48 protein-coding genes (1 of these 48 cut by a window edge) are annotated in these 57,671 nt (G+C 71.7%); 32 read left to right on the forward strand and 16 right to left on the reverse strand.

What is annotated here, in order from left to right; all coding sequences use genetic code 11:
- Positions 1 to 295 precede the first annotated feature (295 nt).
- Positions 296 to 1,918 carry an MFS transporter gene (locus tag ACFWM2_RS23225; RefSeq protein ID WP_383282999.1) on the reverse strand — a complete coding sequence of 541 codons (1,623 nt, stop codon included), beginning with the start codon at positions 1,916 to 1,918 and terminating at the stop codon, positions 296 to 298.
- Between the two features lie 111 nt (positions 1,919 to 2,029).
- Here ACFWM2_RS23225 and ACFWM2_RS23230 point away from each other — a divergent pair, with 111 nt between their 5' ends.
- From ACFWM2_RS23230 to ACFWM2_RS23240, 3 genes are all read left to right on the forward strand, one after another.
- A complete protein-coding gene (locus ACFWM2_RS23230; RefSeq protein WP_383283001.1) occupies positions 2,030 to 2,674 on the forward strand; it encodes a TetR family transcriptional regulator in 645 nt (214 codons plus the stop codon).
- A gap of 252 nt (positions 2,675 to 2,926) precedes the next feature.
- Complete coding sequence (locus ACFWM2_RS23235) at positions 2,927 to 4,144, forward strand: alpha/beta hydrolase (protein ID WP_383283003.1); 1,218 nt, start codon at positions 2,927 to 2,929, stop codon at positions 4,142 to 4,144.
- A gap of 66 nt (positions 4,145 to 4,210) precedes the next feature.
- Positions 4,211 to 5,065 (forward strand): DUF4429 domain-containing protein, encoded by an 855-nt coding sequence (locus ACFWM2_RS23240; RefSeq protein ID WP_383283006.1) that lies wholly within the window; start codon positions 4,211 to 4,213, stop codon positions 5,063 to 5,065.
- Between the two features lie 43 nt (positions 5,066 to 5,108).
- Here ACFWM2_RS23240 and ACFWM2_RS23245 read toward each other — a convergent pair whose 3' ends face one another.
- Positions 5,109 to 6,125: an aldo/keto reductase gene (locus ACFWM2_RS23245; protein ID WP_383283008.1), complete on the reverse strand. Its 1,017-nt coding sequence runs from the start codon at positions 6,123 to 6,125 to the stop codon at positions 5,109 to 5,111.
- The gene (locus tag ACFWM2_RS23250) at positions 6,122 to 6,604 is read right to left on the reverse strand and encodes a MerR family transcriptional regulator (RefSeq protein ID WP_383283011.1); all 483 of its coding nucleotides are present in this window, start codon (positions 6,602 to 6,604) and stop codon (positions 6,122 to 6,124) included. The genes ACFWM2_RS23245 and ACFWM2_RS23250 overlap by 4 nt, the downstream gene beginning before the upstream one ends.
- A 96-nt stretch (positions 6,605 to 6,700) precedes the next feature.
- Between ACFWM2_RS23250 and ACFWM2_RS23255 the strand changes: the two genes are divergently transcribed.
- Both ACFWM2_RS23255 and ACFWM2_RS23260 read left to right on the forward strand, forming a co-directional pair.
- Positions 6,701 to 7,180 carry a GNAT family N-acetyltransferase gene (locus ACFWM2_RS23255; RefSeq protein WP_383283014.1) on the forward strand — a complete coding sequence of 160 codons (480 nt, stop codon included), beginning with the start codon at positions 6,701 to 6,703 and terminating at the stop codon, positions 7,178 to 7,180.
- A gap of 10 nt (positions 7,181 to 7,190) precedes the next feature.
- A complete protein-coding gene (locus ACFWM2_RS23260; protein WP_383283017.1) occupies positions 7,191 to 8,024 on the forward strand; it encodes a serine hydrolase domain-containing protein in 834 nt (277 codons plus the stop codon).
- A gap of 66 nt (positions 8,025 to 8,090) precedes the next feature.
- Here ACFWM2_RS23260 and ACFWM2_RS23265 read toward each other — a convergent pair whose 3' ends face one another.
- Complete coding sequence (locus tag ACFWM2_RS23265) at positions 8,091 to 8,753, reverse strand: pirin family protein (protein ID WP_383283019.1); 663 nt, start codon at positions 8,751 to 8,753, stop codon at positions 8,091 to 8,093.
- An 80-nt stretch (positions 8,754 to 8,833) separates the two neighbouring features.
- Between ACFWM2_RS23265 and fasR the strand changes: the two genes are divergently transcribed.
- The 5 genes from fasR (at position 8,834) to fabF (ending at position 13,769) form a co-directional block, all read left to right on the forward strand.
- Positions 8,834 to 10,039 carry a fatty acid biosynthesis transcriptional regulator FasR gene (gene fasR / locus ACFWM2_RS23270; protein WP_383283022.1) on the forward strand — a complete coding sequence of 402 codons (1,206 nt, stop codon included), beginning with the start codon at positions 8,834 to 8,836 and terminating at the stop codon, positions 10,037 to 10,039.
- 89 nt (positions 10,040 to 10,128) lie between these two features.
- A complete protein-coding gene (locus ACFWM2_RS23275; RefSeq protein ID WP_383283025.1) occupies positions 10,129 to 11,046 on the forward strand; it encodes an ACP S-malonyltransferase in 918 nt (305 codons plus the stop codon).
- 14 nt (positions 11,047 to 11,060) lie between these two features.
- Positions 11,061 to 12,092, forward strand: a complete 1,032-nt coding sequence (locus ACFWM2_RS23280; RefSeq protein ID WP_383283027.1) for a ketoacyl-ACP synthase III — start codon at positions 11,061 to 11,063, stop codon at positions 12,090 to 12,092.
- Between the two features lie 72 nt (positions 12,093 to 12,164).
- A complete protein-coding gene (locus ACFWM2_RS23285; protein WP_081217104.1) occupies positions 12,165 to 12,413 on the forward strand; it encodes an acyl carrier protein in 249 nt (82 codons plus the stop codon).
- An 84-nt stretch (positions 12,414 to 12,497) separates the two neighbouring features.
- Positions 12,498 to 13,769 (forward strand): beta-ketoacyl-ACP synthase II, encoded by a 1,272-nt coding sequence (fabF, locus tag ACFWM2_RS23290; RefSeq protein WP_383283030.1) that lies wholly within the window; start codon positions 12,498 to 12,500, stop codon positions 13,767 to 13,769.
- A 99-nt stretch (positions 13,770 to 13,868) separates the two neighbouring features.
- Here fabF and ACFWM2_RS23295 read toward each other — a convergent pair whose 3' ends face one another.
- Positions 13,869 to 14,363, reverse strand: coding sequence for a DUF3145 domain-containing protein (locus ACFWM2_RS23295; RefSeq protein ID WP_383283033.1), 495 nt, complete (start codon positions 14,361 to 14,363; stop codon positions 13,869 to 13,871).
- A gap of 261 nt (positions 14,364 to 14,624) precedes the next feature.
- On the opposite strand from ACFWM2_RS23295, the gene ACFWM2_RS23300 reads away from it, so the two are divergent.
- Positions 14,625 to 15,527 carry an SGNH/GDSL hydrolase family protein gene (locus ACFWM2_RS23300; RefSeq protein WP_383283036.1) on the forward strand — a complete coding sequence of 301 codons (903 nt, stop codon included), beginning with the start codon at positions 14,625 to 14,627 and terminating at the stop codon, positions 15,525 to 15,527.
- A gap of 55 nt (positions 15,528 to 15,582) precedes the next feature.
- Positions 15,583 to 16,605, forward strand: coding sequence for an aldose epimerase family protein (locus ACFWM2_RS23305; RefSeq protein ID WP_383283039.1), 1,023 nt, complete (start codon positions 15,583 to 15,585; stop codon positions 16,603 to 16,605).
- 138 nt (positions 16,606 to 16,743) lie between these two features.
- Here the strand turns inward: ACFWM2_RS23305 and ACFWM2_RS23310 are convergent, their stop codons facing one another.
- Positions 16,744 to 19,230, reverse strand: a complete 2,487-nt coding sequence (locus ACFWM2_RS23310; protein WP_383283042.1) for a glycoside hydrolase family 3 protein — start codon at positions 19,228 to 19,230, stop codon at positions 16,744 to 16,746.
- 102 nt (positions 19,231 to 19,332) lie between these two features.
- On the opposite strand from ACFWM2_RS23310, the gene ACFWM2_RS23315 reads away from it, so the two are divergent.
- On the forward strand, positions 19,333 to 19,926 hold the full coding sequence (locus ACFWM2_RS23315) for a TetR/AcrR family transcriptional regulator (RefSeq protein ID WP_383283045.1): 594 nt from the start codon (positions 19,333 to 19,335) through the stop codon (positions 19,924 to 19,926).
- Positions 19,927 to 19,961: 35 nt separating this feature from the next.
- On the opposite strand, the gene ACFWM2_RS23320 is transcribed toward ACFWM2_RS23315, so the two are convergent.
- Together ACFWM2_RS23320 and ACFWM2_RS23325 are read right to left on the reverse strand one after the other, a co-directional pair.
- A complete protein-coding gene (locus ACFWM2_RS23320; protein WP_383283048.1) occupies positions 19,962 to 20,351 on the reverse strand; it encodes a RidA family protein in 390 nt (129 codons plus the stop codon).
- Positions 20,352 to 20,621: 270 nt separating this feature from the next.
- Positions 20,622 to 21,473, reverse strand: coding sequence for an NAD(P)-dependent oxidoreductase (locus ACFWM2_RS23325; RefSeq protein WP_383283050.1), 852 nt, complete (start codon positions 21,471 to 21,473; stop codon positions 20,622 to 20,624).
- A 57-nt stretch (positions 21,474 to 21,530) separates the two neighbouring features.
- Here ACFWM2_RS23325 and ACFWM2_RS23330 point away from each other — a divergent pair, with 57 nt between their 5' ends.
- A complete protein-coding gene (locus tag ACFWM2_RS23330; protein ID WP_383283053.1) occupies positions 21,531 to 22,574 on the forward strand; it encodes a LysR family transcriptional regulator in 1,044 nt (347 codons plus the stop codon).
- Positions 22,575 to 22,785: 211 nt separating this feature from the next.
- Positions 22,786 to 24,057 carry a pyroglutamyl peptidase gene (locus ACFWM2_RS23335; RefSeq protein WP_383283056.1) on the forward strand — a complete coding sequence of 424 codons (1,272 nt, stop codon included), beginning with the start codon at positions 22,786 to 22,788 and terminating at the stop codon, positions 24,055 to 24,057.
- Positions 24,058 to 24,076: 19 nt separating this feature from the next.
- Here the strand turns inward: ACFWM2_RS23335 and ACFWM2_RS23340 are convergent, their stop codons facing one another.
- Positions 24,077 to 24,883 (reverse strand): EI24 domain-containing protein, encoded by an 807-nt coding sequence (locus tag ACFWM2_RS23340; protein ID WP_383283059.1) that lies wholly within the window; start codon positions 24,881 to 24,883, stop codon positions 24,077 to 24,079.
- Positions 24,884 to 25,114: 231 nt separating this feature from the next.
- Here ACFWM2_RS23340 and ACFWM2_RS23345 point away from each other — a divergent pair, with 231 nt between their 5' ends.
- Positions 25,115 to 27,640, forward strand: a complete 2,526-nt coding sequence (locus ACFWM2_RS23345; protein ID WP_383283062.1) for a M14 family zinc carboxypeptidase — start codon at positions 25,115 to 25,117, stop codon at positions 27,638 to 27,640.
- 121 nt (positions 27,641 to 27,761) lie between these two features.
- Here the strand turns inward: ACFWM2_RS23345 and ACFWM2_RS23350 are convergent, their stop codons facing one another.
- Together ACFWM2_RS23350 and ACFWM2_RS23355 are read right to left on the reverse strand one after the other, a co-directional pair.
- Positions 27,762 to 28,181, reverse strand: a complete 420-nt coding sequence (locus ACFWM2_RS23350) for an organic hydroperoxide resistance protein (RefSeq protein WP_383283065.1) — start codon at positions 28,179 to 28,181, stop codon at positions 27,762 to 27,764.
- Between the two features lie 104 nt (positions 28,182 to 28,285).
- Positions 28,286 to 29,308 carry an NADP-dependent oxidoreductase gene (locus tag ACFWM2_RS23355; protein WP_383283068.1) on the reverse strand — a complete coding sequence of 341 codons (1,023 nt, stop codon included), beginning with the start codon at positions 29,306 to 29,308 and terminating at the stop codon, positions 28,286 to 28,288.
- A 125-nt stretch (positions 29,309 to 29,433) separates the two neighbouring features.
- Here ACFWM2_RS23355 and ACFWM2_RS23360 point away from each other — a divergent pair, with 125 nt between their 5' ends.
- Positions 29,434 to 29,865: a MarR family winged helix-turn-helix transcriptional regulator gene (locus ACFWM2_RS23360; RefSeq protein WP_383283071.1), complete on the forward strand. Its 432-nt coding sequence runs from the start codon at positions 29,434 to 29,436 to the stop codon at positions 29,863 to 29,865.
- 107 nt (positions 29,866 to 29,972) lie between these two features.
- Entirely contained in the window at positions 29,973 to 30,809 is an 837-nt protein-coding gene (locus ACFWM2_RS23365; protein ID WP_383283074.1) for a hypothetical protein, read from the forward strand.
- 125 nt (positions 30,810 to 30,934) lie between these two features.
- Here the strand turns inward: ACFWM2_RS23365 and ACFWM2_RS23370 are convergent, their stop codons facing one another.
- Positions 30,935 to 31,660, reverse strand: coding sequence for a hypothetical protein (locus ACFWM2_RS23370; protein ID WP_383283077.1), 726 nt, complete (start codon positions 31,658 to 31,660; stop codon positions 30,935 to 30,937).
- A gap of 265 nt (positions 31,661 to 31,925) precedes the next feature.
- On the opposite strand from ACFWM2_RS23370, the gene ACFWM2_RS23375 reads away from it, so the two are divergent.
- The 10 genes from ACFWM2_RS23375 to ACFWM2_RS23420 all read left to right on the forward strand — a co-directional run bounded on the left by ACFWM2_RS23375 (position 31,926) and on the right by ACFWM2_RS23420 (position 46,377).
- The gene (locus ACFWM2_RS23375; RefSeq protein ID WP_383283080.1) at positions 31,926 to 33,083 is read left to right on the forward strand and encodes a mandelate racemase/muconate lactonizing enzyme family protein; all 1,158 of its coding nucleotides are present in this window, start codon (positions 31,926 to 31,928) and stop codon (positions 33,081 to 33,083) included.
- Positions 33,080 to 34,087 carry a zinc-binding dehydrogenase gene (locus ACFWM2_RS23380; protein ID WP_383283082.1) on the forward strand — a complete coding sequence of 336 codons (1,008 nt, stop codon included), beginning with the start codon at positions 33,080 to 33,082 and terminating at the stop codon, positions 34,085 to 34,087. The genes ACFWM2_RS23375 and ACFWM2_RS23380 overlap by 4 nt, the downstream gene beginning before the upstream one ends.
- Positions 34,088 to 34,266: 179 nt before the next feature.
- Positions 34,267 to 35,301 carry a hypothetical protein gene (locus ACFWM2_RS23385; protein WP_383283085.1) on the forward strand — a complete coding sequence of 345 codons (1,035 nt, stop codon included), beginning with the start codon at positions 34,267 to 34,269 and terminating at the stop codon, positions 35,299 to 35,301.
- A gap of 5 nt (positions 35,302 to 35,306) precedes the next feature.
- Positions 35,307 to 36,419 (forward strand): multiple monosaccharide ABC transporter substrate-binding protein, encoded by a 1,113-nt coding sequence (gene chvE, locus ACFWM2_RS23390; RefSeq protein WP_383283088.1) that lies wholly within the window; start codon positions 35,307 to 35,309, stop codon positions 36,417 to 36,419.
- 32 nt (positions 36,420 to 36,451) lie between these two features.
- Positions 36,452 to 37,993: a multiple monosaccharide ABC transporter ATP-binding protein gene (gene mmsA / locus ACFWM2_RS23395; RefSeq protein WP_383283091.1), complete on the forward strand. Its 1,542-nt coding sequence runs from the start codon at positions 36,452 to 36,454 to the stop codon at positions 37,991 to 37,993.
- Positions 37,994 to 37,998: 5 nt separating this feature from the next.
- On the forward strand, positions 37,999 to 39,243 hold the full coding sequence (gene mmsB / locus ACFWM2_RS23400) for a multiple monosaccharide ABC transporter permease (RefSeq protein ID WP_383283094.1): 1,245 nt from the start codon (positions 37,999 to 38,001) through the stop codon (positions 39,241 to 39,243).
- A gap of 54 nt (positions 39,244 to 39,297) precedes the next feature.
- Positions 39,298 to 40,443: an aldose epimerase family protein gene (locus ACFWM2_RS23405; protein ID WP_383283097.1), complete on the forward strand. Its 1,146-nt coding sequence runs from the start codon at positions 39,298 to 39,300 to the stop codon at positions 40,441 to 40,443.
- Positions 40,444 to 40,615: 172 nt separating this feature from the next.
- On the forward strand, positions 40,616 to 42,214 hold the full coding sequence (locus tag ACFWM2_RS23410) for a pyridoxal phosphate-dependent aminotransferase (RefSeq protein WP_383283100.1): 1,599 nt from the start codon (positions 40,616 to 40,618) through the stop codon (positions 42,212 to 42,214).
- A gap of 205 nt (positions 42,215 to 42,419) precedes the next feature.
- Positions 42,420 to 43,214: an alpha/beta fold hydrolase gene (locus ACFWM2_RS23415; RefSeq protein ID WP_383283103.1), complete on the forward strand. Its 795-nt coding sequence runs from the start codon at positions 42,420 to 42,422 to the stop codon at positions 43,212 to 43,214.
- Between the two features lie 157 nt (positions 43,215 to 43,371).
- Positions 43,372 to 46,377 carry a beta-galactosidase gene (locus ACFWM2_RS23420; protein WP_383283106.1) on the forward strand — a complete coding sequence of 1,002 codons (3,006 nt, stop codon included), beginning with the start codon at positions 43,372 to 43,374 and terminating at the stop codon, positions 46,375 to 46,377.
- Between the two features lie 43 nt (positions 46,378 to 46,420).
- Here ACFWM2_RS23420 and ACFWM2_RS23425 read toward each other — a convergent pair whose 3' ends face one another.
- From ACFWM2_RS23425 to ACFWM2_RS23440, 4 genes are all read right to left on the reverse strand, one after another.
- Complete coding sequence (locus ACFWM2_RS23425; RefSeq protein WP_383283109.1) at positions 46,421 to 47,269, reverse strand: SMP-30/gluconolactonase/LRE family protein; 849 nt, start codon at positions 47,267 to 47,269, stop codon at positions 46,421 to 46,423.
- Entirely contained in the window at positions 47,266 to 48,039 is a 774-nt protein-coding gene (locus tag ACFWM2_RS23430; protein WP_383283112.1) for an IclR family transcriptional regulator, read from the reverse strand. Before ACFWM2_RS23430 ends, ACFWM2_RS23425 begins: the two co-directional genes overlap by 4 nt.
- Positions 48,040 to 48,269: 230 nt before the next feature.
- Entirely contained in the window at positions 48,270 to 49,511 is a 1,242-nt protein-coding gene (locus ACFWM2_RS23435) for a helix-turn-helix domain-containing protein (RefSeq protein WP_383283115.1), read from the reverse strand.
- Positions 49,512 to 49,513: 2 nt separating this feature from the next.
- Positions 49,514 to 49,666, reverse strand: coding sequence for a hypothetical protein (locus tag ACFWM2_RS23440; protein WP_383283118.1), 153 nt, complete (start codon positions 49,664 to 49,666; stop codon positions 49,514 to 49,516).
- Between the two features lie 261 nt (positions 49,667 to 49,927).
- On the opposite strand from ACFWM2_RS23440, the gene ACFWM2_RS23445 reads away from it, so the two are divergent.
- The 4 genes from ACFWM2_RS23445 to ACFWM2_RS23460 form a co-directional block, all read left to right on the forward strand.
- Positions 49,928 to 50,905, forward strand: coding sequence for a DUF3068 domain-containing protein (locus ACFWM2_RS23445; RefSeq protein ID WP_383283121.1), 978 nt, complete (start codon positions 49,928 to 49,930; stop codon positions 50,903 to 50,905).
- Positions 50,906 to 51,147: 242 nt separating this feature from the next.
- Complete coding sequence (locus ACFWM2_RS23450; protein WP_383283124.1) at positions 51,148 to 52,299, forward strand: glycosyltransferase family 4 protein; 1,152 nt, start codon at positions 51,148 to 51,150, stop codon at positions 52,297 to 52,299.
- Positions 52,296 to 53,096, forward strand: a complete 801-nt coding sequence (locus ACFWM2_RS23455) for a class I SAM-dependent methyltransferase (protein WP_383283127.1) — start codon at positions 52,296 to 52,298, stop codon at positions 53,094 to 53,096. The genes ACFWM2_RS23450 and ACFWM2_RS23455 overlap by 4 nt, the downstream gene beginning before the upstream one ends.
- Positions 53,093 to 57,671 carry the 5' portion of an alpha-(1->3)-arabinofuranosyltransferase gene (locus ACFWM2_RS23460; RefSeq protein ID WP_383283724.1) on the forward strand. The gene runs 80 nt beyond the window's last position, so only the first 4,579 of its 4,659 coding nucleotides appear in the window; it begins with the start codon at positions 53,093 to 53,095; the stop codon falls past the right edge of the window. The genes ACFWM2_RS23455 and ACFWM2_RS23460 overlap by 4 nt, the downstream gene beginning before the upstream one ends.

A 57,671-nucleotide genomic window follows, 5' to 3' on the forward strand; every position in this document is an offset into this window, starting at 1 on the left:
CCGCCAAGGTTATGGGGGGGGGTTGGGGGGGGGGGGAGGGGCACCCCGGGCCCCCTAAAAAGGCCTGGTGGGTGCTCTCCCCCCCTCGGAAAGCCCCCCGACACGTCTGGCGTCCTCCATGTCGTGCGGAGGACTTGACCCACTGTGACCTGTGCCGCCGACTCCACGGGAGGGGTCTTTGGCGTTGTCACCCTGATAGGCGAAACGGGGCGCCGGGACCGCCCGGAAGCCGTCCCGATCACCCCTGAATCGCCTCTGAACCGCGCCTTGTTCGGGCTTGTCGCGCGCGGTGGAACTAGATGTGCCCGGCACCCGCCCCCGCGGCGTCCGCGTTGACACCGCGCTTGGTGAACAGCGCGACGAAGACCGCCACCGCGGCGACCCCGGCGGCGACGAGGCACGCCAGGCTCATCCCGGAGATGAAGGTGTCGTGGGCGACGCCCGTGATCTTCTCGGCGATCGCGGCCGGCGTGCCCTTCGGCACCGGTGCCACACCGCCCTGCACCGCTTCCGAGGCCTGGTCGAGCTGGGCCGGGGTGAGCGGCGGGAGCTTGGCGTCGGCCCAGTTGCCCGCGAAGTCGTTGTCGACCTTGGAGGCCATCACGGCGCCGAGCACCGCCGTACCGAGGCTGCCGCCGATCTGCATGGCCGCCTGCTGGAGGCCGCCGGCGACTCCGGAGAGCTCCATGGGCGCGTTGCCGACGATGACCTCGGTGGCGCCGACCATGACCGGGGCGAGGCCCAGGCCGAGGCCCGCGAACCAGATCGACATGACCAGGCTGCTGGTGCCGGTGTCCAGGGTGGACATCCCGAACATGGAGACGGCGGTGAGCGCCATGCCGCCGGCCAGCGGGATGCGCGGGCCCACCTTGGTGATGAGGGTGCCGGCCAGCGGCGAGCCCACGATCATCATTCCGGTCAGCGGCAGCAGATGCAGACCCGCGTCGACGGGGCTCATGCCGTGCACGTTCTGGAGATAGAAGGTGACGAAGAACAGTCCGCCGAGGAAGGCGATGGCCATCAGGACCATCAGCACCACACCGGCCGACAGCGGCACGGAGCGGAACAGGGCGAGCGGGATCAGCGGCTCCTTGACCCGCTTCTCCCAGAGGGCGAAGAGCACGAAGCCGACGATCGAGACGACCAGGAACGCCCAGGTCAGGCCGTCGCCCCAGCCCCACACCGGGGCCTTGATGAGGGCCCAGACCAGGCAGAACATGGCGGCGGACAGCAGCGCGATGCCGAGCAGGTCGAAGGAGCGCGGCGCGTTCGCGGCGCGGTGGTCGGTGAGGATGAGCACGCCCAGCACCAGCGCGAGGACGCCGACCGGGATGTTGATGAAGAAGACGGACTGCCAGCTGACGTGCTGGACCAGCAGACCGCCGAGGATCGGGCCGCCCGCGGTGGAGGCGCCGATCACCATGCCCCAGATGCCGATCGCCATGTTCAGCTTCTCGGCGGGGAACGTGGCCCGCAGCAGACCGAGCGCGGCCGGCATCAGCAGCGCGCCGAACAGACCCTGGAACACCCGGAAGGTGACCACCAGGGCGATGCTGTCGGACAGTCCGATGGCCGCCGAGGCCGCGGCGAAGCCGGTCACGCCGATGAGGAACGTCTGGCGGTGTCCGAACCGGTCACCGATCTTGCCCGCGGTGATCAGCGTGACCGCGAGGGCGAGGAAGTACCCGTTGGTGATCCACTGGACATCGCCGAAGCTCGCGCCCAGGTCCGCCTTGATGGTCGGGTTGGCGATCGCCACGATGGTGCCGTCGAGGGCGACCATCATCACGCCGACCGCGACGGTTATCAGGGTGAACCACGGATGGCCGCGCAGTCCCTTGGCCGGGGCCGGCCCCGGGGTGGCGGCCGGGGCCTTGTCGGCCGGTCCCGTCGCGTCGACGGTGGTCTGACTAGTCATGCTTTCGAGGTTAGTGACAGTCGCTGACAGTTGACAAACGAAATCACAAGTCGGTAACTGTCACATAACTCGGCCGTACGCTGAGCTGGGCGGAAGGCGAAAGAGGACCCCATGAACACAGCGTCACGACCGGGGCTGCGCGAGCGCAAGAAGCGGCGCACCCGGGATGCGTTGCTTCGTGCCGCCCTGGAACTGTTCACGACCAAGGGGTACGAGCAGACGACCGTCGACGAGATCGCCGAGGCCGTCGACGTCTCGCAACGCACGTTCTTCCGCTATTTCGCGGGCAAGGAGGAGGCCGCCTTCGCCGTCCAGGACATGACGGAGGCCCACTTCGTCCAGGCCCTGCGCGAGCGCCCGCCGCACGAGGCACCGCTGGAGGCGCTGCGCCGGGCCGTGCTGGAGGGCTGGGACACCATCGGAGAGGCGATCGAGGAGCTCGTCCCGATCGAGCTGTACATGCGCGCCTTCCGGATGATCGAGTCGACGCCCGTGCTGCTCGCCGCGTATCTTCGCCGTTCCGCCGACGTGGAGGGCGAGCTCGCCCGGCTGATCGCCGCGCGGGAGGGGCTCGACGTGGAGACGGATCCACGCCCGCGCATCGCGGTGGCCGCGTTCGGCGGGGTCATGCGGGTGACGGGCCGGCAGTGGGGCGCCGGGGAGGATTTCAGCGTCGAGTCGATCCGCGAGCTGACCGCCGCCTACCTCGACCATCTGGGGCCGGCACTGGCCGAGAAGTGGCGCCCTGAGGGGTGAGCGGGAGCCGTCCCGCCCGGCCTCACGGGATACGGAGAGTGAGGATCGCCCCGCCGAGAGGAGCCACCTCGGACGGTGACTTCTACCTCACACACCGTCACCTGTCCCACGAAACAGGGGTGGGCGTATGGGTACAGAGCGTCACTATTTATCTGAAATTGAGCCCGCTATGACCCAATTACCCCAACAGAAACGTGATCCGCCTCACTCGGTTAACGCGAGACACTTTCGTTCTTCTAGTGTGTCCTCTCAGTGACTTCCTTCGACTCCTCCCCCCAACTGAACGTCTGGCGCGCACTGCTCGCGCTGGCCGTGGTGTTCGTGATGCTGGCGACCACCGGCTGGACCGCGCTGCACAGCCACGGGGAGGACACGCCCCTCGAAGCGTCCCTCTCCAAGTGGGAGCACGGGACCGTGGACGGACACCGGCTGCCGGACCCCGACTCCACCCCCGCGCGCCTCGCGGGCTTCTTCGCCACGCTCGACGCCCACCAGCGCTCGCGCCTCGTCCACAACTATCCGCTCGCGGTCGGCAACATGAACGGCGCGCCGGTGAAGCTGCGCTACCAGGCGAACCGCATCGCGCTCGGCGAGCAGCGCAAGGTCGAGCTCAAGCGCGTGCACGACAACCGCCTCTCGTCCGCCGGACAGGACCAGGCGGCCCGCCGTATGCACCGCTACGAAGCCCTGATGCGCGGCAAGCGGCAGATCCTGGCCTTCGATCCCGAGGGCTCGGGCCGGGTCGCCGAGGTCTTCGGCGATCTGAGCAAGGCCGAGCGGGTCTCGGTCGTCGTACCGGGCGTCGACAGCGACCTGCTGACCTTCCAGCGCACCTACCGCAAGTACTCGGCACCCGTCGGCATGGGGCGTGCCCTGTACAAGGCCGAGCGGGCGGCGAGTCCCCGGACCCGTACCGCCGTGATCGCCTGGGCCGACTACACGGCGCCCAGCGGGCTCGGCATCGACTCGGCCACGGCCATGCGCGCCGTGGACGGCGCGGTCCGGCTCAACGCGCTGGTGCGCGCGCTGCCCGGCCGGGCGCCGATCGCGCTGTACTGCCACAGCTACGGCTCCGTGGTGTGCGGGGTCGCCGCGGACGACCTGCCGGAGCGGGTCTCCGACATCGCGGTCGCGGGCAGTCCCGGTATGCGGGCCGCCAACGCCGCGCATCTGCACACCTCGGCCCAGGTGTGGGCCATGCGGGACGCCACCGACTGGATCCAGGACGTACCGCATCTGGAGGTCGGGGGGCTCGGGCACGGCGCCGACCCGGTGTCCTCCGGATTCGGGGCGCGGGTCCTGTCGGCGGACGGCGCGGACGGACACGCGGGATATTTCGAACCGGGCACCGAGAGCCTGCTCAACTTCGCCGAGATCGGAGTTGGCGCATACCGCGCGGTGCACTGCGCCCACAAGGACGACACATGCCGGAAGGGTTTGTCCGCCACCACGGCGGCCGGACGCGCGTAGAGAACGAAGAACTGCGGTCTGCTCAGGGAGGCGACGGAGGGACGCGTGCCGCATACGATGAGCCGCATGGGTGACGTACTGGCCGGATTTCATGCCGCCTGGGAGTTCGAGTCCGACTCCGTGCTCATCCGCTTCGAGCGGGGGATCCGCACGCCGAAGCTCTTCCAGGCGCTCGGCGAACGCCGGGTTCCGCTGGAGGCGATCGCGGCGGTGACCCTGACTCAGGGGAAGCGGGGGACGGTCGTGCTGCACGCGCTGCCGCGACCGGGCGCCGATCCGCTGATGGAGGCGGCAGCGGGACAGCTCAAGGAAGGGTGCGATCCCTACCGGCTGGTGCTGCCTGCCGAGCGCGAGACCCTCGCCGAGTACTACGCCGACGAGCTGCGCAGTCAACTCTCCACGGACGGCTCGCCCGCCGAGCGGTATCTCGTGGCGCCGCCCGAGGCGCCCCAGCAGTTCAAGGCGTACGACGCGAAGGCGTCCTTCGACGGCAAGCGGGTGTCCTTCCGCTGGTTCTGGACCGGGGCCTCCTCCGCCAAGTGGAAGGCCGGCGACCAGAGCTTCCCGGTCGCCGGACTCAGCGGCGTCGAGTGGCGCTCCCCCGAGGTCTTCGAAGGCCATCTGCGGCTGCTGCACCGCGAGCCGGCCGCCCCGCAGCCCACCCAGGCCGACCAGGATCCGGCGGCCGTCGTCTTCGGGCTCGGCTACGGCCCGGTCCACGAGTCGCTGCCGTTCGCCGCGTCGGTGCTGGCCGCCGTCCGTGCCGCCGGCCCACTGGCCGTGGTCCCCGCGTCCGCCCCGCGCCGCGACCCCGCCGACATCGCCGACCGCATCCGCCACCTCGGTGAGCTGCACAAGGCGGGCCTGGTGACGGACGACGAGTTCACCATGAAGAAGGCGGAGCTGCTGGCGGAGCTCTGAGGCTCCGCCGGCAACTCCGCCGGTGCCCTGCCGGGCGCTGGAGCTACTCCCGGCCCGCCGAGGAGAACCTCATGTCCGCGTACCGGTCGCCCGCCACCTGGCCGGCGATGGGCTCGAGGAGCGCCAGCTCGTCGTCGGTGAGGACGATGCGGGTGGCCGCGGTGTTCTCCTCGGCGCGGGTGCGCTTGCGGGTGCCCGGGATCGGGACGACGGCGAGCCCGTGCACGGCGGCCCGCTGCTGCACCCAGGCCAGTGCGATCTGCCCCAGCGAGGCGCTGTGCGCGGCGGCGACGGTGCGCACCGGCTCCAGGAGCGCCGCGTTGACGGCCGCGTTGTCACCCGTGAAGCGCGGTTGCTGGCGCCGGAAGTCGTCCGAGGTCAGGTCCTTCTCGGCATTCGCGAAGGAACCGGTGAGGAAGCCCCGTCCGAGCGGCGAGTACGGGACGAGGCCCACCCCGAGCTCCTTGGCCGCCGGCACCACACCGGCCTCGATGTCCCGGCTGAAGAGCGACCACTCCGACTGCAGGGCCGCGATCGGGTGCACGCCCTGTGCGGCGCGCAGTTCGCCCGCGGTGACCTCGCTGAGCCCCAGGTGCTTGACCTTGCCCTCGCGCACCAGCTCCGCCATGACGCCGACGGTGTCCTCGATCGGGATGTTCACATCGCGCCGGTGCATGTAGTAGAGGTCGATCACGTCGACGTCCAGGCGCTTGAGGCTCGCCTCGACGGCCTGGCGGATGTACGGCGCGTCGTTGCGGATGACCCGCTTGGTGGGGTCGTCCGGCGGGATCGACAGGGCGAACTTCGTCGCGATGACGAGCTCGTCGCGGTGAGCCTTGAAGAACGGCGACAGGAACTCCTCGTTGTCGCCGTTGCCGTAGGCGTCCGCGGTGTCGTAGAGCGTGACGCCGAGTTCCAGCGCGCGCTCCAGGGTGGCCCGGGCCTCGCCGGCGTCCGTCGGGCCGTACGCGAAGCTCATGCCCATGCAGCCGAGGCCCTGTACGCCGACCTCCGGGCCCCCGGTGCCGAGCTCCACCTTCGCGATCCTGCTGTCCGTCATCGGGACCTCTCCGACGCCAGGGCACGCCCGGCGTCCGCATAGAAAGTGATCTTGTGGTCCAGTACGGCGAGCGTGTCCTGGAGCTCGGCGATCCGGGCTCGGACGTCCCGGCGGGTCGCCTCCAGCAGCTCGAACCGCTCGCCGTAGGTGTGATCGCCCTCGCGCACCAGCTCCGCGTACCGCACCATGTCGGCGACCGGCATGCCGGTGAGCCGCAGCTTGCCGACGAGGTTGAGCCAGTCCAGGTCGCGGTTGCTGTAGCGGCGCTGGCCGGTGTGCGAGCGGTCGATGTGGGACATCAGCCCGATCCGCTCGTACCAGCGCAGCGTGTGCGCGGTCAGGCCGGTGAAGGCGACGACCTCGCTGATCGTGTAGTTGTCCTGGCCGTCCGGGCGCGGATGCCGCTCCGGCGCCGCGGCGCAGACGTCCGTCCTGGTGCCGGTCTCGGCGTCCGTGGCCGTGGTCTCCATCACCGTCATGACCACCACGCTAAAACCTTGGAGTGCACTCCAAGCAAGCGGAATCCGCCGAAATTCCGACGACGTCACGCGGTCGGGGTGGTTACCGTGCGAATCATGAGCCTCGTACGCCGTGCCGTGCCCGCTGACGCGGGGGAACTGCTGCGTCTGCGGCAGGTGATGATCGACTCACTGTCCGGGCCGGACACCTCCGCCGAATGGCACGCGCAGTCCCTGCCGACAGTACGCCGCAGACTCGCCGATCCGGACGGCGGCTTCGCCGCGTTCGTGGTGGACCATCCGCAGCGACCGGGCGCGCTCGCTGCCCTGGTCGCCGGGACGGTCGAGTACCGCATCGGGCGCGCGGGCAACCCGCACGGCGCGGTCGGGCACGTGTTCAGCGTCGCCACCGATCCGGACGCGCGGCGCCGCGGTTACGCCCGCGCGTGCATGGAGGAGCTGCTCGGCTGGTTCCGTGAGCAGGGCGTCGCACAGGTCGACCTGAACGCGTCCGCAGAGGCCGAGCCGCTGTACGCCTCGCTCGGCTTCGTGCGCAAGCCCGACCCCTCGATGCGGCTGACCCTCCGCGCCACTTAGGCTCGTACGCATGTCCCTGCAGAGCCTGGCGTTGATCGAGAACTGGCCCGTTCCCACGACCGCCGCGGCCGTCGTCCGGGCGGACGGCACGGTGCTGGGGGCCCACGGCCCCGGCGGGCAGCGCTTCCCGCTCGCCTCCGTCACCAAGCCGCTCGCCGCGTACGCCGTCCTCGTCGCGTACGAGGAGGGGGCGGTGGAGCTCGACGAGCCGGCCGGCCCCAGCGGTTCGACCGTCCGTCATCTGCTCGCGCACACCTCCGGGCTCGCCTTCGACGAGCACCGGGTGACGTCCGCGCCCGGGGAGCGGCGGCTGTACTCCAACGCCGGGTTCGAGGTGCTCGGGGACCATGTCGCCAAGGCGACGGAGATCCCCTTCGGGGAGTATCTGCGGCAGGCGGTGCTCGAACCGCTGGGCATGTCCTCGACCGTGCTCGACGGGTCGCCCGCCAAGGACGGGGTGTCCAGCGTGGACGATCTGGTGCGGTTCGCGGCGGAGGTGCAGGCGCCTCGGCTGCTCGATCCGCGGACGGTGGCCGAGGCCATGACCGTCCAGTTCCCCGGTACGAAAGGGGTACTGCCGGGGTACGGCCACCAGAACCCCAACGACTGGGGGCTCGGCTTCGAGATCCGCGACTCCAAGTCGCCCCACTGGACCGGGAGTTCGTCCTCCGCACGGACCTTCGGGCACTTCGGGCAGTCGGGTACGTTCCTGTGGGTCGACCCCGTGGCCGGCGCCGCCTGCGTCGCCCTCACGGACCGGGCCTTCGGGCCCTGGGCCGTGGAGGCGTGGCCCGTTCTCACGGACGCGGTACTGACGGAGCTCGCCGGACGGGCTGGGAAATAGCCCCTCCGGCGGTTGAGGAGCGGGGTCCGGGGCGGAGCCCAGGGTCGGGACGGGCAGGGGCGGGACTCACGTCTCGGTCGTCATCTCCCAGAGGAGGAGTTCGGCCGGGGAGCCCGCTATGGCTTCGAGGTCCTTCGCCTCGGTGATGCGGGCCGCGTCCCCGGTCTCCAGTTCCTCGCCGTCCAGGCGGACTTCGCCGCGGACGACGTGGACGTACACGAACGGCGCGTCGGGGATCGCGGTGCGCTCGCCCGCGGTCAGACGGCGTACGTGGAGCATCGCGCCGGCCTCCGGGACGGCGTACGGCGTGGAGTCCGCGATGCCGTGCACGACCTCGTGGAGGGGGTCACCGCCGGGCTCCAGCGGGGCGAGCCACATCTGCACGAACACGAGCGGCTCCACACCGTCGTTCCGCTCCACGTGGCGGACCCCGGACGCCGCGCTGAGGCGCTGGACGTCACCGGCGCGGACCAGCGTCTCGTGGCCCGTGGAGTCGCGGTGGGTGAGCTCGCCCTCGACGACCCAGGTGACGATCTCGGTGTGGCTGTGCGGATGCTCGTCGAAGCCGGCGCCGGGCGCGAGCCGTTCCTCGTTGCACGCGATGACCGCAGCGAAGCGGAGGTTGTCGGGGTCGTAGTGGGGGCCGAAGGAGAAGGCGTGCAGGGATTCGATCCCGGCCGCCGGGTCCCCTCCGCGGTAGCGCTCGTCGGCGCGCCGTACGTCCATCACGGACCCACCGTAGACCCGTGGGCGCAGGGCTCAGGGACCCGGCGCGGCACGGTCCCGTCCGGATAAGGCAGTCTTGTCCCGTGCCCGAACCCGAAGCCAGCAACACCGCATCCCCCGCGCACGCCCCCCACTCGCACTCAGCGACCCTGAAGCGACTGGAGAAGTCGGCCGGAAGCCTCGCCGCGCAGGCCATCACGCGCATGGACGAGACGCTGCCGTGGTACCGGGCCATGCCACCCGAGAACCGGTCGTGGATCGGGCTGGTCGCCCAGGCCGGTATCGCCGCGTTCACCGAGTGGTTCCGGCACCCCGACGCGCCCCAGGCGATCTCCACCGATGTCTTCGGCACCGCTCCCCGCGAGCTGACCAGGGCGATCACGCTGCGTCAGACCGTCGAGATGGTGCGGACGACCATCGAGGTGATGGAGAGCGCGATCGACGAGGTCGCGGCACCGGGAGACGAATCCGTTCTGCGCGAGGCCCTGCTCGTGTACGCCCGCGAGATCGCCTTCGCCACCGCCCAGGTGTATGCCCAGGCGGCGGAGGCACGGGGTGCCTGGGACGCCCGGCTGGAGTCGCTCGTGGTGAACGCCGTGCTCTCCGGCGAGGCCGACGAGGGCGCCGTCAGCCGGGCCGCGGCCCTCGGCTGGAATTCGCCGGAGCATGTCTGCGTGGTGCTCGGTACGGCCCCCGACGGGGACAGCGAGCTGACGGTGGAGGCGATCCGCCGGGCCGCCCGGCACGCCAAGCTCCAGGTCCTCACCGGGGTGCTCGGCGACCGGCTCGTCGTCATCGCCGGCGGCAGCGACAATCCGCTCGCCGTCGCCAAGTCGCTGATCGGGCCGTATGCCGCCGGCGCGGTCGTCGCCGGGCCGATCGTGCCCGATCTGCTCGCGGCGACCCGGTCCGCGCAGGCCGCCGCGGCCGGTCTGAAGGCGTGTTTCGCCTGGCAGGACGCCCCGCGGCCGGTTCTGGCGGACGATCTGCTGCCGGAGCGAGCGATCGCCTCGGACCCTTCCGCGCGCGAGCAGTTGGTGGAGGAGATCTACAGACCGCTGGAGGAGGCCGGGTCCGCGCTCCTGGAGACCTTGAGCGTGTATCTGGAACAGGCGAGCAGTCTCGAAGGTGCGGCCCGGATGCTCTTCGTCCACCCCAACACCGTGCGCTACCGGCTCCGACGTGTGACAGACGTCACCGGCTGGTCGCCCTCGGATGTACGATCCGCGTTCACGCTGCGGATCGCGCTGATCCTGGGGCGTCTGGCCGATGGGGATCCCCAGGCCTAGGCTTTTGTCGGGGGTCTACAATTCCCCCTCCTGTTCTTCGTCCCTGTCCCCACGGGCGGTCGTGGCCGTCCACAAGAGAGAGTGTGAGAGTGCTCGTACTCGTCGCTCCCGGCCAGGGTGCTCAGACGCCCGGCTTCCTGACTCCTTGGCTCGACCTCCCCGGTGCTGCCGACCGCATCGCCGCGTGGTCGGACGCCATCGGGCTCGACCTTGCCCACTACGGCACGCAGGCCGACGCGGACGCGATCCGCGACACGGCGGTCGCCCAGCCCCTCCTGGTCGCGGCCGGACTGATGTCCGCGACCGCGCTCGGCGAGGTGGCACCCGGTGCCGTCGCCGGCCACAGCGTGGGTGAGTTCACCGCCGCCACGTTCGCCGGTGTGCTCACCGAGACGGACGCGCTGCGGCTCGTGCGGGGGCGGGGCCTGGCGATGGCCGAGGCCGCCGCCATCACACGGACCGGGATGTCGGCGCTGCTCGGCGGGGACCCCGCGACGACCGTGGCGCACCTGGAGAAGCTCGGCCTGACCCCGGCGAACGTGAACGGCGCGGGTCAGATCGTGGCCGCCGGTACCCTGGAGGAACTGGCCGCCCTGGAGGCGGACAAGCCCGAAGGCGTACGCCGTGTCGTGCCCCTGAAGGTCGCCGGCGCGTTCCACACCCGGCACATGGCTCCCGCCGTCGAGGCGCTGGCCGAGGCCGCCGAGGAGCTGACGCCCGCGGACCCGAAGGTCACGTACGTCTCGAACAAGGATGGACAGGCCGTCGCCACCGGTGCCGACGTCCTGGGGCGTCTCGTGGGCCAGGTCGCCAACCCGGTCCGCTGGGACCTGTGCATGGAGACCTTCAAGGAGCTCGGCGTGACCGCGCTGGTGGAGGTGTGCCCCGGCGGCACCCTGACCGGTCTGGCCAAGCGCGCGCTGCCCGGCGTCAGGACGCTGGCGCTGAAGACCCCCGACGACCTCGGCGCGGCTCGCGAGCTCATCGCCGAGCACAGCGCGGCATAAGGAGCTCGGAGAGCATGTCGAAGATCAAGGCAAGGAAGGGCGCCCCGTACGCGCGCATCCTGGGCGTGGGCGGCTACCGCCCGGTCCGGGTCGTGCCGAACGAGGTGATCCTCGAGACGATCGACTCGTCCGACGAGTGGATCCGTTCGCGCTCCGGCATCGAGACCCGCCACTGGGCCTCCGACGAGGAGACGGTCGCCGCGATGTCGATCGAGGCGTCGGGCAAGGCCATCGCGGACGCCGGGATCTCCGCCGAGCAGATCGGCGCCGTGGTGGTCGCCACCGTGTCGCACTTCAGCCAGACCCCGGCCATCGCCACCGAGATCGCCGACAAGCTCGGCACCGCCAAGGCCGCGGCCTTCGACATCTCGGCGGGCTGCGCCGGCTTCGGCTACGGCCTCACCCTCGCCAAGGGCATCATCGTCGAGGGTTCGGCTGAGTACGTGCTGGTCATCGGCGTGGAGCGGCTGTCCGACCTGACCGACCTGGAGGACCGCGCGACGGCCTTCCTGTTCGGTGACGGCGCGGGCGCGGTCGTGGTCGGCCCGTCCGACGAGCCGCACATCGGCCCGACCGTCTGGGGCTCCGAGGGCGACAAGGCCGGCACCATCAAGCAGACCGTGCCGTGGGACCGTTTCCGGATCGGTGACGTCTCCCAGCTGCCCCTGGACTCCAAGGGCGACATCAAGTTTCCCGCCATCACGCAGGAAGGCCAGGCGGTGTTCCGCTGGGCCGTCTTCGAGATGGCGAAGGTCGCGAAGGAGGCGCTGGACGCCGCCGGACTGACCGCGAACGACTTGGACGTCTTCATTCCCCACCAGGCCAACGAGCGGATCATCGACTCGATGGTGAAGACTCTGAAACTGCCGGAGCACGTCACGGTCGCCCGCGACGTGCGCACCACCGGCAACACCTCGGCCGCCTCGATTCCGCTCGCTATGGAGCGGCTTCTGGCGACCGGTGAGGCGAAGAGCGGCGACACCGCGCTCGTCATCGGCTTCGGGGCGGGTCTCGTGTACGCCGCCACGGTCGTTACCCTCCCCTAGGCACACCGTCCGGATCATCTCCGGCCGGAGTTCCGCCACACCCTCTGGATACATACCGAAGGAGCGCCTGACATGGCCGCCACTCAGGAAGAGATCGTCGAAGGTCTCGCCGAGATCGTGAACGAGATCGCCGGGATCCCCACCGAGGACGTCCAGCTGGACAAGTCCTTCACCGACGACCTGGACGTCGACTCGCTGTCCATGGTCGAGGTCGTCGTCGCCGCCGAAGAGCGCTTCGACGTCAAGATCCCCGACGACGACGTCAAGAACCTCAAGACCGTCGGCGACGCGACCTCCTACATCCTCAAGAACCAGGCCTGATCGCCCCCGATCACCTGGGCTGACTGCCCCGCCACCCGGCGGTGGCGCCGCTGAATCCTCGTATCCGTTGGAGAAAGAATTCCCGTGAGCCCGACCAATCGCACCGTGGTCGTCACCGGTATCGGCGCAACCACACCGCTGGGTGGCGACGCAGCCTCGACCTGGGAGGGCCTGATCGCCGGACGTTCCGGCGTCGGTCCCCTGGAGCAGGAGTGGGCCGCCGATCAGGCGGTCCGCATCGCTGCGCAGATCGCCGTGGAACCGGGCGAGGTCATCCCCCGCCCCCAGGCCCGCCGCCTCGACCGCTCGGCGCAGTTCGCGCTGATCGCGGCCAAGGAGGCCTGGGCCGACGCAGGCTTCACCGACAAGGCCGGTGAGGACACCAGCATCGACCCCGACCGGCTCGGTGCGGTCATCGCCTCCGGCATCGGCGGCGTGACCACCCTGCTCGACCAGTACGACGTGCTCAAGGAGAAGGGCGTACGCCGCGTCTCCCCGCACACCGTGCCGATGCTGATGCCCAACGGGCCGTCCGCCAACGTGGGCCTCGCCGTGGGCGCCCGCGCCGGTGTGCACACCCCGGTCTCCGCCTGCGCGTCGGGCGCCGAGGCCATCGGCTATGCGATCGAGATGATCCGCACCGGCCGCGCCGACGTCGTCGTCGCCGGTGGCACCGAAGCGGCCATCCACCCGCTGCCCATCGCCGCGTTCGGCAACATGATGGCGATGTCCAAGAACAACGACGACCCGCAGGGTGCCTCGCGCCCCTACGACGTCGCGCGGGACGGCTTCGTCCTCGGCGAGGGCGCCGGCGTCGTCGTCCTGGAGTCGGCCGAGCACGCCGCCAAGCGTGGCGTCCGGGTGTACGCGGAGGCGGTCGGCCAGGGCATCTCGGCCGACGCGCACGACATCGTGCAGCCGGAGCCCGAGGGCCGCGGCATCTCGCACGCCCTGCAGAACCTGCTCGACAACACCGATCTGAACCCGGCCGAGATCGTGCACGTCAACGCGCACGCCACCTCGACCCCGGCCGGTGACGTGGCCGAACTGAAGGCGCTGCGCAAGGTGTTCGGCGACGACGCCGACCACATGGCGGTCTCCGCGACCAAGTCGATGACCGGCCACCTGCTCGGTGGCGCCGGCGGTATCGAGTCCGTCGCGTGCGTCCTCGCCCTGTACCACCGGGTCGCGCCGCCGACCATCAACGTGGACAACCTCGACCCCGAGGCCGAGGCCGCCGCCGACATCGTGCGCGGTGAGGCGCGGAAGCTGCCCGTCGAGGGCCGCATCGCCGCGCTGAACGACTCGTTCGGCTTCGGCGGCCACAACGTGGTGCTGGCGTTCCGGAGCGTCTAGATCCGGACGTACGCGGTCGAGTTCCGGCCGTACCCGCGATACGCGCACGAAGGGCCCCCGCCATCAGGCGGGGGCCCTTCGGTTGTTTTTGACGGCGTGTCAGACGACCTGGTGGAGCCAGCGGACGGGTGCACCTTCGCCGGCGTACCGGAAGGGCTCCAGCTCGTCGTCCCACGGCTTGCCCAGCAGCTTGGCGAGTTCGGCCTCCAGGTCGGTCTCACCGCGCTGGGAGCGGACCAGTGCGGCGCGCAGCCGGTCCTCGGGGATCAGGATGTCGCCGTGAATGCCGGTGACGGCATGGAAGATGCCCAGGTCAGGGGTGCAGCTGTAGCGCTCGCCCTCGGCGGTGGGGCAGGGCTCGGCGGTGACTTCGAAGCGCAGCAGATGCCAGCCGCGCAGCGCCGAGGCGAGCTGGGAGGCGGTACCCGCCTCGCCCTTGAAGGAGAACTCGGAGCGCCAGGTGCCCGGCGCGGCCGGCTGCCGGATCCAGTCGAGGCTGACGCGCGTACCGAGTACGCCCGCGACTGCCCACTCGACGTGCGGGCACAGCGCGCGCGGCGCGGAGTGCACGTACAGAACTCCACGTGTCGTCACCGGGACCTCCGGGCAGAGCGGGACATCTTGTAACTTAGCGGAACGGCAGTGGCGGGGCGGCCACGGGGCGAGGCTACCGTGCGGCGGCGCAAGGAGTGTGACGTACCGTCGGTCCCAGCGCCGAGAAACACCGAGGTTTCACCCGGCGGGACGCGTGCCGGACTCCCGGCCGGGGTCCGGGGGCCGGCCTGCGGGGCGACCGGGCCACTCATGGGGACGCGGTGATGACCGAGCGTGTACGACGAACGAGGGGAACTGGGGATGCGGAAGCGGAGCCACCGTTCACGGACCGTCCTCGCCATCGCGGCGGCGACCGTCCTGGGCCTCGCGGGGTGCGATGCCTCCGGTGGTGACGCGCCGGCCCCCAAGGGCGCCGCGGCCAAGGCGCGTCCGTCTCCGAAGCCGACGCCCGCCTGGGACCGCAGCCCGCAGTCACTCGTCGCGGTGGGGGACTCCATCACCCGCGGGTTCGACGCGTGCGCGGTGCTGTCCGACTGCCCGGAGGTCTCGTGGGCGACCGGCAGCGACGCGCAGGTCAACAGCCTCGCGGTGCGGCTGCTCGGGACGAGCGGGGCTGCCGAGCGCAGTTGGAACTACGCGGTGACCGGCGCGCGGATGGCGGACCTGCCGGCCCAGATGGCACAGGCGGCGAGCCGGGAGCCGGATCTGGTGACGGTGATGGTGGGCGCCAACGACGCCTGCCGCTCCAGCGTTTCGGCGATGACCTCCGTGAGCTCCTTCCGCACCGGGTTCGAGGAGGCGATGGACACGCTGCGCGAGTCCCTGCCCAAGACCCAGGTGTATGTGTCGAGCGTGCCGGATCTGAAGCGGCTGTGGTCGCAGGGCCGCACCAACGCACTGGGCAAGCAGGTGTGGAAGCTGGGCATCTGCCCCTCGATGCTGGGTGATCCGGACGTGCTGAACTCGGCGGCGACGCTGCGGCGCGCCAAGGTGGAGAACCGGGTGGAGGCGTACAACAAGGTGCTGGAGGAGGTCTGCGCCAAGGACCGGCGGTGCCGCTTCGACGGCGGCGCGGTCTTCGACTACCGCTTCGGTACGGCGCAGTTGAGTCACTGGGACTGGTTCCACCCGAGCCGCAACGGTCAGGCGCGGCTCGCCGAGATCGCGTACCGGACGGTGACGGCGAAGAAGCCGGTCGTGTGAACGGCGGCGTGAGCGCGCGGCTCCCGGGGCCGGAGCGCCGCGTAGGGTCTCGATCATGCGCAGCGAACTCTTCGGCACCCTCCCCGACGGCACCCCGGTCCACCGCTGGACGCTGGAACGTTCCGGCGTACGGGTGCGGGTCCTGACGTACGGCGGGATCGTGCAGTCGGTCGAGATCCCGGAGCGATGGGAGTCCGCGGGGCCGGGCGACACCGCGGACGGAGGCACCGTGGACGTGGTGCTGGGCTGCCCGGACCTGGCGGGCTACCTCGCGCATCCGGAGCCGTACTTCGGCGCGCTGGTCGGGCGGTACGCGAACCGGATCGGGGGCGGCCGCTTCCCTTTGGACGGCCGCACGTACCACCTGGCGCAGAACAACGGGCCCAACTCCCTGCACGGCGGCGAGCGCGGCTTCGACAAGCGGGTGTGGGACGCGGAGCCGGTCGGACACGGGGTGCGTCTGACCCGGGTGAGCCCGCACGGCGAGGAGGGCTTCCCGGGCCGCCTCACGGTCGCCGCGACGTACACGCTGGACGCGAGCGGCGCGCTGCGGATCGCGTACGAGGCGGTGACGGACGCGCCGACGGTGGTGAACCTGACGAACCACACGTACTGGAACCTGAGCGGTTCCGGGAACGCGGGCGGGCACGAGCTGCGGATCGCCGCCGCGCGGCTGACGCCGGTGGACGCGGAGCAGATTCCGACCGGGGTGTTCGACGACGTGGCGGGCACGCGCTTCGACTTCCGGGCGGCGCGCAAGGTCGGTGCGGGCTACGACCACAACTTCGCGCTCGACAAGGGGCTGACGGCGAGCCCCGTCGAGGTCGCCGAGCTGTCCGACCCCGCGTCCGGGCGGGTGCTGTCCGTGGCGACCACCGAGCCCGGCCTCCAGCTGTACACCGCCGATCACCTCGACGGGACGGGCCCGTTCGCGCCCGGCGACGGCATCGCCCTGGAGACGCAGCACTTCCCCGACTCCCCGAACCGGCCGGAGTTCCCGAGCACCCGGCTGCGGCCGGGCGGGGTGTACAGGTCGGAGACGGTGTACGGCCTCTCCGTGCGGGACTTCGCGGTCTAGGAACTCCCAAGTGCGGACCGGGACTTGCGTCAGGCGCTCGCCCAGCCGCTTCGCCGAGGTCGGGCACGGCGCCCGGAAACCGAGCCCCGGCCCGGTTGTCAGGTTCCGGGCCGGGGCTGTCACGGGAGCGTGTGCCGGTTACGCCTCGATGATCGTGCGCAGCCGGCCGTCGGCAAGGGAACGCCCTGCCTGAACCTCGTACGAACCCTTCACATACGCCCACGACATGGCCGTCTCGTCCCAGACCTCGAAGGAGCGGCGCGGCAGCTCGACGACGGCCTCGACGCTCTCGCCGGGGCCGGCCTCGACGACCGCGAAGCCGGCCAGCCGACGGACCGGGCGTTCGGTGCCGGCCTCGGCGGGTGACAGATAGACCTGGACGACCTCGCGTCCGGCGCGCGCACCGGAGTTGCGCAGCCGGACCGTGACGGTCGTACCGGCGGCCTCGACGGACTCGTACGTCCAGTCGGTGTAGCCGAGGCCGTGCCCGAAGGCGTACGAGGGAGTCCTGCCCTGCTGCTGCCAGGCGCGGTAGCCGATGAACACGCCTTCGGTGTAGGCGAGTTCGCCGTCGGTCGGGGCCACTTCGGTGACCGGGGCGTCCGCCAGGGAACCCCAGGTCGTGGGCAGGCGACCGCCCGGCTCGTGGGTGCCGGTGAGGACGTCGGCGAGAGCCGCGCCGCCCTCCTGTCCGGGGAACCAGCTCAGGAGTACCGCGGCGACCTCGTCGCGCCACGGGAGTTCGACCGGGGAGCCGGAGTTGACGACCACCACGGTGTTCGGGTTCGCGGCGGCAACCGCGCGGACCAAGTCGTCCTGGCGGCCGGGGAGTTCGAGGTTGTTGCGGTCGAATCCCTCGGATTCGACGCGGTCGGTGGTGGCGACCACGACGACGACGGTGTCGGCCGCGCGGGCGACCTCGACAGCCTCGGCGATCAGCTCGTCGGGGTCGCGCTGCGGCTCCTGGTGGGCGAGCGAGAAGCCGACGACCTTCAGGGGGACGCCCGCGGGGAACTCGACCAGGTGGCGCAGCGACACCTCGTACGTCCGACCGGCCGTGAGGTCCACCCGGGCGCGCTCCACCGGGGCGCCGAAGAACGACACGAACGGGTCGTCCTTCTCGACGCGTTCCACGTCGTCGTAGTGGACCTCGCCGTCGAACGAGAACGTGAACGCGCCGAGACCCTTGATGCCGAAGGTGTGCGGGCCGCTCTCGCGCGGGGTGAAGGTGCCGGTCAGCTCGACGCTGTGCAGGGTGTCGTGGGTGACGCCCTCGGGGAGGTCGGAGCCCATCCACTGGATGTGCCCGTTGGGCGCGGTGCTGGTTCCGATGACGGTGCCCCGCGCGTCGCGGCAGACCGCGCGCAGCTCGAACCCCTTGTCGGCGACGGCGAGTTCCTCGTTCGGGTCGGCTCCCACGGCGTACCTCACACGGCCCTCGGGGAGGGCGGCGGTGAGACCGTCGAGGGGTGAGACGACCCGGGCGGGGAAGACGGTGGCGGAGCCGCCGCCGAGGACGCGGGCGTCGCGGGCGGCGGCGCCGATGAGGGCGACCGTGTGCCCCTCGGGCAGCGGGAGGGCACCCTCGTTGCGCGCGAGGACGAAGGAGCGGCGGGCGATCTCGCGGGCCAGGGCCGCGCCGTCGACGGGGGCGGGCGGGTCGCTGACGACCGGCTCGGCGCCCGCCAGGATGCCGACGCGGGCGGCGAGGCGCAGGACCCGGCGTACGGCGTCGTCGACCGTGGACTCCTCGACCCGGCCGTCCCGTACGGCCTGCGCGAGCGGCTCGCCGTACACGGTCCGGGGGCCGGGCATCGCGACGTCGAGGCCGCCCTCGATCGCGCCGGTGGTGGAGCGGGCGGCCATCCAGTCGGAGACGTTGAAGCCGTCGAAGCCCCATTCGCCGCGCAGGACCTCGTTCACGAGGTGGTGGTGCTCGGTCATGGTGGTGCCGTTGACCGTGTTGTAGGCGGTCATGATGCCCCAGGGGCGGGCGCCTTCGACGATGGCCTCGAAGGGGGCCAGGTAGAGCTCGCGCAGGGCGCGTGCGGAGATCAGGTTGTTCACGGTGAAGCGGTCGGTCTCGGCGTCGTTGGCGACGAAGTGCTTGACGGTGGTGCCGACGCCGCCGGACTGGACGCCCGCCACGTAACCCGTGCCGATCCGGCCGGTGAGGAACGGGTCCTCGCTGTACGCCTCGAAGTGCCGGCCGCCGAGCGGGGAGCGGTGCAGGTTGACGGTGGGCGCGAGGAGGACGTGGACTCCCTTGCGGCGGGCCTCCTGGGCGAGGAGGACGCCGGCGCGGCGGGCCAGGTTCGGGTCCCAGGTGGCGGCGAGCGCGGTCGGGGACGGCAGGGCGACGGACGGGTCGTCGGAGGTCCAGCGGACGCCGCGGACGCCGATCGGGCCGTCGGACATGACCAGGGACTCCAGTCCGATCCCGGGGAGCGCGGGCAGGGTCCACATGTCCTGCCCGGACAGCAGGCGCGCCTTGTCGTCCAGGCCGAGCCGGCCGAGGGCCGCCTCGACGACCGCCTCGCGGGCCCGGTCCGCCGCGCCGGCGCTTCCGGCCGCGCTCCCGGCCTGTGTCTCCGTTGCCTCTGCTGTCTCCGTTGTCTCCGCCACGGCGGAACCTCCTCGTTGAAGTCCAGGGACGGCTCCATCCTGCACCCGGCACCTGTTGCGCGGTAGGTTTCGTTATTTTGGCGTTACATTCGGATGGGGCGGGTGTCGTACGGTGACGCCATGACGATCAGGACCAGGAGCGAGGAGCGGCGCGCGGAGATCGTGCGGGCGGCCCTGGAGGTCATCGCCGAGCGCGGCTACCGGGGCGCGAGCCTGGCGGCGGTCGCCGAGCGGGTGGGGCTGACCCAGCAGGGGCTGCTGCACCACTTCCCCTCCAAGGAGGCGCTGCTGGTCGCCGTCCTCAAGGAACGCGACCAGTGGGACGCGGTGCCGGACAGCCGGTGGCGGCTCGATCTGCTGGGCTCACTCGTGGAGTACAACGCGATGCGGCCGGGGATCGTGCAGACCTTCTCCGCGCTGCTCGGGGAGAGCGTCACCGAGGGCCACCCGGCGCGCGAGTTCTTCACCCGGCGCTATGGCGCCGTACGAGCGAGCATGGCGGCCGTGCTGCGGGCCGAGTACGGGGAGCGGCTGCCGAGCGGACTCACGCCGGAGCGTGCCGCTCCGCTGCTCGTGGCGGTGATGGACGGGCTCCAGTACCAGTGGCTGCTGGACCCCGAGTCGGTGGACATGCCCGGCGCGTTCCGGGACTTCCTCACCCTGCTGGGCGAACGGTCGGGCCCGGGCGAGGGCTGAAGTTCCCCCCGCCCGGGCCCGGAAGAGGCCGGGTATCAGACCGGGGGCGCCACGGCGGCGACGACCTCGATCTCGATGAGGGCGTCCGGCCTGAAGAGCCGGGACGCCTCGAAGGTCATGCTGGTGGGGGCGGTCCCGGTGAGGAACTCCCGTCGTACGGCGCCGTATTCGGGGAGCTTGTCGATGTCCGTCAGATACGTGCGGATGTTGATGATGTCGGCGAGGGTCGCCCCGTGCGCCGCGAGCAGGGCCTCGACGGTCTCGAAGACGCCGCGGCTCTGAGTGGCGAGGTCCGGGCCGTCGGCCACCTGGCCGGAGAGGTACAACAGCGCGCCGCCGCCGGGGAGTTCGACCCGGGCGACCTGGGAGTAGTAGGCGTTGGCGGGCTGGGGCGCGGAGGCCGGACTGTCGAGCGTTATCTGCATCGCGTTCCTTTTGATGGGCGCGGGTTTTCTCGCGGACGCGGGTTTTTTCCCGGACGCGGGTTCTTTTCGCGGACGCGGGTTCTTTTCGCGGGGCGCGGTTCTTCGCGGAGGCGGTTTTCGGGCGCGCTTCTTCGCGGGACCGGTTCCCCGCCGGCCCGGTTCCCCGCGGGCCCGGTTCCCCGCGGGCCCGGTTCCCCGCGGGCCCGGTTCCCCGCGGGCCCGGTTCCCCGCGGGCCCCTTCTCCCCTGGGCGCGTTTTCGTGGGCCGGGGTCAGGCCGAGCGGCGCATGTGGGCGGCGGCCTTGGCGATGTCCTCGTGGGCGACGGCCGGGTCGGCGGCGGCGCGTCGGTACTGCTCCCGTACCGCCTCCATGACCGGGAGCCGGGCGGTCCGGGTCGCCAGGTCGGCGTCCTTCACGGCAAGCGAGGTGTCGAAGTGCACGCCCTCCGCGAAGGCGCGGCGGACGGCACCGCCGAGCGGGCCGTTGGCCAGCGTGGTGCGCGCGGTGTCCTCGTCGATGCCGAGGGAGTCCGCGAGGGCCATGGCCTCCGCGACGAGGGCGACCCCGCCGACCACGGCGGCGTTGACGACGACCTTGAGCGCGGCGCCGGAGCCGAGCGGGCCGGTGCGGGTGACCTTGCCGAAGCGGGCCAGCACATGTTCGACGCCGGCCACGTCGCCGCCCGCGAGGATGCCGAGCTCTCCGGCCGCGGCCTTGTCCGTGCTGCCCGCCACGGGTGCGTCGACGAGTGTCACGCCGTCCTTGAGCCGGGCGGCGAGTTCCTTGACCGCGTCCGGGCCGACGGTCGACATCTCCACCCAGGTGGTGCCCGGGCGCAGCTCCCCGACGATGGCGTCCGCGACCGTGGCGACGGCCGCCGGGTCGGCCAGCATCGTGATCACCACGTCCGCGTCCCGCACCGCCTCGGCCGGGGAGTCGGCGAGCGTGGCGCCCTCGGCGACCAGCTGCTCCGCCTTCGCGGGCGTACGGTTCCAGACCGTCAACGGGTGTGCTGTGCCGATGAGTTGGCGGGCCATCGCCGCGCCCATGTGTCCGAGTCCGAGGAAGGCGATCTTCTCTGTACCGGGCTTGCCCGACGGGGTCGCGTCGATCTTTTCCATACGTCGACGCTAAGTCCGGTGCGGCAATGCGGCAAGCGAGTGTCTAGCATCGGAGCCATGCTGGGTTCGCATGACAATCCGACGGACGACACGGCGGCACTCCCGGGTCGCGCGGTGGGGACAGCGGGCGCCGGGGCCGGCACGGCACGGGGTGCGCGTGGCGATGGGGCGGCCGGGAGCGCGGCTGCCGGAGGCGCGCCCGACCTCGCGACCGCCTGGCTGCGGGTGTTCCTGGACGTCGCCCGGCACGGCTCCTTCACCGTGGCCGCGCGGACGCTCGGCTGGACCCAGTCGGCGGTGTCGCGGCAGATCGCCTCGCTGGAGGCCGCCCTCGGCGGGGCGCCGCTCTTCGACCGGCTGCCCCGGGGCGTACGGCTGACGGAGGCGGGCCGGGTTCTCGTGCCGCACGCCGAGGCGGTGGTCGAGCGACTGCACGGCGCCAACCGGGAACTGGCCGCCCTGCGCCGGGCGACGGGCGGCCAGCTGCGCGTGGGCGCCTTCGCGACCGCCGACGCGGCCCTCGTACCGCGGGCGATCTCCATGTTCCGCGACCGCCATCCCGGCGTCCGGCTCACGCGCGAGGAGGGGCTCACCCCGGCGCTGCTGAAGCGGCTGGCCGCCGACCACCTCGATCTGGCGATCGTCTCGACGACGAGCGGCGCGGCGCTGGACGCCTGCACCCTGCACCACCTCCTCGACGAGTCCCTGTACGTGGCCGTGCCGCTCGGCCATCAGCTGGCCGCCGAACCCTTCGTCCGGTTCCCCCAACTCGCCGACGCCGACTGGATATCCGGCAGCTCCCGCCCCGAGGGAACCCTGCTCGACGCGGTGCTGCGGCACGGTCTGCGGCCGCGCGTCGCGCATGTCGTCGCCGAGTGGACCGCCAAGCAGGGGTACGTCGCCGCCGGGCTCGGGGTGACCCTGGTCCCGACGCTCGCCACCGACTCCGTACGACCGGACATCGCACTGGTCCGGGTGCTCGACGAGGGCGCGCCGGCGCGTGCGGTGTACGCGGCGACGCCGCGCGGGCGCGCCCTGACGCCGGCGGCCCGGGCGTTCCTGGGGGCGTTGCGGGAGGCGGCCGCCAAGATCCCCACGTAAGCCACAGGCCAGGTCAGGTCGCCGTGCTCCACGTGAGCGACCCGTCACCGGCCCCCGCGTAAGAAACACGCGTCCCCGTCACCGGCCCCCGCGTAAGGAACACGCGTCCCCGTCCGCACCACTGGCCACGCACCATGGCGTGCGTCCCGTCCGTCACGCGATACTGCGGCCGTCCGGCAGCACCCCACGGCGACGGAAGGCCCGAACTCCCTTGACTCACCTACGTGCTCGCATCGGCGTCCTCGGACTGGCCCTGGTGGCGGGCCTCGCGACCGCACCCGCGTCGTCGGCCCGCTCGGCCGCCCCGGTCGCCGGGACCGCCACCGTGGAGGAACAGCGACTCGACAAGGCGGCGCCCCAGGAGATCCTGCGGCGCTCCGGATTCGACACCGTGGCCCCCGAGTTCGCGCGGGCGCTCGGCTCGGCGCACTCGTACGCGCAGGCCGAGCGCGTAGTCGTACGCCAGGGTGCGCAGTTGTGGCGGCGGGCGGTGGACCGGGCGCAGGGCCGCGGACCCGCGGGCGGTGACCTGAGCCGTGACGACGACCGTCCGCTGTACTGGGCGCGGCTCGCGATGACGCGCGAAGTACGCGCGTGGGAGCCGCGGTTCGGCCTCACGGACGGGCAGCGGAAGACCCTGCTGACCGCACTGGAGACGAACTCCCGCGGGCAGAACGCCTTCCACTACCCGCACGACAGGAGCGTGAAGCGGATCCTGGTCACCGGCTTCGATCCCTTCACGCTGGACCGGGACGTCCGCATATCCAACCCGTCGGGGGCCACCGCGCTCGCCCTCGACGGCACGACGATCCGGACCGCGGACGGTCCCGCCCGTGTCGAGACCGTGGTCTTCCCGGTCCGCTGGCAGGACTTCGCCGAGGGCACGGTGGAGCGGACTCTGCGCCCGCAGCTGGGGCGCGTGGACCTGTTCACGACGGTCAGCCAGGGCCGGGTCGGCCGGTTCGACGTGGAGCGGACCAACGGGGCCTGGCGGGGCGGCTTCCCCGACAACGAGAACCTGTCGCGGACCGAGACCGTCCCGGTCGCCGATCCGGCCTCGCAGCCGCAGTGGACGTCGACGACCCTCCCGTACCAGGCGATCGTCGCCGCGAACACGGGCCGCTTCCCGGTGTACGACAACACGCCGGTGACCGAGATCCCGGCGGGCGGTACGGCCGAGGTGGTCCGACCCGAGGGCCCGACCCCGGGCTCGACGGCGCGTGCCGGAGGCGGCGGGAACTACCTCTCCAACGAGATCGCCTACCGGGCCACGCTGCTGCGCGACCGGCTCGGTCTGCACTCCTCGCTGCCCGGCGGGCATGTCCACACGCCGGTGCTGGAGTTCGGCACGGGCAACACGGATCCGGCGACCGGAGCGGTCACCGACCCGCAGTTCGTCCGGAACCGGCTGGACATCATCGCCCAGGTCCGGTCGATCCTGACAGTGGCGGTGGACGCCGCACTCAGGTCCGGTCGATCCTGACAGTGGCGGTGGATGCCGGTCAGTCGGCGGGCACTTCCTCCTGATCGTCCGCGCCGGCCCGGTCCCCGTCGGCGTCCCCCGTCTCCTCGCCGAGCAGGTCGCGGGCCATCAGCGTGGCGCCCGCGACCGCGCCGGGCATCAGGAAGACGGCGACGAACGGAATCAGGAAGGCGACGGCGAGCGGGGTGCCGAAGCCCCAGACGAGGGTCTTGCGGGAGCGCAGCAGGGTGAGGCGGTCCCGGAGTTCGACGCGGCGGCGTTGCAGCGCCACCGCGGTCAGCTCCTCCGTGAGGAAGAAGCCGGTGACGAAGAAGCCGATCACCGGTACGGCGGTCTGGCCGGCCACCGGGACGAAGCCGAGGCCGAAGAGCAGGACGCCCCACAGGGCGGCCCGGACGAGCACGCGGAGGCTGTCCCGCGCCGAGATCCACAGCTCCCGCCAGAGGGGGAGGCCCGATTCGGGGGCCGTGCCGTCCGGGGAGACGTCCCGGTCGACCTGCTCCGAGAGGGACTCGTAGAAGGGCTGGCCGATGAGGAGGGTGACCGCGGTGAACGTGACCACGGAGAGGAGGAGCGCGAGGGCGAAGAGGACCACGGTCAGCAGGCCGCGGAAGAGGCCCTGCCAGGGGCTGGTCCAGCTGTCGGCGAAGGGGGTCGCCCAGGCCACGAAGTCCTGGCCGTAGAGGGCCAGGGCGACGAGTGCCGCCGCGTACAGGACGAGGGTGATCAGGCCTGGGAGCAGGCCGAAGCCGTACTGCTTTCCGTGCCGGGCCACCCATCGCTGGCCCTGCATCAAGTAGCTGAAACCCGCCCCTAGATCGCGCATGGGCTGCACTGTACCGGGGGCCGGGGGCGGGTTCCCTACGGGGTTTTCGCCCCCGCCGCCCCTACCCGTCCCGTACCTGGGGCTTCGCCCCCAGACCCCCTTGTCGCGCTACGCGCTCGTCCTCAAACGCCGGACCGGCCGGCACGGGCGGGCTGAAAGTGCCCCCTTGTTGCGGGAGTGGCGAACCGGTACACCTCGCGTACCGCTCCAGGAAACTCAGAGGAGGTACGGGTGCGCTTGTCGAGACCTGTCCTGGTCGCCACCGTCACTGCCACCGTGGCGGGTTCGCTTCTGCTCGCCCCGCACAGCGCCACCGCCGACCGCAAGCCACTGGCCCGTGAGGGTTCGGCGACCCCGGACCGGGCCGCGAAAACCCCTGCGAGCGCCGCCGCTCGGGCCCTGGCGGCTCCTGTCACGACGCTCGCCGACGACAACCGCGGCTACCCCCGCGAACAGGTCCTCGACGCGGACCCGGTGAACCCCGCCGACAAATCCATCAAGCTGGGCCTGACCCCGTACCACGGCATCGCCCCGAAGCTGAACTCCCTTCAGAAGCTGGGGAATCGCGTCAGTGTGGAGATCGCGGGGCGCTCGGCCGGTGGTCACCGTCTCTATCTGGTCACCGTCACCGCGCCCGAGTCGGCCCGGCAGGCGCGCGCCCAGGAGCGGATGCGCGAGCTGATCGAGAACGCGCCCCGGGCGGCGGCCAAGGACCCGGCGATCAAGAAGACGTACAAGGCCCCCGTCTTCTTCAACAACAACATCCACGGCGACGAGTGGGAGGGAACGGACGCCTCCCTGAAGCTCATTGAGCACCTCGCCACCGCCGGCGACACGAAAACCGCCGACCTGCTCGCCCACCACCGCGTGTACTTCAACATCACGGCGAACCCGGACGGCCGGATCGCCGGCACCCGCGCCAACGCCAACGGCTTCGACCTCAACCGGGACATCGTCACCGCCTCGCAGCCGGAGACCCGCGCGATCCGCCGGATCGCCATCGACAAACAGCCCGCGGTCATGCTCGACCTGCACGGCTACGTCAACGGCACCCTGATCGAGCCGACCACTCCCCCGCACGGCGAGAACTACGAGTACGACCTCTTCCTCAAGCACACGTACGCCAACGCGCTGGGCATGGAGGCCGCCGTCAACGGCCTCGGCTACACGCCCGGGAAGGACCAGGTCGATCCGGCCGTCATCCCGTTCCGGGACCAGGAGGAGGGCTGGGACGACTGGCCGCCGATCTTCACGCCGCAGTACCTGCCCTTCCACGGCACGGTCGCCGCGCACACGATCGAGATCCCGCTGCGGGTGAACAACGACGCCTACGACGAGTTCCCGCAGAGCGAGCTCAGGCGCCGTTCCGCCATCAACGTGGACATCGCGGGTGCGGCGATGAGCGCGACGCTCGACTACGCGCGGGAGCACCGGGCATCGCTGGTCGCCGACCAGATCGAGGTCTTCCGGCGGGGCGCGGCGGGCGCCGCCCAGGTGCCGGTCTCCGCACAGACCGTGCCGGATGTGCCGGGCATCGGTCCCGAGGACGTCTACACGACCGAGTTCCCGCGTGCGTACGTCATTCCGGCGGGCGGCGCGCAGCGCTCCGCCACGGCCGCCGCGCGCCTGGTCGACCATCTGCTCGCCAATGACGTACGGGTGACCCGCGCGACCCACGGCTTCCGGCTCGGGGGCCGGTCGTACGAGAAGGGCTCCTACGTCGTCGACATGCGGCAGCCCAAGCGCGGTCTCGCCAATGTGCTGCTGGCGGACGGCAGGGACATCAGCGGCAAGGTGTCGACGATGTACGACATCTCCGGCTGGAGCCTCGGGCGGCTGTGGGGCGCGAGTGTCTCGCCGGTGCGCGACGGCGGGCTGTCCGGTGTGCCGGCGCGCCCGGTGCGCGCGGCCACGCGGGTCGGACACGTCGCCCCGCGCGGCGATCTGCGGCTGCGCCTGGACGACCCGCGGGAGCTCGCGGCCCTCAACTCCCTGCTGAAGGACGGGGTGGCGGTGCGCCGGGCGGACGACGGCAGCGCGATCGTGCCGTCGTCGGCGCGGACGCGGGCCGCGGCGCTCGCCAAGGAGTACGACGTGGCCTTCGACGCCACCAGGGCCACCGGCGGTGCGGTGCTGCACCGGGTACGGGTCGCGGCGGCCGTGACGCCCGGGGAGCTGTTCGCCCTGCGGGAGATGAACTTCGACGTGGTCCCGGTGTCCACGGGCATCCTCAACGCGGGCTTCGACTGGTCGGGGGCGGACGTCCTGTTCGTGTCGGCCGGTCTCGACCGCCAGGACCTGACGGAGACCGCCTGGACGGCGCTCGACCGGTTCCTCGGCACCCACGGTCTCGTCGGCCGCGGCATCGCGGGAGCCACGCTCAACACGGCGGCGCGGCTGCTCGCCGTGAAACCCGTCGAGGGCAACTGGGACGCCAACGGTGTGGTGCGGGTGGTGAACGCGGGCGGGCCGGTCACCGGGGGCGCCCCCGACCACGGCTTCGTGTACGCCCCCGTCTGGTTCACCGATCTCGGCCCCGGGGTCCGCGTCGAGCAGTCGTACGCGAGCGGCAATCCGCTGGTCTCCGGGCACTGGCGGCCGTTCGAGGACGGCTCCGGCGGGCCGACGGCGGCCGGCGGCCAGGCCTCCGTGGTCAGCGGACCGCACACGGTCCTGTTCGGCACGGAACCCCTCTTCCGCGATCACCCGAAGGGCGAATTCCCGCAGCTGGGAAGGGCGTTGCTGAACGTGTCCTGAGACGCGGACGGGAGCGGAGCCTCGTACGGGAGCAGGAGGCGTGCGCCAAAGGACGCGCGTACGGAAGGAGGCCGCACCCCACGTCCAAGGGTGCGGCCTCCGCCGTACGCAACGACCGTCGTCAGACGAGCGTCACGGTGATGTTGCCCTGGGTCGCCTTCGAGTAGGGGCACACCTGGTGGGCCTGTTCGAGGAGGGCCTTCGCCGTGACCGCGTCGACGTTCGGGATGTCGGCGGAGATCTCGACGATGATGCCGAACCCGTCCTCGTTCTTGCCTATGCCGACCTTCGCGGTGACGGTCGAGCCGGTGATGTCGGCCTTCTGCTGACGGGCCACGACGCCGAGAGCACCCTGGAAGCAGGCGCTGTAGCCGGCGGCGAAGAGCTGCTCCGGGTTGGTGCCGGCGCCGCTGCCACCCATCTCCTTGGGCGGATTCACTACGACGGCGAGCGTGCCGTCGTCGGTGGCGACCCGGCCGTCGCGCCCGCCCTCGGCGGTGGCGACGGCGGTGTACAGGACCTCGGACTGCTGGATGGACATACGGTGCGTTCCTCCTTGGTCCGCCGCGACTCGCGCCCACGATCGCGACGACTTCGGAAAGAAGTTACCGTATGCCGGAAGTCCAGCGACAGCCTCCCCGAGGGTCAGAGCTTGACGATCATCTTTCCGGTGTTGTCGCCGCGCAGCACACCGAGGAAGGCCTCCAGGTTGTTCTCGATGCCCTCGACGACCGTCTCGCGGTACTTGAGCTCACCGGAGCGGACCCAGGCGCCGACCTCTTCGACGAACTTCGACTGGAGGTCGTAGTGGTCGGCGACGAGGAAGCCCTCGATACGGCCACGGGTCTGGATGAGCCGGCCGAGGTTGCGGGGGCCCGGCGCCGGCTCGGTGTCGTTGTAGACGGAGATCATGCCGCAGATGGCGATCCGGCCGTCCTGGTTGAGGGATCCGATGGCGGCCTCGAGGTGGTCCCCGCCGACGTTGTCGAAGTAGACGTCGATGCCGTCCGGAGCCGCCTCGCGCAGCTGGCGGCTCACCGGGCCGTTCTTGTAGTTGAAGGCGGCGTCGAAGCCGTACTCCTCCACGAGCAGCTTGACCTTCTCGTCCGAGCCGGCCGAGCCGATGACGCGCGAGGCGCCCTTGAGCCGGGCGATCTGGCCGACCTGGCTGCCGACGGCACCCGCGGCGCCCGAGACGAAGACGGAGTCGCCCTCCTTGAAGGACGCGGTCCGCAGGAGCCCGGCATAGGCGGTCAGGCCGGTCATGCCCAGCACACCGAGGTACGTGCTCAGCGGGGCAGCGTCCGGGTCCACCTTGACGGCCTGCTTGGCGTCGACGACGGCGAACTCGCGCCAGCCGAAGAAGTGCAGCACGTGGTCCCCGACGGCGATGCCCTCGGCGTTCGAGGCGACGACCTCGCCTACCGCACCGCCCTGCATGACCTTGCCGAGCTCGAACGGGGCGACGTACGACTTGGCGTCGCTCATGCGGCCGCGCATGTACGGGTCCACGGAGACGAACTTGTTCCGTACGAGGACCTGCCCGTCCGCCGGCTGCCGGATCTCGGCCTCGACCAGGGCGAAGTCCTCCGGCTTGGGCCATCCCACCGGGCGGCTGACCAGGTGCCATTCACGGCTGACGGCGGGAAGCTGGGACGTGTCGGACATGGGGTCGCCTCTCTGGGGACGGGAGCTCGGGCACCGGCTCGACGACCGGCTCAATACTTCACTATCTGAAACAACAATGCTCCTGAATATTTCATGATGTCAAGTAACCGGGTAACCTGGAGCGCATGTCCCCGCAGAAGCCCCGCCCCGACACCCTGACCCTCGAGGTCGTCGAACTCATCGGCAGCGTGGTGGCCCGCTATCACGAGGAGTACGAGGAGGCGGCCGCCGAGCACGCCCTCACGGGCGCGCAGGCGCGGCTGCTCAGCCTGCTCTCCATGCAGCCGCTTCCCATGCGGCGGCTCGCCCAGCAGCTGAAGTGCGAGCCGTCGAACGTGACGGGGATCGTGGACCGGCTGGAGGCCCGGGGCCTGGTCGAGCGGCGGCCCGACCCCGCCGACCGCCGGGTCAAGCTCGCCGCCCCCACGGAGGAGGGCCGCCGTATCGCCCACGGGCTGCGCGACTCGCTGAACTTCGCCCGCGAGCCGCTGGCCGGCCTCTCCCGGGAGGAGCGGCTGTCCCTGCGGGACCTCTTGCAGCGGATGCTCGACGCGTAGCCGCGCACAGGGAGTCGGCAGCTGCGGCCCGCCCGTCGGCGGCGAGGGTGCGCACGACTTACGCGGCCGCGGCGGAACGCGATCCCGGCCTCAGGCGTCACAGGTGTGTGAACGACTCCACAGGAATCCGTCCGGTCCGCACGGCCGCCGCCGTCGTGACCGCCGCCGCCCTCACTCTGGCCGCGACGGCCTGCGGCACCTCGACGGGCGGCCCGTCGGCCGAGGCCTCGCCGTCCGGTACGGCCGCACCGTCCGCCACGTCCTCTCCGTCCGCGTCGAAGGACGACGTGCCGTCCGGCACACCGGTGCTCCAGGTCCGCGACGGAGGCGGCCTCCTCCCCGCGTCCCCGGCGAGGACCCCGCGCCTCTCGCTCTACGAGGACGGCACCCTGATCACCTCGGAGGGGCGGTCCCAGCTGCCCGCTCCCCGGGTCGCCCACCTCTCCCGCGCCGAGGTGCGGAGCGTCGTGCAGGCGGCCCGTGACGCGGAGCTCACGCGCGGCGGCACGCTGGGCCCGAACCCGCCGCCGGACGGGCCGACCACGTCGTACGTGTTCGACGGGACGCTCACGACGACGCGGGCGCCGGAACTGCGCGACTGCTCGTCACTGCGGAAGCTGTGCGCTCTGGACACCCGTCTCGACGCGCTCGCCGAACCCTCCGTGCCGTACGCCTCCACGGTCCTCGCGGCCGTCTTCCGCGAGACCGCCCCGGGCCGGTCCTCCGACGCCGCCGACTGGCCGCTGGGGAAGCTTTCCGGCGCGGGCGATTCGACCCGGGCCGGGCGGTGCCTGCTGACGCGCGGCAAGGACAGGGAGCGGGTCGAGCGGGCGGCCCGTACGGCGAAGTCGGGCGCCTGGACCGACGGCACGGCGACCTACCAGGTGACGCTGCGCCCGCTGCTGCCCGGCGAGCGGGACTGCACGGACGTCGTGGCGTCGTAGCCGACGACGCTCCGCACCCGGTGCGCGACCGCCCTCAGGTACGCGACCGCCCTGAGATGCACGACCGCACAAGTGGCCGCACGAACCTCAGGTGCACCCTCGCAGAAGTGGTCGCACGACGAACCTCAGGTGCACCACCACAGAAAGCGGTCGCACGATCCGGTGGACGACGGCGTGGGGGTGGGGTCCGCCGAGGTGGGGTCCGCGGACGGGGGCTGGGACGTCTGGGGCGGCGGCGTGGCGGCGGGCGCCGAGGTCGCGCTGCTGGGAGACGTGCCCGTGGACGCCGACTGCTCGTCCGTGTCCTTCTTGTCGTGGTGCTTCTTCTTGCCCTTGGCGGACTCGGAGGCCGAGGGGGACGCGGAGGCGTCCGGCGACTCGGAGGCCGAGGCGCCGGCGGCGCCCGCCGTGCCACCACCCGGCGAGGACGTCTTGTCCGCGGAGTCCGCGCCGCCGTCGACCGACTCGTTGTCGGCCGTGGCCGCGTTGGGCGTGAAGCCGGGCGCGTCGATACCCAGCTCGGCGAGGCTCAGCCCGCCGGCCGCGAGCAGCAGCCCGGCACCGACCAGCAGGGCCCGGCGACGGCGGCGCCGGTGCGCAGCCGCCTTGCGGTCGCGCCGGCTCGACCTCCCGCTGCCTCCGCCGCGTCCGCCGCCTCCGCCACGGCCGTGCCGACGGGCCGCGGCGCGCCCCGGGCGCTCTTCCTCGTCCTCGTGCGGTCCCTCGGCGTCCGGTTGCGGACGCGTGTCGAGTTCGTCGGAGTGCGCTCGGCTCTCTTCGGCCGGCGCACCGCACCCTGGGCAGGCGAGGGCGCCGTTGAGGTGCCTGCGGCACGGGTGGCAGTAGTCCATGACGCGGGAAGACTAGGTTCCGCACAGGTCACGTTCCTAGTCACAGCTGTGAAAGTTGTGTGGGGAAGCGCGCGTTCCGGCCCGCTCTCCCCCGCTGTCACTCACCTGTGCGCATGACGAGCTCGGCATACCGCCGAAATCCGTCGCCCGTCATCGCGCCCGACCCATTGACACCCCCGGGGCCGCCTCCTTACTGTCACGCCAACATTTCGAACGTGTGACGAAATTTCGAACAGAGCCGAAGAGCAACAAGGGGGCAACCGCCGTGCGCATCACGGGAATCAGCACGCACGTGGTCGGAACGCCGTGGCGCAATCTGACGTATGTCCAGGTGCACACCGACGAAGGGCTCACCGGAGTCGGCGAGACCCGGATGCTGGGGCACACCGACGCGCTGATCGGCTATCTGCGCGAGGCCGAGGCCAACCACGTCCTCGGTTCCGACCCCTTCGCCGTCGAGGACCTCGTGCGGCGCATGAAGTACGGCGACTACGGGCGGGCCGGCGAGATCGTGATGTCCGGGATCGCCGTGATCGAAATGGCGTGCTGGGACATCAAGGGCAAGGCGCTGGGTGTGCCGGTGTGGCAGCTGCTCGGCGGCCGGGTCACCGACCGGGTCAAGGCGTACGCCAACGGCTGGTACACCACCGAGCGCACCCCTGAGGCGTACCACAAGGCGGCTCAGGAGGTCGTCGCCCGCGGTTACCTGGCGCTGAAGATCGACCCCTTCGGGACCGGTCACTTCGAACTCGACCACGAGCAGAGCCTGTACGCGGTCTCCCTCATCGAGGCCGTGCGCGACGCCATCGGGCCGGGGACCGAGCTGATGCTGGAGATGCACGGCCGCTTCTCGCCCGCCACCGCCGTCCGCCTCGCCCGTGAGCTGGCCCCCTTCGAGCCGGCCTGGCTGGAGGAGCCGGTCCCGCCGGAGAACCTGAAGGCGCTGGAGAAGGTGGCCGCCAAGGTCGACATCCCGCTCGCGACCGGTGAACGCATCCACGACCGCATCGAGTTCCGCGAGCTGTTCGAGAGCCAGGCCGTCGACATCATCCAGCCCGACGTGGGCCACATCGGCGGCATCTGGGAGACCCGGAAGCTGGCAGCCACTGCCGAGACCCACTACATGCTGGTCGCCCCGCACAACGTGGGCGGTCCGGTCCTGACCGCCGCCTCGCTCCAAGTGGGCTTCACCGCACCGAACTTCAAGATCCTGGAGCACTTCAACGACTTCGCGGACGCGGAGATCAAGAAGGTCGTGAAGGGCGCGCCCGAGGTAGTCGACGGCTACTTCCAGCTGTCGGACGCGCCCGGTCTCGGCGTGGAGCTGGACGTCGACGCGGCAGCCGAATTCCCGCAGCAGCAGGCCCGGTTCGACCTGTGGGCGGACGGCTGGGAGCAGCGCAGGCCCAAGGGGGCGCGGTGAGCAGCGCGGTCGTCGTCGAGGCGCCCGGCGAGCACCGGATCGTCCCGCACACGCCGGTCCCGCCGACGGCCGGCGAGGCACTGGTACGCGTCCACGCGGTCGGCATCTGCGGCAGCGACCGCGAGGTCTACCAGGGCAACCGGCCCGAGGGGTACGTCCGTTACCCCCTCATTCCCGGCCACGAGTGGTCCGGGACCGTCGAGGCGGTCGGCACGGGCGTCCCCGCCCAGCTCCTCGGCCGCAAGGTCGTCGGCGAGGGCTTCCGCAACTGCCAGGTCTGCGACCGCTGCCACGCCGGCGCGACCACGCTGTGCACCGCGGGGTACGAGGAGACGGGGTTCACCCGGCCGGGCGCGATGGCCGCGACACTGACGCTCCCGGCCCGACTGCTCCATGTCCTGCCGGACGACGCCGACCTGACGGCGGCGGCCCTGCTCGAACCCGCCGCGTGCGTCGCGGCCGCCGCGCTCAAGGCGAACGCCCGCCCGGGTGAGCGGGTGGCCGTGGTGGGCACCGGGACACTGGGGATGTTCGCGGTGCAGTTCCTCGCGGCGAACTCCCCGGCCGAGCTGCTCGTGGTCGGCACGCGCCCTGAACGCGCGGCTCTGGCACGGGAGTTCGGTGCCACCGGCTTCCACACCCTGCCTGCCCCCGACCTTCCGGCCGGCTTCGACGTGGTCGTGGAGGCCGCCGGGTCCGCGTCCGCCGCGCGCACCGCCGCCGCCCTGCTCGGACGCGGCGGGCGGCTGGTCCTCACCGGCATCCCGGCACCGGGCGCCGAGGGTCTCGACCCCACCGACCTCGTCGTACGGCAGCTGGAGGTGCACACCGTGTTCGGGGCGCCGCCGGACGCCTGGGCGCACGCGGTGCGGATGTTCGGCGCCGGGCTGCTCGACCCGCTGCCGCTGGTCACCCACGAGCTGCCGCTCGACGGGTTCCCGGCGGCCATCGAGCTGGTCGGGTCCGGTGATCCGAAGGTCGGGAAGGTCCTGCTGCGCCCCTAGCGGTACGCCGGTGCGCGGCTCCTGACGCCTCGTACCGGCGTACACCCAATGACTCGAACCTCGTTCGATATATCGAACCTATTGGGCCGGGCCGAAACGCTCGAACCTCCGACATATCGAACCTATCCGGCTACTCGAACCGACCTGAACGCACCACCGACGAACGCGAAGGACAGCTCGTGACCGACGCCTCCCCTACGGCGGCCCGTCGACCCGGTGAGCAGGCGCTCGCCGCGCTCGGCCTGGGCGCGCCCGCTCTCTCCCCCGCCGACGCCTCGCTGCACACCTTCCCGGGAGGCGGCCGCTGGCGCACCGAGGTGCCGTCCGTCGAAGGCCCCGAAGCACTTGCCGTGGTCCTCAAGGAGTCCTCGCGACTCGATGTGCCGATCCACCGGATCAGCCAGGGCAGCGGTGTCTGGATGCTGACCGACGCCGAGATCACCGAGATGGTGGAGGCCACCGGTGAACGCGGCATCGAGCTCTGCCTGTTCACCGGTCCGCGCGGCACCTGGGACATCGGCGCCTCCGTGCGCACCGACTCGCGCGGCGGCGGGCTGCGCGCCCGGGGCCACGACGCGGTCGCCGGCTGTGTCGAAGACGCCGTCCGCGCCACGGAGTTGGGCGTCCAGTGCCTGCTGGTCGCCGACGAGGGTGTGCTGTGGACGCTGCACCGGGCGCGCGCCGCCGGGATCATCCCGGCCGGCACGACCCTCAAGGTCTCGGCGCTGATCGGCCCGGTCAACCCGGCCGCGTACGCCGTGTACGAGTGTCTGGGCGCCGACTCGCTCAACGTGCCCAGCGATCTGACGCTCGATCACCTCACCGAGATCCGGCGGGTGTCGGCCGCCCCCATGGACATGTACATCGAGGCCCCCGACGATCTCGGCGGCTATGTGCGGATGTACGAGGTCGCCGAGCTGATCCGGCGCGGCGCACCGCTCTATCTCAAGTTCGGCCTGTCCAGGGCCCCCGGGATCTATCCGTACGGCACCCATCTGCGGGACCTGGCCCTGGACACCGCCCGGGAGCGGGTGCGGCGCGGCCGGCTCGCCCTGGACCTGCTCGCCCGGCACGGCGCGGACGACGGCATGGACCCGCTCGGCTCCCGGCTGCCCGGACCGCTGCGCCGCTTCTCCGCCGATGCCGCTCCCGCTGCCCCGCTCGCCCCTCATGCCCCGCTCGCCTCTCCCAACGACGAGAAGAACAAGGACTGATGACCATGCGCAACCGCAGAGCCGCCCTCGCCGCCACCGCCGCGGCCGCCTCCCTCGCCCTCACCCTGTCCGCCTGCGGGCAGAACAGCGAGGGCGGCAGCAAGAACGACAAGAAGGACGCCAAGGGCGCCACGGTCGGGATCGCCATGCCCACCAAGTCCTCCGAGCGCTGGATCGCCGACGGCGCCAACGTCGTGAAGGACCTCAGGGCGGCCGGCTACAAGACGAAGCTCGTCTACGGCGAGGACGACCCCGACACCCAGGTCTCGCAGATCGAGAACATGATCACCCAGGGGGTCGACGCGCTGGTCGTCGCCGCCATCGACAACAAGTCGCTGGACAACGTGCTCCAGCAGGCCGCCGACGCCAAGATCCCGGTGGTCTCCTACGACCGGCTCATCCTCGGCACCAAGAACGTCGACTACTACGCCTCCTTCGACAACGAGAAGGTCGGCGAGCTCCAGGGCACCTACATCCTGGAGAAGCTCGGCCTGAAGGACGGCAGCGAGAAGGGCCCGTTCCACATCGAGCTGTTCGCCGGCTCGAACGACGACAACAACACGAAGTACTTCTTCGGCGGCGCGATGAAGGTCCTGCAGCCCTACATCGACGACAAGAAGCTCGTCGTCGGGTCCGGCCAGACCAAGCTGAACCAGGTCACCACGCTGCGCTGGGACGGCGGCACCGCGCAGAAGCGCATGGACGACCTGCTCACCTCGACGTACTCCAAGGAGCGGGTCGACGCGGTGCTCTCGCCGTACGACGGCATCTCCATCGGCATCCTCTCGGCGCTGAAGTCGGACGACTACGGCTCCAAGAGCAAGCCGCTGCCGATCGTCACCGGGCAGGACGCCGAGGTCGCCTCGGTGAAGTCGATCATCGCGGGCGAGCAGACCCAGACCGTCTACAAGGACATCCGCAAGCTCGCCGAGGTCGCCACCAACATGGTCGACGCCTCACTCAAGGGCAAGAAGCCGGAGATCAACGACACCAAGACGTACGACAACGGCGAGAAGGTCGTCCCCGCCTATCTGCTGCAGCCGGTGAGCGTCGACAGGAGCAACTACCAGAAGGAGCTCGTCGACTCCGGATACCTCAAGGCGAGCGAACTCAACTGACCGCCGGTCCACGGAGATTGGAAGGCACGACCATGGCGGGACCCGTCCTGGAAATGCGCTCGATCGTCAAGACCTTTCCCGGCGTCAAGGCGCTGTCGGACGTCTCCCTGAGCGTCCGCCCGGGCGAGGTCCACGCCGTCTGCGGGGAGAACGGCGCCGGGAAGTCGACCCTCATGAAGGTTCTCTCCGGCGTCCACCCGCACGGCAGTTACCAGGGGGAGGTCCTCTTCGAGGGGGAGACCTGCCGCTTCAAGGACATCCGGGCGAGCGAGCAGCACGGCATCGTGATCATTCACCAGGAGCTGGCGCTGGTGCCGTATCTGTCCATCGCGGAGAACATCTTCCTCGGCAACGAGCACGCCAGGCGCGGGGTCGTCAACTGGCACGACACCCTGCGGCACGCCGCCGAACTGCTGCGCCGCGTCGGCCTCGACGAGCATCCGGGGACCCGCGTCGCCGACATCGGCGTGGGCAAGCAGCAGCTCGTCGAGATCGCCAAGGCCCTGTCGAAGTCGGTGAAGCTGCTGATCCTCGACGAGCCGACAGCCGCCCTGAACGACGAGGACAGCGGCAAACTCCTCGATCTCATCCTGGAGTTGAAGGGCCAGGGCATCACTTCGATCATCATCTCCCACAAGCTGAACGAGATCGAGCGGGTCGCGGACTCGGTGACGATCCTGCGCGACGGGCGCTCCATCGAGACGCTCGACGTGCGCGCCCCGGGGACCACCGAGGAACGGATCATCAACGGCATGGTCGGGCGTGACCTCGACCACCGCTTCCCCGAGCGCACCCCGCACCGGCCGGAGGAGGGCGCCGCGCCCGCCCTGGAGATCCGGGGCTGGACCGTGCACCACCCGATCGACCAGCAGCGCAAGGTGGTCGACGACGTGACGCTCCAGGTGCGGCGCGGGGAGATCGTCGGCATCGCCGGCCTGATGGGCGCCGGCCGCACCGAGCTCGCGATGAGCGTCTTCGGGCGCTCCTACGGCCGGTACGCGGGCGGCACCGTGCTCAAGGACGGCCGGGAGATCCGCACGAAGACCGTGCCGGAGGCGGTCGCGCACGGGATCGCGTACGTCACCGAGGACCGCAAGCACTACGGCCTCAACCTCATCGACACCATCGGCCGCAACATCTCCCTCAGCGCGCTGGGGAAGGTCGCCCGGCACGGCATCGTCGACGAGCACGAGGAGCGCAAGGTCGCCGAGCGCTTCCGCAGGTCCATGAACATCAAGGCGCCGACCGTCCTCGAACCGGTGGGCCGGCTGTCGGGCGGCAACCAGCAGAAGGTCGTCCTCAGCAAGTGGATCTTCGCGGGTCCCGATGTGCTGATCCTCGACGAGCCGACCCGCGGGATCGACGTGGGCGCCAAGTTCGAGATCTACACCGTCATCGACCAACTGGCCGCCGAGGGCAAGGCGGTCGTCTTCATCTCCTCCGAGCTGCCGGAGCTGCTCGGTATGTGCGACCGCATCTACACGATGGCCGCCGGCCGGCTCACCGGTGAGGTCCCGCGCTCCGAGGCGACGCAGGAAGTGCTGATGCGGCACATGACCAAGGACAAGAGGTAGCACCCATGAGCGCCAACGTCACGGCCAAGACCCCGGCCGAAGCAACGCCCGGGGGCGGCCCCGCCGGATCCGGCCCCGGCCTGCTCGCACTGCTGCTCGACGGCATGCGCCGCAACATGCGCCAGTACGGCATGCTGATCGCCCTCGGGGTGATCGTCGCCCTGTTCGCGGTGTGGACCGGCGGGGACCTGCTGCTGCCGCGCAACGTGTCCAACCTCGTGCTGCAGAACAGCTACATCCTGATCCTGGCGATCGGCATGATGATCGTCATCATCGCGGGTCACATCGACCTGTCGGTCGGCTCGATCACCGCGTTCGTGGGCGGGGTGGCCGCGGTGCTGATGGTCCAGCACCATGTGCCCTGGCCGCTCGCGGTGGTGCTGTGCCTGGCCGTGGGGGCCGCCGCGGGTGCGGCGCAGGGCTTCATGGTCGCCTACCTGGGCATGCCGTCGTTCATCGTGACGCTGGCCGGCATGCTGATCTTCCGCGGGCTGACCGAGGTGTTCCTCAAGGGCCAGACCCTCGGCCCGTTCCCCAAGGGCCTGCAGAAGGCCGCCAACGGCTTCCTGCCCGAGGTCGGCCCGGCCACCAACTACCACAACCTCACCCTGCTGCTCGGCCTCGCCCTGATCGGGTTCGTGATCCGGCGGGAGGTGCGGGACCGCAGGCGGCAGTCGGAGTACGCCCTCGAGGTGCTGCCCGCCAACCTGTTCGCGGTGAAGCTGGCCCTGCTGTGCGCGGCGATCATCGCCCTCACCATGGAGCTCGGCAGCTACAAGGGCGCCCCGGTCGTCCTGCTGATCCTGGCCGTGCTGCTCGTCGGGTTCGGCTACGTCATGCGCAACGTGGTCGTCGGGCGCCATGTGTACGCGATCGGCGGCAACCTGCCCGCCGCCCGGCTGTCCGGCATCCGGGACAGGAAGGTCACGTTCCTGGTCTTCCTCAACATGGGGATGATGGCCGCCCTCGCGGGCCTGGTCTTCGCGGCCCGGTTCAACGGGGCCTCGCCGAAGGCGGGCGTCAACTTCGAACTCGAGGCCATCGCCGCGTCGTTCATCGGCGGCGCCTCGATGAGCGGCGGCGTCGGCACGATCCTCGGCGCCATCATCGGCGGCCTGGTCCTCGGCGTGCTCAACAACGGCATGAACCTCGTCGGCGTCGGCACCGACTGGCAGGGGGTCATCAAGGGCCTCGTGCTGCTGGCGGCGGTTGGCTTCGACGTGTGGAACAAGCGCAAGGTCGGTTCGTAAGTCCTCCGTACGGGGGCCGCCCGGGCCCCCGCACCCGTCTCAGGAGCCGCACACATGGAAACAAGCAGACGCACTGTGATCACGGCGGCGGCCGCCGCGGGGCTCACCGCCGCCACGGCGGGCACCGCCCGCGCCACGGATCGCCGGACGCCCGTCAGGGAACTCTTCGGCCGACTCGCCGACGGCACGAAGGTCCATCGCTGGTCGCTGGAGAACGGCGGCACCCGCCTGAAGGTCCTGTCGTACGGCGGCATCGTCCAGTCCCTGGAGATCCCCGACCGGCACGGCCGCTACCGCAACGTCTCCCTCGGCTTCGGCACCATCGAGGAGTACGTCGCCTCCAGCCCCTACTTCGGCGCGCTCATCGGCCGGTACGGCAACCGCATCGGAAAGGGCAGGTTCACGCTGGACGGGAAGACGTACCAACTCTCCGTCAACGACGGGGAGAACAGCCTGCACGGCGGCGCCCGGGGCTTCGACAAGCGCGTCTGGGACGTCGAGGGCTTCACCGCGGGGCCGGACGTGGGCCTCGTCCTGCGCTACACCGCCCTCGACGGCGAGATGGGCTACCCCGGCACGCTCCGGGTGAAGGTCACCTACACCCTCACCCGGCACGGGGACTGGCGCGTCGACTACGCGGCCACCACCGACAGGGCGACCGTCGTCAACCTCACCAGTCACGTCTACTGGAACCTGGCGGGCGAGGGCAGCGGCTCGGTGTACGACCACGAGCTGAGGATCGCCGCGTCCCGCTACACGCCGGTCGACGCGGGCCTGATCCCCACCGGTGAACTGGCCGCGGTCGCCGGCACCCCGTTCGACTTCCGGCGCCCGAAGACCGTCGGCGCCGACATCCGGGAGGCGAACCAGCAGCTCCTGTACGGCAAGGGCATCGACCACAACTGGGCGCTGGACAAGGGCATCACGGCCCGGCCCGAACCCGTCGCGGCCCTGCGCGACCCGTCCTCCGGCCGCACCCTGAGGATCGCGACGACCGAGCCGGGACTGCAGTTCTACTCCGGCAACTTCCTGGACGGCACGCTCGTGGGCACAGGCGGTCACATCTACCGGCAGGGCGACGCGCTCTGCCTGGAGACCCAGCACTTCCCGGACTCGCCCAACCAGCCGTCCTTCCCGTCGACGGTGCTGCGGCCCGGTGCGACATACCGGACGACGACGGTGCATTCGTTCGGCAGCTGACGGCCCCGGAGTCGCACGGGTTGCCTCGGGTGCCGAACTCTCACCTCATTCACACGAGTTGAACAGCGTCACCTCCGTAGCCGTATGTAAGGGCGGCCCGTGCTCCCCCGCACGGGCCACCCACAGCCGGAGGACCCGTCCTCCCCAGCGGGCCCGCCCCTACGGAGGTTCCATGGCCGACAACGTCACCTCGCTGTTTCGCGGCACGGCGGCGCACAGCCCCTCGATGGCTGCGCTGACGCGTGAAAGCGATGGGGCCGGCCCGGTCGACTTCTGCATTCCGTGCAACCCGTACTTCCCCACACCGGCCATGTTCGACGATCTGGCCGGCCGGCTGCGCGAGATCATCACGTACTACCCGAGCAGCGCCGACACCATCACGGCCGAGCTGTGCAGCCTGCTCCAACTCCCCCCGCAGTGCGTGGCGATGGGCAACGGCTCGACCGAACTGATCACCTGGATCGACCACCTGCTGGTCCGGGAGTCGCTCGCCATTCCCGTCCCCACGTTCGGCCGCTGGACCGACCAGCCGATGGAGACCGGCAAGCGGGTCGACATGTTCCCGCTCCAGGAGTCCAGCGGTTTCGCCCTGGACCCTGCGCAGTACATCCAGTTCATCCGCGCCCGCGGCACCCGCGTCGCCGTCATCTGCAACCCGAACAACCCGGACGGCGGCTTCCTCGGCCGCCGGACGCTCGTCTCCTTCATGGACTCGCTCCAGGACGTGGACCTGATCGTCATCGACGAGTCGTTCCTGGAGTTCGCCGACGCGGAGAGCGAGCCGAGCGTCGTCGAGGAGGCGATCCTGCGCCCGAACGTCATCGTGCTGCGCAGCCTCGGCAAGAACTTCGGGCTGCACGGGATCCGCTTCGGGTACCTCGTCGCCAACCCGAGCCTGGCCGGCAGGATACGGGCCGCGCTGCCCAAGTGGAACCTCAACTCCTTCGCGGAGACCGTGGTGTTCATGCTCAAGGAGCACGGCGCGGAGTACCTGCAGAGCTTGCAGCAGGTGCGCCGCGACCGGCTCGACATGGCCGGCCAGCTGGCCCAGCTGCCCGGGCTGACGGTCTACCCGTCCCAGGGGAACTTCCTCTTCGTGCGCCTCCCCGTGGGCGCCGAGGGCACCGTGGTCCGGGACCGGCTCCTCACCGAACACCGGATCCTGGTCCGCGAGTGCGGCAACAAGATCGGTTCGTCCAGCCGCTTCCTGCGGCTCGTGGTGCGCCCCCAGGTCGACGTCCGTCGCCTGGTGTCCGGCCTGGAACAGGTGCTCTACGGGACCAGGAGGGGAGCCGCCGTGCCCGAGCTGGGCACCGGGACCAGCTACAGCTCGGGTACGGCGGCGGTGGACCGGCTGGTCAGCGCCACGAACGGCGCGGGGATCGCGGGACTGGCGGCGCAGGCGGGCGCGTGGCCCGGTCCGGCCCCCGTCCCGGCGCCGGCTCCCGTCCCGGTCCAGGTGCCGGCGCCGGCCGCGGCGCAGGCGTTCCCGCCGCAGGCTCCCCCGGCCTATCCGGCCCAGACCCCGGCGATGTACCCGGCTCCCGCGGCGGCGTTCCCGACGCCTGCCGCGGCGGCGTTCCCGACCACGGCCGCGGCGCGGGCCGCCAACGGGGCCATGAACGGGCTGACCGCGGCCCAGGCCAGAGGGCTCGTACCGGCCCCCTCGCCCGTCCAGGCGGCCGCCGAGTCCCAGCCGATGCCCCAGCCGCAGCCCCAGGTCGTGGGCTGGCCGGCCGCGGGCGCCGGGCGCTACAACCAGGTCGGTTAGGACAGGTCCTGGCTCCTGCCGTGCCGGGCGGCCCTCGACGGGGGCTGCCCGGGACCGGGCAGCGGCGCGAGGAGAACGGGTGGCCCGGCCGGGGTCGGGACCTAGCCGAGCTGGTCGGGACCGGATCGCGGGGACCGATGAGTTCTGGGCGCCCGGGCGGTCGTAGTGGTGTCAGCGCATCGGACGACCGGACGGACACGACACCATGACCCACGCGGACACCACTTCACCGACCGAGACCGGTCACGCGAAGGTCAACGGCCTCGAGATGTACTACGAGGTGCACGCGGGCCCGGAGGCCGCTGCCGAGCGCCCGCTGGTGCTGCTGCACGGCGGGGGGCTCACCATCGACCTGTCCTTCTCCGCCGTCCTGCCTGCCCTGGCCCGCTCCCGCCGCGTCGTGGCCGTCGAGTTCCAGGGGCACGGTCGCACCGCCGACATCGACCGCGACATCACCGTGGCGGGCCTGGCCTCGGACGTGGTGGCGCTGCTCGACGAACTCGGCATCCAGCAGGCCGACCTCTTCGGCTTCAGCCTGGGCGGGCTCACCGCGCTGGAGGTGGCGGTGCGCCACCCCGAGCGCGTCGGACGGCTGGTCCTGGGCTCCGCCCAGTTCACCCAGGACGGCTACCACGACGAGATCCGCACGGGCGACTTCACCTCGCCGCGCATGCCCGGCCAGGCCGACTTCGAGCAGATGGTCGACGCGTACGCCCGTATCGCCCCGCATCCGGAGCACTTCCAGGAGCTCCTGGCCAAGTGCACGGCAGCGGCCACGGCCTCCCTGCCGTGGACCCCGGACGATCTGCGCGGCCTGACAGCTCCCACGCTCCTCGTCATCGGTGACACCGATTTCGTGCGCATCGAGCACGCCGCCGAGATGCACCGGCTCATCCCCGGGTCGGAGCTGGCCGTTCTCCCCGCCACCACCCATATGCAGCTGACGCGGCGCACCTCCCTCCTCCTGCCGCTGCTGGACGAGTTCCTCGACGCCCGCTGAGCGCGCCGCGGGGCGGCGGCCGGGCTGCCCCGCCGCCGCGAGCGGGTGCCCCTGGCGCCCGTACCGCGTAATCCGCCCGTGCCGGGGTCCGCATCGGGCGTTGTCGGGGGTTCCGCTGTGGACAATGGCCGCACCCGCGCCCCCCGAGGAGACTCCGTTGGTGTTGAGCAGACGTACCTTCAGCGCGATCGCCGGAACCACCGCGCTCGGCCTCTCGCTCGGTGGCAGCGGGGGCGGCGCCGTCCACGCGGCCGGCACCGCGCCCACCGGACCCGCGCCCGGCCCGCCGACGGCGGACGGACGGACCCACACCGTCGGCTTCGACCAGTACTCCCTGCTCATCGACGGCAGACGCCTGGTGCTGTGGTCCGGCGAGGTGCACCCCTTCCGGCTGCCGAGCCCCTCGCTGTGGCGGGACGTCCTGCAGAAGCTGCGCGCCCACGGCTACAACGCCATCAGCATCTACGTGTCCTGGAACTTCCACTCCCCCGCGCCCGGCGCCTACGACTTCACGGGCGTGCGCGACCTGGACCTGTTCCTGCGCACGGCCGCCGAGACCGGGCTGTACGTCATCCTGCGGCCGGGCCCGTACATCAACGCCGAGATCGACGCGGGCGGCTTCCCGGGCTGGCTCACCGTCACCAAGGGCACCGCCCGGACCGCCGACCCCACATATCTGAAGTACGCCGACGAGTGGCTGACCGAGGTGGACCGGATCGCCACCCGCCACCTCTACACCCGGGGCGACGGCACGATCGTCCTCTACCAGCTGGAGAACGAGTACGCGGACCACGTCACCGCGCCCGCCGGCCGCGACTACATGGCCCATCTGTACGCGAAGGTCCGCGCCGACGGCGTCGACGTCCCGCTCTTCCACAACGACAAGGGCCGGAACGGCTATTGGGCCCCCGGCACCTTCGACACGGGCCGGGAGAAGGGGGGTTACCTGTACGGCTTCGACGGCTATCCGTCACCGTCCGCACCCCCACCCGACTGGGGCTACTTCGGCGTCGGCGGCACGAAGGGCGGCTCGACCGCCAGCCCCGCAACGCCGGGGCTGCTGGCCGAGTTCGGGGGCGGCTGGTTCGATCCGTGGGGCGGGGCGGAGTTCGGCGGCAAGGGGTACGCGGAGTCGGCCCGGACCCGGGACGCGGCGTACGAGCGGCGTTTCTACCTCACCAACCTCGCCAACGGCATCAAGATCCACAACGTCTACATGACCTTCGGCGGCACGTCCTGGGGCTGGCTGCCCGCACCGGTCGTCTACACGTCGTACGACTACGGGGCCGCCCTCGACGAGGCACGGCAGCCGACCCCCAAACTGGTCCCGATGCACCAGCTCGGGCAGCTCCTGCACTGCCTGCCCGACCTGGCCAAGCTGGACCGGGCCGAGGACATCGCGCTCGGCGGGGCGGACGACGAGGCGGACGGGGGCGCCGGGATCAGGGCGTACCACCTGGTCAACCCGGACACCAAGGCGCACTTCTACGTCCTGCGCAACGACACGCCCGACGAGATCACCGCCTCGGTCCCGCTCGCGGGGGCGAGCGGGCCGGTCCCCGTCTCGGTTCCCGGCCTCGACGCGCGGCTGCTCGCCGCCGGCTTCGCCTTCGGGCGGCGCACGGTGCGGTACTCCACCGCACAGCCCATGCTGTGGCTCACCGCCGGACGCCGGGACATCGCGGTGTTCACGGGCCGGCCGGGAGACCCGACGGAGACCGTGCTGGAGTACGCGAGCGAGCCGGCGGTCACCGTCCTGGACGGGGAAGTGAAGTACGAGTACGACGACGGCGTCCTGCGGGTGGAGGCCGAACTCGACGGTCTGGTACGGGTGTTGGTGGAGGGCGGCGGTTCGTCCACGCCGCTGCTGCTGCTCCTCGCCGACGACGAGGCGTCCGCCCGGCTGTGGCGTCACGACACCCCGTCCGGCCCCGTCCTGGTGCACGGGCCCGCGCTGCTGCGCACCGCCGCCCTGCGGGGCGCGACCGTACGGCTCACCGGGGACACGGTCGAGGACACGGACCTGGAGGTCTGGGCACCGCGTGGGGTGCGCGAAGTCGTCTGGAACAACGGCACGTCGAGATGCCGGACCACCACCTCCGGAAGCCTGCGCACCGAGCAGCGGCTGCCCGGCGTCGGCCCGGTGGCACTGCCCGCCCTCACCCACTGGCGCCACCGGCTCGAGAACCCCGAGTCGGAGCCCGGCTTCGACGACTCGTCCTGGCCGGCCGCCGAGAAGACGACGTCCCACAGCACGACCCCGGTGCCCGCCGGACAGCCCGTCCTCTTCAGCGACGACTACGGCTTCCACTACGGGGACGTCTGGTACCGGGGCCGCTTCGAGGCGGCGGCCGGTGCGACAGCGGTGTCCCTCGCCTATGTCGCCGGTACGCAGGGGCTGTTGATGGCGTGGCTGGACGGCAGACCGCTCGGCACGCACCGGATGCCGGTCCCGGACGCCAAGACCGTCCGGCAGGGCACCTGGACCGCGACCGCGACCTTCCCCGTCGAGGTGCGCACGCCGGGACCGCACGTGCTCTCCGTGCTCGTCCGCCGGATGCAGCACGACCAGGACGGCAAGGCGAACGACACCCACAAGGCGGCCCGCGGCCTGACCGCCGTCACCTTCAACGGGGCTTCTCCCGGACTGAGTTGGCGCCTCCAGGGCGAGACGGGCACCGACCCGGTGCGCGGCCCCCTCAACAACGGAGGTCTGTACGGGGAGCGCAACGGCTGGCATCTGCCGGGCTTCGCGGACGGCGACTGGGACCTGGTGGACTTCCCGCGCGCGGACCGGCGGCAGGGTGTCTCCTGGTACCGGACGGGCTTCCGGCTGAACGTGGACTCGGGGGTGGACGCCTCGATCGGTCTCACCTTCGCCGACGACCCGGCCCGCGCGTACCGCGTCCAGATCTTCCTCAACGGCTGGAACATGGGGCAGTACATCAACGACGTCGGCCCCCAGCACACCTTCGTCCTGCCGAACGGGGTGCTGCGCACCCGGGGTGCCAACACCCTCGCCCTGGCCGTCCTGTCCGACGGCACCACACCGTCGGGTCCGGGCGAGGTGACGCTGACCCTGCTGGGCAGCGCGGCCGGAGGGGTTCCGGTGACCCCGGCGGACTCCCCGGGGCGGGCGTCCAAACGCGGGCGCGCGTCCTGAGCCTCGCCGTGGCCGCGCCGGGGAAGGCCGGCGCGGTCGGCCGCTATCCGGCGAAGGGAGGCTGGGGCAGTCCCTTGCCCGCGCCGGGCACCACGAGCAACGAGCCCGACATCGGGTGCGGCGCGTCAAGTCCCGTACGGGCCGTGGTGATGTACAGGTCGGTGAGTCCTGCGCCGCCGAACGCGCAGGCCGTGGGGCGGCGCACCGGGAGCTCGATCACGCGGTCGAGGTCGCCGTCCGGGGTGTAGCGGCGGACCGCTCCGCCGTCCCACAGGGCCACCCAGACACAGCCGTCGGCGTCGACGGTGAGCCCGTCGGGGAAGCCGGCGTCGACGACCGCCAACGGCCTTCGCCCGGAGGGCTGTTGGCCGTCGAAGTCGAAGACGTCGATCCGCCGGGTCGGCGAGTCGACGTAGTAGAGGAGTCGTCCGTCGGGACTCCAGCCCGTGCCGTTGCTGACGGCGACGTCGTCGAGGACCGTGCGGGTCCCGCCGTCCGGCGCGATCCGGGACAGCGTGCCGCCGCCCGGCGCCTCGTCGTAGCGCATGGTGCCGGCCCACAACGTGCCGTCGGGCGCGACCGCCGCGTCGTTGCCCCGGCGGCCGGGGACGGGCTCGCGGTGCAGCCACCGGAAGCCACCGGCCGCGCCCTGTGGTCCGTAGAGCCCCACGCCGTCGCGGAGGTTGACGACCAGACCGCCGCCCGCCCGGGGTTTCGCCGCGCCCACGTGCTGCTCGGTGACCATGACGGTGCGGCGCCCGGAGACCGGGTCGTAGGTGTGCACCCGGGAGCCGAGGATGTCCACCCAGATCAGCCGCTGCCCGGCCGCGTCCCAGGTGGGCCCCTCGCCGAGCGACGCGGCCGCGTGGACCGCGACCTCGACGGCCGTCATCCCACGCTCCGGTACCCGAGCCGCTCGGACAGCTCGGCGGCGCCCTTGGCGGCCAGCTGCTCCAGCTCGACCCGGCGCTCATCGCTCCAGCGGATCATCGGTACGGAGATGGAGAGGGCGGCGACGACCTGTCCCGTGCGGTCGCGGACCGGGGCGGCGACGCAGCTGACGTCCGGGTTGGACTCACGGCTCTCCACGGCGAGGCCGCGCCGGCGGATCTCGGTGAGGGCCTCACGCAGGGCGGCCGGCTCGGTGATGCTGTTCGGCGTCATCGCGGCCAGCCGGGCGTTGTCGGGGATGCGGGAGGCCAGCTCCGGCTCGGGGAGCGAGGCGAGCAGCATCTTGCCGACGGAGGTGCAGTGCGCGGGCAGCCGGCGCCCGGCCGCGGACACCATGCGCACGGCGTGCGTGGAGTCCACCTTGGCGATGTAGATGACGTCGGTGCCTTCGAGGATGGCCACGTGCACGGTCTCGTCGCAGGTCTCGGCGACCGACCGGGCGACCTGCTGCCCCTCGGCGGCGAGGTCCAGCTGCTCGGCGTACCGGCTGCCGAGCTGGTACGGCCGCACGCCGAGCCGGTAGCGTCCGGGCTGGCCCGGCACCTGCACGATGTACGACCGCGCGGCGAGCGTGGTGACCAGCTCGTGCACGGTGGTGCGCGGGAGCTGGAGCCGGCGCACGATGTCGGGAGCGGAGAGCGTGCCGTCCCCGTCGAGGAAGAGCTCCAGTATGTCGAGAGCGCGAGTCACGGCAGGTACGAGGCGTCCCACGAGCGGCCCCTCCCTTTGTTCGAAATTTCAACAGGCGATCGGGATGACGAACACAGGCTAGTCATAGTGGGCTTGGCCGGGCAATGGGCGGGTGCCCGCACGGCCGCCCGCAGGGTCGGGTGGGCGGCCGGAAACCGACGGCAGGGCAGCGTCGGGTGCCTGGCGACCGGATGCCTGATGGGCGGGTCCGGCGGTGGGCAGGGGCGCCCGCGCAAGGCCCCGGCCGGACGTCAGCGGCGCGGGCGAGGGTCGCCGAGCTCGCCGCGGAGGCGCTGCGCCCGCAGCACCAGCTCCAGCTCGAACCGCCGGTCCGGATCGTCGACCTCGTCGCCCCACAGCTCCCGGATCTGCCGGAGGCGGTAGCGGACGGTCTGCGGATGGACCCCGAGCCGGGCGGCGACCTCGGGCGCGCCCCCGCGGGTTTCCAGCCAAGCGAGCAGGGTCTCCGCGAGGCGGCGGCCGTGGGTGGGGCCGCAGTGGGCGAGGGGCGCGAGGCAGCGCAGCGCGAGGTCGTCGATCAGCTCCTCGGGCTGGAGCAGGACCAGCGCCTCCGTGTGTTCCGTGCAGTGCAGCACCTCGCCGCCCGGCAGCAGCCGGCGCTCCATGAGCCGTACCGCCGCCTCCGCCCAGCGCAGCGACTTCGCCGCGTCGGCCAGCGGCACCGGCGGCCCGATCGCCCCGGCCCAGCCGGTGAGCGCGCGGTGCAGCAGCTCGGGCCGGCCGGCCGCGTCCGGTTCGGGCACGACCATGCGGGGCTGCTCGTACTCCATGTCGAGCAGCACGCTCTGGCCGACGGCGGGGGCGACGGCCTCGCGGGCCGGGCGCAGCAGGACGCCGACGGCGACCTTGTCGGGCAGCGGCCAGCCGACCCGGGCGGCGCGTTCGATCAGCGCGTCGGCGGGGTCTCCCCGGGTGTGCTCGGCGAGGAGCAGCTCCATCAGGCGGCGCTGGAGGCGCAGGCGCTCCCCGGCCTGCCGGGCGGCGGCCTCGGCATAGCCGCGGACGGACTGGTCGACCAGTCCGTCGAGGTACTCGTAGCCCGCGTCGACGAGTTCGTACATCGCCGGTGGCGGGATGTCGACCCGCTGGCCGATCTCGGCGAAGCGGCGCCAGGCGAGCCGGACCCCCAGCCGGTAGATCGCCTGGAGCGAGTCCAGGCTGCGGCCGTTGAGACCCTCGCCCCGGCCGAACTCCTGGAAGACCTCGGGGTGGACGCGCGGGCGGCCCTCGGCGGTCTCCAGGTGCTGGACGAAGACCTCGATCGCCCGGCGGATCCCGACCAGGGCCATCGGCTCGCCGGAGTCGTCGAGCACGAGGGGCAGCTGCGGGTACTCCCGGCGGATCTCGTGCAGGATCTCCTCGGCCAGCACCGGCGCCTCGGCCATCGCGAGCGCCGCGAACTGCCGTACCTGGAGGGGCGGGACGTCGAGCCAGGCCGAGCGCACGGTGACGGCCCCCGGGCGGGAGGTCACGGTCAGCGCTCCTGAGCGGCATGCTCGTAGGTGATCAGCGGTGTGTTCGGCTGGTCCGGGGTCGCGTCGAGCAGCGCGACGATGCCGAGTGCGGCACCGACCGCGAGTACGGCGGCGGCCGCGACCGTCAGTGCGGCAGCGAGCAGTCTGGACATGCGCAGGGTCAGCCTCTCTGTCGGAGGTCGTCCCCACCCCGGTCGCCCGCACCGGCGAACCGGTGCGGTCTGTCCCACGCCGGCCCCGCCCGGCAAGTCCTCAGTCTCGACAATGCATTGACACCCCGTCAAGGGTGCGCCTACGGTTCCCGGCCCATACCGCACGTGCACTTTCCCTCCTGGTGTCGAGGCACGCGTATCACCACGTATCACCCGGTATCACGCGTCCGCCGAGCCGCCTCAAGCCTCTGGAGTGCCCGGATGCGCCGGAAAGCCTCACCCGTCTCCCTGGTCCTGCTGGGCCTGGGCACCTTCCTGCTGGTACTGGCCCCGCTGCTCGCCTGGTACGTGCAGCCACGTGCCGCCGTGAACCCCGTCGACATCGACACCACCGCCGTCTACACCGGTTCGGGCAGCGTCTTCGACGTGGACAAGGTCAAGACCGTGCCCGACCAGAAGATCACTGTGACCCAGCAGGTGCGGGGCGACGTCGCCGACAGCGAACGCAGCGGGAAGGCGGTCTGGGACGTGACGACGACGGTCGACACGGACAAGTCGCTGCCCGCGGCCGACCCCCACGACGCGCTGGAGTTCACACCCCACCGGTGGGTCACCGACCGGAGGACCAACGCGCCGGTGCACTGCTGCCAGGAGAAGCCGTACATCGAGGGCGAGGCCTACCTCAAATTCCCGTTCGACGTGCAGAAACGCGCCTACCGCTGGTGGGACAACTCCCTTGGCGCGACGGTGACGTTGAACTACCGCGGCACCAAGAAGATCCGCGGATACGAGGGCTACCGCTTCACCGGCACCGTGCCCGCGACCAGGACCGGAACCCGTCTGGTGCCGGGCGCCATCGTCGGGCAGCCGGCGCGCAGCCAGGTGCTCGCCGAGGAGTGGTACGCCAACCACCTCATCGAGCTCGTCGTGGACCAGCGGACCGGCCGGGTGATCTACGCCCAGGTCGGCCCGCGCAAGACCCTGCGCGCCCCGGACGGCAAGAAGGACGCGGCGGTGCTCCTGGACAGCCGGAAGCTGTCGTTCACCGCGGACACCCAGCAGTTCGCGGTGGACCAGGCGAAGAAGGAGAGCGGTCAACTTCGCATGGTGGGGCAGACGTTGCCCGTAGGAGCCGCTGTGCTGGGGTTCCTGCTCGCCGCCGCGGGTGTCGTTTTGGTGGTACGCGGGCGTCCACATCCCGAAACGTCCGAGTCCTCCCAGCTTCCGCTCACGATGTGATGTGGCGTCAGCTCCACAAACCCCGGAAATTGTCACCTCGGTGAGTAGCAGCATCGAACCACTGGGCGAAAACTGTCCACCCCCACCCGAGCACAGCTCCCGCACATCCCCGCTACAGCCGGCACCCGCATCCCGCACAGATCCGCAGATCCGAGAGGCCCACCCGCAGACCGAAGATCCGCGCCTGCTCCACGCCCGGCCCCCACACTGAGTTCCGCACCCTGAGACGAGTTGGAGCACCTATGCCCCAGCACGTACCTTCCTCGCTGCGTGAGGCGTTCCCGCGCTCCGCGCAGTACCCTCCGGCGCTCCCCCCACACCCGCGCCGAATCGTTTTCCTCGCCCGCCGGGACCTCGACAACCCCGCGGCGGGCGGCTCGGAACTCCTGGTCGACCGGCTCGCCGGCGGCCTGACGCAGCTCGGCCACCAGGTCACGCTGCTGTGCGGAGGTCCCACGGCCTACCGTGACTACCGGGTCGTCTCGGCGGGCAGCGACCTCGGGCACTATCTGCGCGCCCGCCCCGCCTTCCACCGCGAGGTCGGGGACTGCGACCTGCTGGTCGAGGTGTGCAACGGGATGCCGTATTTGGCACCGCTGTGGCACCGCGGCCCCACGCTCTGCCTGGTCAACCACGTCCACACCGATCTGTGGCGGATGCGCTTCGGCGGTGCGCTGGCACCCGCCGCGCGGATCGGCCGAAGACTCGAACACTGGGCGCTGACCGGCGCCCGGCGCCGCAATCTGGTGGTCGCCGTCTCCCCGTCGACGGCCCACGCCCTGCGCGCGATCGGGGTCGAGCGGGACCGGATCCGGGTCGTGCACAACGGGGTCGAGGAGCCGGGGCCGCGCGCCGCGCGCTCGCCCGAGCCGCTGTTCCTGGCGATGGGACGGCTCGTCGAGTACAAGCGGATCGATCTGCTGCTGCGGCTGTGGGAGCGGGTGCGCCCGGTCACCGGCGGCCGGCTGGTGATCATCGGCGACGGTCCGGAGCGGGAACGGCTGGAACAACTCGCGGGCCCCGGTGTGGAGTTCACGGGTCATGTCTCCGAGGCCGAGAAGCACCGGCTGCTGTGTGCCGCCTGGTTGCTGCTGCACCCTTCCGCCGTCGAGGGCTGGGGCCTGGTGGTCACGGAGGCGGCGGCCCGCGAGACCCCGGCGATCGCCTTCGACGTACCCGGTCTGCGCGACTCCGTGGTGGACGGCGAGACGGGCGTGCTGGCCCGCGGCGAGTCCTCCTTCGCGGCGGCCTGGTGCACCCTCGCGCTCAGCGGCCACCGCCGCACGCTGATGGGCAAGGCGGCCCGCGACCGCGCCGCCCAGTTCCGCTGGAACCACACGGTCCGCCAGTTCGGAGCCGTGGCCGCGGAGGCGGTGAGGGGCTGGACGCCATGAGGACCCCGAGCAGCGCGGGCCGGGCGACCCGGCCGGGCGCGGGCACCGAGCGGGGCAGAGGCGCGGGCACCGGCCTCAAGGACCCCTCCATACGCCGGTCCCTCGCCCTCTTCCGCGCCTTTCTGCACGAGCAGGAGGACCCCGAGGCCTGCTACTCGCTGCTGGCCCGGGACGCCGCCGACCAGGTCGAGGCGTACGGCGCGCTCCAGGGCCGTACCGTCGTGGACATCGGCGGCGGGGGCGGCTACTTCACCTCGGAGTTCCGCCGGCGCGGGGCGCACGCGTATCTCTTCGAGCCGGACGTACGGGAGTTGGGGCCGAAGCCGCCCGAGGGCGCCGTCGTCGCGGACGGCTATCTGCTGCCGCTGGCGGACGGGGTCGCGGACGTCTGCTTCTCCTCCAACGTCCTGGAGCACGTCGCCGATCCGGGGACCTTCCTCAGCGAGATGGTGCGGGTGACCCGGCCCGACGGGCTGATCTACGTGTCGTTCACCAACTGGCTGTCCCCGTGGGGCGGTCACGAGTGGGCGCCCTGGCACTACCTCGGCGCCGAGCGGGCACGGGCCCGCTACCGACGCCGTACCGGCAAGGACGCCAAGCACACCCTCGGCGAGAACCTCCACGCCGTGCACATCGGCAGCACTCTCCGGCAGGTACGCGCCCGCGACGACGTCACGGTCGTCTCGGCGCGCTCCCGCTACTGGCCGTTCCTCGCGTCGGCCGTGGCGAAGGTGCCGGGGCTGCGCGAGTTCGCCACTTGGAACCTCCTCCTCATCCTCCGGCGGTGTCCAGCATGACGAGCACGGTCCAGGCTCCTCCCCCGGCAGCCGTCCGCCCCACCGCGATCGCCTCCGGCCCACCGGAGGGGCCGCGGTCGAAGCGCTGGCTGCTGGGGTTCTGGGCCGTGGCGTTCGTGCTGTTCCTGGTCGTGCACCCGGGACGCACGACCTTCGACACCAAGCTCGGCGTCGCGCTCGACCCCTGGCAATTCCTTTCCGACCTGGGCCAGTTGTGGCACGACCGGGGCGGCTTCGGCGGGATCCAGGACCAGTACGTGGGCTATGCCTGGCCGATGCTGCCGTTCTACGGCCTGTGCAAGCTGGTGCATCTCCCGGTGTGGCTGGCGGAGCGGCTGTGGCTGTCGCTCGTGGTGTCCGTCGCGTTCTGGGGTGCGCTGCGGCTGGCCGAGCGGCTCCGAATAGGCAGCGGCGGCTCCCGGCTGCTCGCCGCGGTGGCGTACGCGCTGTGGCCGGTGTTCACCATCGTCGTCGGTTCGACCTCGGCCGCCGCGCTCCCGGGCGCCCTGCTGCCCTGGGTGCTGCTGCCGCTGACCAACGAGCGGTACACGGCCCGTGTCGCGGCGCTGCGCTCGGCGCTGGTCATCCCCTTCATGGGCGGGGTGAACGCGGCCGCGACCCTGGCGTCGCTGCTCCCCGTCGGCCTCTATCTCCTCTCGCGTCCGCGCGGGCCCCGGCAGCGCAAGCTGATCGCCTGGTGGGTGCCGGGAGTGATCCTGGCGACCGCCTGGTGGGTCGTCCCGCTGCTGCTGCTCGGCATCTACGGCGAGAACTTCCTGCCGTACGTGGAGACTTCGGGGACCACGACCGCCACCATGTCCGCGACCGAGACCCTGCGCGGGGCCGGCAACTGGGTCGCGTATCTGCACTTCGGTGAGGCCTGGCTGCCGGCCGGCTGGACCGTCGTCTCCTCGGTGCTGGTGATCCTCTGCTCGGCGCTCGCGGCCGGCCTCGGTCTCGCCGGTCTCGCCCGGCGGGACATGCCCGAGCGCAGATGGCTGGTCCTGACCGTGCTCACGGTCGCGCTCATCACCCTGGCGGGGTACGGCGGTTCGTTCGGCGCGCCCTTCCACGGCGTCGTGCAGGACTGGCTGAACGGCGGTCTTGTCCCCTTCCGGAACATCTACAAGTTCCAGACCGGGCTGGCGCTCGCCCTCGTGCTGGGGCTGGCCCATCTGGTGGGCGTCGCCTCCTCGGAGCGCGGGGCCCGCCGGGTCCGCGGCCGCCGGTTCGCCCCGCTGATCGCGGCCGTACTGATCGTGCCGGGGCTCGCCCTGCCGTATCTCAACGGGTCGATCCTGAACCCGGGTTCGTTCCAGGAACTCCCCAAGTACTGGCAGACCACGGCCGACTGGCTGGAGAAGTACTCCCCGGACTCCCGCGCCCTCGTCGTCCCCGCCACCGCGCACGGCATCTACACCTGGGGCTCCCCCATCGACCAGCCCCTCGACGTCCTCGCCGACTCGCGTTGGGCGCAACGGGACTACGTCCCCTTCGGTACCGCGGGCAACCGGCGCGCCATGGACGCGGTCGAGCAGGCCCTGACGACCGGCGCCGAAGTCCCCGGCCTCGCCGACTACTTGAGCCGTGCGGGCCTCTACTACGTCGTCGTCCGCAACGATCTCGATCCCGACCAGCTCGGCTACGTCCCGACCCCGACCGTGAAGCGGACCCTGGAGCAGTCCGGGTACCGGCGCGTGACCGGGTTCGGGCCGGTGATGACCGGCGGGCGGATAGCGAACGGCACCCCCCTGCAGGTCGAGGGCCTGTATCCGCGGCAGCGCGCGGTCGAGGTCTACGAGCCGGTGAGCCAGGACGTGCCACGGCCCGGACAGGCGGGGCTCACGGCGGTCGCCGACACCGCCGTCGTCTCGGGCGGCCCCGAGGCGCTGCTGCCGCTGTCCGCCGACCCGGCGCTGCGCGGCCGGGCCACCGTGCTGACCGGCGACAACCACCCCGGTCTCGGCACGCCCGAGATCCAGGTGACCGGCGACGGGCTGCGACGGGCCGACACCCGTTTCGGGCTGGTCAACGCCAACACCTCGTACACGTACACCCGCGACCAGCGCAATGACAGCGACGCCGTGCAGGATCCGGGCGAGGGGCCGCACCAGATCCTGCCGGTGACGGGCACCGGGCATCAGACGGTGGCCGAGCTGCGCGGCGCCCGCTCGGTGACCGCCTCCTCCACCGGCAACTGGCTGTTCTACCTGCCCCAGTACGACCCGGTGAACGCCTTCGACGGCAACCCTGGCACCGCGTGGGCGGAGGGTGCGGCGGGCTCGGCGGACGGGCAGTGGCTGCGGATCGGGTTCACCGGCTCCGTGGACGTGCCGTCGTCGTTCAAGGTGACCCCGCTCCCGCAGGACGGGGTGCGCTCGGCGCCGACCCGGGTGCGGGTGGAGACGGAGAAGGGCTCCGTCACCAGCTATCTCCAGCCCAACGGCATGACCCAGCGCATCAAGGCCCGCGCGGGGTCGTCGAGTTGGCTGAAGATCACGATCGTCGACTCCACCGAGCGGCACTCCGGCCTGACCGGCGCGGGCTTCTCCGAGATCGACCTGCCGGACGTCCAGGTGACCCGTCTGCTGCGGCTCCCGACGGATGCCGCGGACTCGGACGCCTCCGCCGGCATCGTCTCGCTGCACCGCACCGCCGACCCCACCGGACTCTCCCCGACGGGCACCGAGGCGGGCCTGCACCGCCGCTTCACGACCTCGGCGGCGGGGGCGTACGAGGTGAAGGCGAGCGCGGTCCCGGTGCCCGGTGAGGAGCTCGACAAGCTGCTCTACGAGGTCGCGCCCGAGCAGCAGAGCCGGATCGTCGCGACGGCGGACTCCACGGCGCAGCTCGGCTCCGGCCTGTCGGCGCGCAATCTCACGGACGGCGACCTGACGACGGCCTGGATCGCCGGGGACCGGCCGACGATCCATCTGAGCTGGCCGGACAAACAGCCGGTCGGCTCGATCGTGCTGGCCCCGGCCGGCGGCCTCTCCACCCGGCCGACGAAGATCAGCATCAGCTCCCCGGACGGCGCGGCGATCGTCGGGGTCGACGAGAACGGCTGGGCGCGCTTCGACCCCATCACCACCGACCACCTCGACATCACCGTCACCGAGACTGCGCCCCTGACGGTCCACAACCCGGTCGCGGACGACGATCTGCAGCTTCCGGTCGGACTGACGGAGGCGTACATCCCGGCCCTCGACCAGTACCGCACCCCGCAGCCCTCCCCGTCCCGGACGTTCTCGCTCCCGTGCGGGAAGGGACCGACCCTCGCAGTCGACGGCAAGCTCTACGAGACCAGCGCGAAGGGGACCGTACGGGATCTGGTCGACCGCCGGGCCATCGACCTGACGCTCTGCCAGAAAGGCGCCTCGAACGCCTCCTTGGGGCTCGGGACCGGCTCGCACCGGGTGGAGGCCGGTGACGCGGGGCCGCTGACGGTGACGGACGTGACGCTGACGAACGGCACGGTCGCCGAGCCCGCCACCGCCGGACGCGACCTTCGGATACGCGACTGGCTGGGCGACCGCCGGGAGGTGAGCGTCGGCTCGGGCGCGGCCTCGTACCTGACGACGTACGAGAACTTCAACGACGGCTGGCAGGCCACCCTGGACGGCAAGAAGCTCACGCCGGTCCGGCTCGACGGCTGGCAGCAGGGCTGGCGGATCCCGTCCGGTGCGGGCGGCACGGTCAAGCTGTCGTACGAGCCGTCGACCACGTACGAGGCCGGGCTGATCGGCGGCGGGGTCGGGATCCTGGTCCTCGTCGGACTCGTGCTGTGGCGGCGGCGCTCGCCCAACCCCGACGAGCCGCAGCCGGTGCCGCCGAACCCGGGGCCCTGGCTGGGCCTGGTGGCGCTGACCCTGGTGGGCGTCGTCATCGCCGGGTTCTTCGCCCTGCTGGTCCCGTTGCTGGCGCTGCTCGCACGCAAGCGGCACACCCTGCTCGTGCCGATCGCCTTCCTCGCCCTCGCGGGGGCGGGGATCGCGGCGGCTACCGGGGCCGGGTCGCCGGCCGCGGAGGACTCGGGAGCGTTCGGGCCGGTGGCTCAACTCCTGGCGCTGATCGGCCTGTTCGCGGGTCTGGTGAGCGTGCGGGAGCCCACGCCCGGCGCGGCGGGGTCGACCCTGCGGTGGCGGACGGCGCCCGGCGCGGCGGCGCCCCCGGGAGCGGAGGCCCCGACGGCACCGCTGCCGCGCCGACGCAGGGGCGAGAGCGGCGGGCCGGGGGCGGGTCCGGCCACCGGTTCGGAGCCTTCCGGCACGGGTCCGGCCAACCGGGCGGAGGCGGCTTCTCCCTCCCCGGGTGCACCCCCGCGACCGGAGAGCCCCGCGCCTGCACCCCCGGGCGCCCCGCCGCGGGCCGACACCGAGGCGTCTCCATCCCCGGGTGCAGCGCCGTATGCGGGCGCCGACGCCTCTCCACCCCCAGGTGCCCCGCCGCATCCGGACGCCGACGCGTCCTCGCCTCCCGGGGTCCCCCCGCGGGTGGCGGCCGGGCCGACCGTCTCCGCCCGGGGGCCGGAATCGGCGCGGCACGACCCCGACCCGCCCACCACGCGGTTCGGCC

This window comes from Streptomyces sp. NPDC058371, from assembly GCF_042723265.1.
In the GTDB taxonomy this organism is placed as follows: domain Bacteria; phylum Actinomycetota; class Actinomycetes; order Streptomycetales; family Streptomycetaceae; genus Streptomyces.

Bases quoted from the DNA above. Each gene is read 5' to 3' on its own strand.
- ACFWM2_RS23225 (WP_383282999.1), bottom strand. From the start codon at position 1,918: ATGACTAGTCAGACCACCGTCGACGCGACGGGACCGGCCGACAAGGCC.
- ACFWM2_RS23230 (WP_383283001.1), top strand. From the start codon at position 2,030: ATGAACACAGCGTCACGACCGGGGCTGCGCGAGCGCAAGAAGCGGCGC.
- ACFWM2_RS23240 (WP_383283006.1), top strand. From the start codon at position 4,211: ATGGGTGACGTACTGGCCGGATTTCATGCCGCCTGGGAGTTCGAGTCC.
- ACFWM2_RS23245 (WP_383283008.1), bottom strand. From the start codon at position 6,125: ATGACGGACAGCAGGATCGCGAAGGTGGAGCTCGGCACCGGGGGCCCG.
- ACFWM2_RS23250 (WP_383283011.1), bottom strand. From the start codon at position 6,604: ATGACGGTGATGGAGACCACGGCCACGGACGCCGAGACCGGCACCAGG.
- ACFWM2_RS23255 (WP_383283014.1), top strand. From the start codon at position 6,701: ATGAGCCTCGTACGCCGTGCCGTGCCCGCTGACGCGGGGGAACTGCTG.
- ACFWM2_RS23260 (WP_383283017.1), top strand. From the start codon at position 7,191: ATGTCCCTGCAGAGCCTGGCGTTGATCGAGAACTGGCCCGTTCCCACG.
- ACFWM2_RS23280 (WP_383283027.1), top strand. From the start codon at position 11,061: ATGTCGAAGATCAAGGCAAGGAAGGGCGCCCCGTACGCGCGCATCCTG.
- ACFWM2_RS23285 (WP_081217104.1), top strand. From the start codon at position 12,165: ATGGCCGCCACTCAGGAAGAGATCGTCGAAGGTCTCGCCGAGATCGTG.
- ACFWM2_RS23300 (WP_383283036.1), top strand. From the start codon at position 14,625: ATGCGGAAGCGGAGCCACCGTTCACGGACCGTCCTCGCCATCGCGGCG.
- ACFWM2_RS23305 (WP_383283039.1), top strand. From the start codon at position 15,583: ATGCGCAGCGAACTCTTCGGCACCCTCCCCGACGGCACCCCGGTCCAC.
- ACFWM2_RS23320 (WP_383283048.1), bottom strand. From the start codon at position 20,351: ATGCAGATAACGCTCGACAGTCCGGCCTCCGCGCCCCAGCCCGCCAAC.
- ACFWM2_RS23325 (WP_383283050.1), bottom strand. From the start codon at position 21,473: ATGGAAAAGATCGACGCGACCCCGTCGGGCAAGCCCGGTACAGAGAAG.
- ACFWM2_RS23330 (WP_383283053.1), top strand. From the start codon at position 21,531: ATGCTGGGTTCGCATGACAATCCGACGGACGACACGGCGGCACTCCCG.
- ACFWM2_RS23340 (WP_383283059.1), bottom strand. From the start codon at position 24,883: ATGCGCGATCTAGGGGCGGGTTTCAGCTACTTGATGCAGGGCCAGCGA.
- ACFWM2_RS23350 (WP_383283065.1), bottom strand. From the start codon at position 28,181: ATGTCCATCCAGCAGTCCGAGGTCCTGTACACCGCCGTCGCCACCGCC.
- ACFWM2_RS23355 (WP_383283068.1), bottom strand. From the start codon at position 29,308: ATGTCCGACACGTCCCAGCTTCCCGCCGTCAGCCGTGAATGGCACCTG.
- ACFWM2_RS23360 (WP_383283071.1), top strand. From the start codon at position 29,434: ATGTCCCCGCAGAAGCCCCGCCCCGACACCCTGACCCTCGAGGTCGTC.
- ACFWM2_RS23370 (WP_383283077.1), bottom strand. From the start codon at position 31,660: ATGGACTACTGCCACCCGTGCCGCAGGCACCTCAACGGCGCCCTCGCC.
- chvE (WP_383283088.1), top strand. From the start codon at position 35,307: ATGCGCAACCGCAGAGCCGCCCTCGCCGCCACCGCCGCGGCCGCCTCC.
- mmsA (WP_383283091.1), top strand. From the start codon at position 36,452: ATGGCGGGACCCGTCCTGGAAATGCGCTCGATCGTCAAGACCTTTCCC.
- mmsB (WP_383283094.1), top strand. From the start codon at position 37,999: ATGAGCGCCAACGTCACGGCCAAGACCCCGGCCGAAGCAACGCCCGGG.
- ACFWM2_RS23405 (WP_383283097.1), top strand. From the start codon at position 39,298: ATGGAAACAAGCAGACGCACTGTGATCACGGCGGCGGCCGCCGCGGGG.
- ACFWM2_RS23410 (WP_383283100.1), top strand. From the start codon at position 40,616: ATGGCCGACAACGTCACCTCGCTGTTTCGCGGCACGGCGGCGCACAGC.
- ACFWM2_RS23415 (WP_383283103.1), top strand. From the start codon at position 42,420: ATGACCCACGCGGACACCACTTCACCGACCGAGACCGGTCACGCGAAG.
- ACFWM2_RS23425 (WP_383283109.1), bottom strand. From the start codon at position 47,269: ATGACGGCCGTCGAGGTCGCGGTCCACGCGGCCGCGTCGCTCGGCGAG.
- ACFWM2_RS23440 (WP_383283118.1), bottom strand. From the start codon at position 49,666: ATGTCCAGACTGCTCGCTGCCGCACTGACGGTCGCGGCCGCCGCCGTA.
- ACFWM2_RS23445 (WP_383283121.1), top strand. From the start codon at position 49,928: ATGCGCCGGAAAGCCTCACCCGTCTCCCTGGTCCTGCTGGGCCTGGGC.
- ACFWM2_RS23450 (WP_383283124.1), top strand. From the start codon at position 51,148: ATGCCCCAGCACGTACCTTCCTCGCTGCGTGAGGCGTTCCCGCGCTCC.
- ACFWM2_RS23455 (WP_383283127.1), top strand. From the start codon at position 52,296: ATGAGGACCCCGAGCAGCGCGGGCCGGGCGACCCGGCCGGGCGCGGGC.